Origin of the sequence: Kocuria massiliensis (assembly GCF_900169715.1) — a bacterium.
Taxonomy (GTDB): Bacteria; Actinomycetota; Actinomycetes; order Actinomycetales; family Micrococcaceae; genus Rothia; species Rothia massiliensis.
On sequence record NZ_LT835159.1, the window covers coordinates 1 to 57,671 of the forward strand.

Sequence of the window (57,671 nt, forward strand, 5' to 3'; positions counted from 1 at the left end):
ACAGCAGAACCTGTCAGAACAAGTCCCCCGCACCTCGCGGCGACAAGAAAAGACTTTACACACACGTGAACAACCACAGCAACTCGAAACCACGTGAAACACACCACACCCCCAACAAGCCCGGTATTCCGGGGATCTTGCCTGCTCGGCGCCTCCCGCGGTCACCTGAACCACAACTAGACACCAGATGAACGGCCGAGCGCCTCGAAAGGGAACACTCGACGTCGTCTACTAGGGCGTTCGCCGGAATACCTGCCACCTCCCAGAGCGTTATAGGTGGCAGATCCCATGACTCCTCGCCGAAAGGTCGTCTCCGTGCTCCCACTATCCCTCATTGACTTCGCCACCATTTACGACGGCGAAACGCCCCACGAGAGCTACCGGCGCTCCGTCGACATGGCCAGACAGGCGGAGGGCCTCGGATTTTCACGCATCTGGTACGCCGAGCACCACAACATGCCACATATTGCCTCGGCGGCTCCGGCGGTTCTGATCTCTCACATCGCTGCTCACACCGAAACCATTCGCTTGGGCGCGGGCGGGGTCATGTTGCCAAACCATTCACCGCTGGTCATCGCCGAGCAGTTTGGCACCTTGGCGGAGCTGTATCCCCATCGGATCGACCTCGGCCTGGGTCGCGCTCCCGGAACGGACATGCGAACTCTCCAGGCGTTGCGTCGCGACCCCCAAGATGCGGAGCGCTTCCCGAGCGACGTCGTCGAGCTCCAGGGGTACCTTGACGGTGCCTCCCGGATTGAGGGAGTCCAGGCCATACCGGGGCGCAACACCCGCGTTCCCCTCTACATTCTGGGCTCGTCCCTTTTTGGCGCACAGCTCGCGGCGCAACTGGGCTTGCCCTATTCTTTCGCCTCCCATTTCGCCCCGGCAGCTCTCGAACAGGCCACCTCAACGTACCGGGAGAACTTCCAACCGTCCGAGCATCTGTCCGAGCCGTACGTCGTCGCCGCCGTCAACGTCACCGCGGCGAACACCGGGGAGGAAGCCGAAGAACAGGGTCGGAAGGTCCGCCGCAAGCGCGTGGAAGCCATGCTGGGGCGCGGTCGCCAGTTCACCGAAGCGGAACTCGACATGCTCGTGGATTCACCCGCAGGTCAGCAGGTTCTGGAGATGCTTCGCTTCACGGCCCAGGGCACGGGTTCGGAGGTCAAGGACTACCTCGAACGGTTCGCTCAACTCTCGCAAGCCGATGAGCTGATGATCTCGTTGCAGTCGCCGTCGACCGAAGAATCTGCCCGATCGATGGAAATTCTGGCCGATGCCTGGGGACTCGCCGCGTCCTAAATTCACGGAAGTTCCGTCAAAGGCGGCCCACTGCTTTGTGGGCCGCCTTTGGTGTGCCGAGGGTTAGTCGACGCGTCCTTCTTCAACCTTCTGGATCGCCGCGGTATTCGGCGGAAGGTCATTGAACTCGGAGGCGTCCTTATTCCTCACCATGACCTTGCTCAGGACGGCAAGAACCACAATCAGTGCGGCCGTGGCCAAGAGCTGGACGCGGATGGCTGGGTCCGTCATACCAAGCACGACGATCGCGGCCACCAACGCGAGAGCAAAGTACGACAAACCGGGAAACGCCCACATCTTGAGGGGCAAGGTTCGCCCTTCACGGTCTGCCCGTCGACGAAGAATAATCTGCGAAATGAGCGCGAAGGTCCACACCGCGAGAATCGTGGAGCCGACCACGTTCAACATGATGTTCAGAATCACCTCGGGCCACAAATAGTTGAGGACCACGGCCACAAAGCCACCCAGCACCGAGAGAATCACCGAAAGGTAGGGCACACCCTTCGCGTTGATGGTTGCGAGCCCCTTCGGAGCCGAACCGCGCCGGGCCAGGGAATACAACATACGCGAGCCGCCGTACATGTTGGCATTCAGGGCCGAGAGCATCGCCAACACAATGATGATGGTCATGACCCCTTCGGCAGCAGGTAGTCCTGCCACGTTGAGGACGGCAACAAACGGACTGGCCGAAAGAGTTTCGTCGTCCCACGGCATCGCCAGGACCATCACCGCCACGGCACCCACGTAGAAAACCAACACGCGGATCAGGATCGTTCGAATGGCTCGGGAAACATTCTTCGCCGGCTCGTCGGTCTCAGCCGCTGCGATGGTGGCCAACTCGGTGCCTCCAAACGCGAAGACCACCACCAACAGTGCTCCCGCGACACCTGACAGACCATTGGGCATGAAGCCGTGGTGATCGGTGAGGTTCGCCAGTCCTGGTGACGGCGCTGGCAGCACGTTGATGAGCAGAAGTACGCCGACGACAAGGAAGCCAAGGACCGCGAGGACCTTCAACATGGCGAACCAGAATTCCGTCTCCCCCAGCGTTTCCACGTGGAGCAGATTCACGGCGGTGAAGACACACATGAAAATGAGGGCCAGGACCCATTGTGGGATCACGGGCCAGGCCTCATTAATGATTTGGGCCGCCGCCGTGGATTCGGCCGCGATGACGATGACAATTTGTATCCACCAGAGCCAACCGAGGGCTCGACCTGCGGTAGGCCCCATTGCCTTACCTGCGTACGTGGAAAACGATCCCGGAGCGGGGTCGGCGGCAGACATCTCGCCAAGGGCTCTCATCACGAGAACCAGGAGGAGACAACCGGCAAAGTAGGAAATGATCACGGCCGGTCCCGCAGCTTTAATGGCGGAACCGGTTCCGACGAATAGACCGGTTCCGATGGCCGAGCCGAGAGCCATCATCACGAGGTGACGTGACTTGAGGCTGTTACTCGACGGTGCGTTGAGACGGGCGCTTGTGGCACCTTCAGGGGAGTGTGATGTATGACTCATGTGGGTCGACACTACCTGACCGTTTGAATTTATAGAACGTTCGTTCAGTATTTTTTTGAAGAAGTTGGCGACCCTCGAAACTCCGGCAAGTATCCAGGTTCTCCGGGTTCATTCAAAGACTCTGCTCGTAGACTCGAGACCATGACGGAAACGAGCAATGGCAGCGCACAACTTCAGGCCCTTTCCGAGCCGCACTCCCCCGAGAGCCGGCGCGGTCGCCAGAACCCCGGGCCCTGGTCGACCATTACGGCTCCGGCAGGAACCTTTCATACCGTGCAGAACGACGACGTCGTCCGCGCCCTCGGGATTCGGTACGCACGAGCCGAGCGCTTCGGTGCCCCGGTACCTCACGTCTATAAAGACCCCTTCACCGCGGACACTCCCGCGCCAGCATGCCCGCAACGCTACGAGGAACACGATGAGCAGATTCAACGCCTCGGTTTCGACGAACATTGCCAACGACTGAGCATCACGCGCCCCGCAGATCGGCGGTCCGGACTGCCCGTGATGGTGTGGATTCACGGTGGCTCATACATCGGCGGCGCGGGCGATCTCCCGCATTATGACCCCACCGCGCTCGTGCGCGACGAGAACATCATTGTGGTCAACGTGACCTACCGACTCGGCCTCTTTGGCTACCTCGGGGATGGCCGCACGAGGGAATCCAATCCGGGACTCCTGGACCAGGTCGAAGCCGTGAAATGGGTCCACAAGAACATCGAGGCCTTTGGCGGAGACCCCGAAAGAATCACGATCGCAGGCCAATCTGCCGGAGGCCATTCCTGCTGGGATCTGCTGCTCGTCCCCGACATCAAGGGGATGGTGCGGCGAGCCATTCCCCAAAGCGCTCCCTTGGGCATCGTCCACGGTCGACGTCGCGCGTGGAAAGCTGTCACACCTGGACCTGAGAAAACGGGTCGCATGAGGCAAGCAACCACCACGGAACTTGCCGAGGCTGAGTCCGTGATCAACCGCAAGGCGGCTCTCCATCTTCGGGCGTCGCTCATGCCGTTCTCTCCTCAATATGGACAACGTCCGCTACCCGCCGAACGCAAACTCAAAACCGCGTGGAAGAGCGTGGGCCGCAACGTGGAAGTGCTGATGGGCACGACGGCGCGCGAATCGGCCCTGTTTACAGGTCGGGTGAAACTACTCGAAAGGCTCGTGGGGAAACGCTGGGGCCGACGCGGCGTCGTCGAGCCCCTCGTCCGGGCTACGACGAACCTGATTTACACGGCCGACAACGCCATCTGGGCGCAACGCCTCGCGAATGCCGGTGGATCGGTGGGACTGTATCGATTCGTCTACGGCAAGCCCGATGATGCCCTGTCCTGCTGCCACATCGCAGAGTTGCCGCTCCTCTTCCCCAATCCCGCGTGGACCGATACAGAAGACAACGCCGGAGGTGGCGTCCCGGGCCACCGAATCATGGAAACCTACGACCCCGAAACCGTTGAGGCCTCCGGACGCGCCCTGCGGGCCATGTGGGCTGGCTTTGTCCGCGACGGCTTCGGCTCGCCAGCCGTCCGAGACCTACCCGGGATTCTGGAACTCAACACTCTGAATCGCGCGTCAACCACCAATAGGAGCTGAACCATGCCTAAAACGAACAGCCACGATGAACCGATCTCAGACGAGCTACCTGAAACTCTCAAAAAATCCGACCGCAAGGCACAAGACACCTTTGCCAAGACCTACGACTCCGCAATGGAACAGTACGGCGATGCCCAACGCGCCTCGCAGACCGCCTATGCGCAGCTCAAGCACACGCATGAAAAAGTGGGTGATCATTGGGAAGAAAAAGAAGAATACGGCGATTCCGACGAACGGGCCGAATCCTCGGAACGCGGCCGCGGCAGCACCGCCGGTGGGGTCAATGCCAACGCCTCAAAGGAACACCTTTACCAGCAGGCCCAAGAGCTGGGCATTGAAGGGCGGTCACACATGACCAAGGATGAATTGGTCGAGGCCCTTCACAAAGAGAGCCAGCGCCAAACGTCTGGATCGTGACCGGCGCGAAAACCCTCGACGCCTCACCATAAAAAGCGCGCCACCCCCGCAGGGATGGCGCGCTTTTCATGTCAGAACGCGGCGGCGTGGAAAACCCCTTCTACGCTGCCGCGCCCCCGCAATTAGGAACCCTTATTGACTCGGGGATCCTGGACGATGTCGATCGGCATGGTCGAGAGGTCGTACTTCTCGTTCTCTTCGAGAGACTCGACGACTTCCTCGGCCTCGTCTTCATTTTCGACGGCCGGCATGGAACCGTGCAGGTTCCGACCGGAAGACTCCTTCATGAAGTACACGCCGATGGCACCCACGATGCACGCGAGCATGATGTAGAACGCGCCCATCATGTCCGTGTTGAACAGGTTCGCCAACGCGGTGATCACGAAGCCCGTGGTACCGCCGAAGAGGGCGACGGCGATGTTGAACATGATGCCCATTGCCGTGTACCGAACGTTCGTCGGGAAGAGCGACGGCAGAGCGGAAGCCTGCACCGAGACCTGGAACATCATGATGATGCCCATGATCAGCAAGCCCAGGAACGTGGACCACGTGTGGCCCATCATCATCAGCATGAAGGCGGGGATGGCGCCAATAATGCCGACGACGCAACCCGCGAACATGACGGGACGACGACCAACGCGGTCCGAAACGGCGCCGAAGATCGGCAGACCAACCGAGACGATGATCAACACCGGCACCAGCAAAGCGTTGCCATGAAGAGTGTCGTATCCGAGCACGTCGGAGAGGTATTCCGGCATGTAGGTGGTCACGGCGTAACCCACAACCTGAGCGCACATGACCATCGCAGAACCGATGAGCAGGTGGTGCCAGTGATCGCGGACCACTGCCTTGAGCTCGTCCATGATGGACTTGCGGCCAGCCTTCGTCGACTCCTTTTCGTTGGCTTCGTTCTGAGCCTCGAAGGCGTGGGATTCCTGGATGTGGCTACGCATGTAGACACCCACGATGCCGAGGGGCAACGCAACCCAGAAGCAGATGCGCCAGCCCCACTCGGTCATGAACTGTTCGCCGCCAGCAACTTCGAGAACAGTGGCGAGGGTCGCGGCAGCCGCGAAGCCGAGGTAGGAGCCCAAGTCCAGGAAGGAACCCCAGAAGCCACGACGACGGTCCGAGGCGTACTCGGCGATGAACGTTGCTGCACCGGCGTACTCGCCACCGGTGGAGAATCCCTGAACGAACTTCAACAGGATCAAGAGGATCGGAGCGAAGATGCCCCACGTGTTGTATCCGGGCAAGCAACCGATGAGGAAGGTGCCGAAGGACATCATGATGATCGTGAAGGCCAGAACCTTACGGCGTCCGATCTTGTCGCCAATCGGCCCGAGGATCAAACCACCCAACGGACGGACCAGGAAGGTGACTGCCAAGGTCGCGAAGGTCGCGAGCTTGTCCCACGGTTCCGGGAGCGGGAAGAAGACCATGGCAATGTAGGTCATGACATAGGCGAAGACGCCGATGTCGAACCATTCCATGAAGTTACCCAAGAGGGTCGCGCGGAGCGCCTTCTTCATCTCGGACTGGTCGACGACGTGAATGTCATCAGTCGTCAGTGAAGGTGAAGGTGATGCGGATGGTGCTGATCGAGAACCACTCATAAGTACGCTTTCTATTTCGACAAACGCGTGCCACTGTACTCGCTTGATTCAGGGGTGCAACCGCGCAGTCTCCTGCTGACCCCTTCGAAGGCACTCGGCGAGCGCCGTCCGAATCCCCAGACGACCGACTCGCATCCAGCTCTTCCGTGTTGGTGGTCGACGCAAGTACGAGTCAAGGTCCCCATAGACAGTCTGTGAATCTACCAGCAGGGTACAGAATTGCCCATGATTGCCTAGGCCTATTGTGATGCAATACATCAAATCCGGGCGCGTATACGACGCGTCGTCACCGGGCTAAGCTGTTATCGTTCGCGGGGTTAAACCCTGAGTCATCCCCTGTTCATCAACCGAGGAGTACCGTGCCCACCCCCAGCGCCGCAGAAAAAGTCGCCATCCTGACCACGGGTGGAACGTTCGACAAGTACTATTCCGTCGCCGGTGAGATGGAAATCGACGAGCCGACGGTTGGCCCCATTCTGGATCTGGCGGCCACCAACCTGGATACCGAGGTTCGTTCCGTCGTCGCAATCGACAGCTTGGACATGACGGACGAGCATCGCGCCCAGATCGCGGAGGCTTTGGAAGAAACCGATGCGCGCCGCGTCGTCATTACTCACGGCACCGACACCATGCCCGAGACTTCAGAATTCCTCCGCGAGCGCCCCGAGGCCATTAAGGGGAAGACCATCGTGCTCACGGGCGCGATGCAGCCTTCCTGCATGCGTCTGACCGATGCCCCGTTCAATCTCGGCGCAGCCGTGGCCGCCGCCCAACTCCTGGAACCTGGCGTCTACATCTCGATGAGCGGTCGTATCTTCGAAGCAGGATCGGTGGCCAAGGATCGTTCCCGCGGGGTCTTCGTAGCCAAGTAGAACCACGATCAACGGTGCACATCACCCCGTGGAAGGTTCACCGGTCTTTTCGAAAATGCCGTCTCTTCTGGTTGCGATGAGCACGAACCTGTTCTTCGGTAATTTCGTCGAGGTTGCCGGCGAGGGCCGAAGCTCCAGAGCGAGAGTCTTGCGCGCCCCCTCGGACTGATCCTCGCGGAAGGAATCGTGGGCGACGCCGAAAATCGAAGCTCGGACGTGGAACGCTGACTTTCAGGGTGACCGGTTCGGGGAGCCTCCAGTTCCGCCATCTGGCCAGGATCCCGACGACGCCGCAGGTCACGATGGAAACGATCATCCCCAGGTTTTCTTCTTTGAGGACCAGGGTGAAGAAGGCCATCTCGGCGCCCCCGATGACACCGACGGTGGCGTAGAGCGAGCTTCCACCCAATACGGACGGAATGCGGTTGACCATGATGTCGCGAAGGACTCCGCCCCCAACAGCCGTCGTGACACCCAGAAGGATAGACGGTACCCAGTGAAGACCTAGACCAAGGCTCTTCAAGGTTCCGGTAGCGACCCAACAACCCATGCCGACGAAATCTACGGCCATCAGAAAACGCTGCGCCCACGGTGCTCCAAGGTCAAGCATGTACGCGAGTAATGCCGAAACGGCCACGCCGACCCAATAGCCGCTATCCGTCAGGGCGATGGGGAAACCGGTGTTGAGAAGGATGTCTCGAATGAGGCCACCGCCCGCACCAGAAACGATCGCGAGCATCACGAAGCCCACGACGTCGAACCGGAAATTGCGGGCTACCGCGCCGCCCAATAGACCATTGGCGACGACGGCTCCAATGTCGACGACGCGAAACCAGACTCCCGGATCCCACTCGTTCACCGACTCACCCCCGACTCATGCACCTACGACACCTCGTATGTCGCGTTGATAGAACGATCCTAATGACGGACCCTTCCTCTGGCAGAAGCGAAGTCAGACTGTGGACGATGAATGGGATCGCTGCGGCCCCGACGGCCCAGCCCCGGGAGAGGAGGCGCGGCGTCGGGGCTTCGCGATCGTCAGCAAGGGATCAGTCTTGCTCTTCGAGGTGCTTGACCTCTGCTCCTTCGGCAGCGCGCTGCACAGCGGCGACGCCCTTCTTAGCAGAGGCGAGGGACTCGTATCCTTGCCCACTGGCGACAACCTCACCGTTACCGGCCTTCAGACGGAAACGGAATTTGCCTGCTTTATCCTCGTAAATTTCAAATTTTCCTGCCATGACGGGCTCCTAACGGAATCATATCGTTGACCCCTCTGACACTAGACCCACATCACATTTTCAGGGAATACATCGCGGAAACTTTTGGGAAGATCTCGGTACCTCAACGACGAAAATTACGGATTGAAGATGATGTTGCCCACAGATAAGAAGTACCCTGATCAGCGGCGAACACCACACATAAGGGTGCTTATTCGTTGTAGCCTCAATACTTAGGCACTCTATGTACCTGGTCCGGGCGGGTCGAGGACGCAATTTTTCGCCAAAACATCGGGAGGCGAAGAGTTGTATCGTCGAAATCCTGCCGTGTACCCATGCCCTGCCCGCACCTTGAGTTGGGGCTCTTCCCCTTTATGGAAGGTTGAAAGCAATGTTTGGACCCGAAAATGTTCGTCGACGCTGGAAGGTCGACGACGTCACGGTCACCAAGCCGAGCGTTATCAAGCGTGCCATCGGCGCTGCCGCCATCGGCAACATCACCGAGTGGTACGACTTTGGTGTCTACGCATATCTCCAGGTGACCATCGAGAAAGTGTTCCTACCTGACCTCGGCGGCGCTTTGGGCGCTATCATCACCGCGGCTCTCTTTGCCGTCGCCTTCCTCGTCCGCCCCATCGGTGGCTTGGTCTTCGGCCCCCTGTCCGACAAGATCGGACGCAACAAAGTCTTGTCGATGACCATGATCATGATGGCGCTGGGCACTTTCGCCATCGGCATCCTCCCCGGATACCAAACGGTCGGTCTCTGGGCTCCGTTCCTCCTTTTGGCCTGCCGCCTCCTGCAGGGATTCTCCACTGGCGGCGAGTATGGCAACGCGATGACCTTCATCGCAGAGTACGCACCGGACCGTCGCCGCGGGTTCTTCGGATCCCTACTTGAGGTCGGAACCTTCACCGGATACCTCTTCGGCGCCACCATTGCCACCGTCATGGCAGGAGTCTTGACCGACGAGCAGATGCTCAGCTGGGGCTGGCGCCTTCCGTTCTTCGTGGCACTCCCCCTCGGCCTCGTCGGCGTCTACCTGCGAACGAAGCTCGCAGATACCCCGGCTTACCTCGCCCTTGAGAAGGAAGCTGACGCGAATGAGAAGAATTCGCGGTCCAGCGAAAAGGGAGAGAAGAAGAAGGGCGAGTTTGCCACCATCTTCAAGCACTGGCCGTCGATGCTGATCTGCGTGGGCTTGGTGCTGGCATGGAACGTCACCAACTACATGCTGACCTCTTACATCCCGGGCTACTTCACCACGGTCAATAAGATCCAAGGCTCAGGCGGCGTTTCCGACCTGACATCCTCGATTTTGCAGATCATCGTGATGGCAGTCTGCCTTGTCACCATCCCATTGCTGGGTCGCCTCTCCGACCGCGTTGGCCGCAAGGCCGTCATTACAACAGGGTCGATCGCCTTGATCGTCCTGTCGGTCCCGTCGGTCCTGCTGATCCGGGGGCATAGCGACATTACGGTGCTGATTGGCCTGCTCATCATGGGCCTGAGCCTGATCTGCTTTAGCTCGACGATGCCGTCAACGTTGCCGTCACTATTCCCGACCCTGGTCCGCGCAGGCGCTCTTTCGATCGCTTTCAATATTTCAATCTCGCTCTTCGGTGGCACGACGTCCACCGTTATGAGCACGCTGATCGGGTGGACCGGCGATCTCATGTGGCCGGCGTACTACCTCATCGCGGCCGGCGTGATCGGCTTGATCGCCGTGTTCTACACCCCGGAAAGCAACGGTCGACCGCTGTGGGGCTCATCGCCAGCAGCAGAGTCGAAACCAGAAGCCAAGGAGCACGTGGAGGAGCTGAACCGCGAATACGAGTTGGCTAAGTCCGAATCGTAATCCCGAACAGCCTGCTACAAAGGGCCCCGGAGCACGCCAATCGGCGCGCTCCGGGGCCCTTCAGTATTCCGGGGAGCCTATGCGTTCGGGTCCTTGACTCGGTAGGCGCTATTTTCGGGGTTGTCCAGCGTCGAATGCTTGCGATTGTCATGCATCGCGAGTACGGCAATCAGACCCAAAACGGACATGACGACCACGTACCAGGGGAAGATTCCTCCGACACCCTGGTTCTTGAGGAACAGGGCGACGTATTCTGCAGACCCGCCAAACAGGGAGTTGGCAATGGCGTACGTGAAACCCACTCCCAGGCCACGAATGTGTGCGGGGAACATCTCGGCCTTCACGACGCCGGAGATCGAGGTGTACAGGCTGACGAAGACCATGGCGATCACAATGAACAGCCCCGAGACCACGATGGACGATTGTGAGCCGATGAGTGCCAGCAACGGCACCGGAAGAATGACCATGCCGATCACGAAAATCAGCATGTTGTTTTTGCGCCCGATCTTGTCCGAGAGGGCACCCGCAAGCGGTTGCATGAGAATGAAGATCAGGAGGCAGATCGTCATGGCATCAGCGGTCTGGCCTTTGGGGAACCCGGCCGTGTTGATGAGGTATTTCTGCATGTAGGTCGTAAAGAGGCTCTTCACAGATGAGGGTGTAGCTGTGGTGCGACCTGGGGCGGCGCGTCGGTGTCGGGGTGAGGGTCGAGGTCTTCCGATGATGGGAGTTCTCACACAACCCGTCCGGAAGACCTCGACGTGCCTGACGCTACCTTCACGCGCCCTGACCTGACTACCTTCACCCGCCTCGACGGCCTCGGTCTGGAGGTCACCGGCCAGCTGCTCGAGCCTGACCGGTCCGTGCTGGCGTGCCGGGTCGTGGAGCCGGACGACTGGTGCAGGCGGTGCGGCTGCCAGGGCGTGCCCCGTGACACGGTGAGCAGGGAGTTGGCGCACGAGCCGTTCGGGTGGCGCCCTACCACGCTGGTGCTCACCGTGCGCCGCTACCGCTGCAAGGAGTGCTCGCACGTGTGGCGTCAGGACACCACCGCTGCGGCGCCGCCGCGGGCCAAGATCTCCCGCGCCGGCCTGCGGTGGGGTCTGGTCGGGATCGTCGTCGGCCACCTGTCGATGGCCCGAGTTGCCGAAGGACTGGGCGTGGCGTGGAACACCGCCAACGACGCGGTCCTGGCTGAGGGCCGGCGTCTGCTCATCGAGGACCCGACCCGCCTGGACGGTGTCAAGGTCGTCGGGGTCGATGAGCACGTGTGGCGGCACACCCGGCGCGGTGACAAGTACGTCACCGTGATCATCGACCTCACCCCGGTCCGGGACGGCACCGGGCCCTCACGCCTGCTGGACGTGGTCGAAGGTCGGTCGAAGAAGGCGTTCAAGGACTGGCTGGCCGAGCGGGACCAGGCTTGGCGCGATGGGATCGAGGTCGTGGCCATGGATGGGTTCGCGGGCTTCAAGACCGCCACCACCGAGGAGCTGCCGGACGCCGTCACGGTTATGGATCCCTTCCACGTCATCCGGTTGGCCGGGGACGCTCTCGATGAGTGCCGCCGCCGAGTCCAGCAGGAACTGCACGGACACCGCGGACGCAAGGGCGACCCGCTCTACACCGCGCGGCGGACCCTGCACACCGGGGCTGACCTGCTCACCGACCGCCAGCACGAGCGCCTTGACAAGCTCTTCGCTGGGGACCGGCACGTGCAAGTCGAGTGCACCTGGGGGATCTACCAGCGCATGATCTCCGCCTACCGTCACCCCGACCGGGCAGCCGGCCGCGTCGAGATGAGCTCCGTGATCGACGCCCTCGCCGACAGTGTGCCTGAGGCGTTGGTAGAACTGCGCAAGCTCGGCCGCACCCTGACCAGACGCGCCTGCGACGTCCTGGCCTACTTCGACCGGCCGCGCACGAGCAACGGACCTACCGAAGCCGTGAACGGTCGCCTCGAGCACCTGCGTGGCCTGGCCCTCGGCTTCCGCAACCTCACCAACTACATCGCCCGCGCACTCCTCGAAGCCGGCGGATTCAGACCACACCTACACCCCGAATTGTGAAGAGCCCGTAAAGACGTAGAACACGAGGGAACCAATAGCCGTGATTCCAAAGACCACCCAGAAGGCCCGCTGGTGGCGGAAGACCTCTCGCAGGCTTCCCGAGCCTGCGGCGTTGCGATCAATGTGCGACGTCGTCTCCGTGAGTCCGGAACGCAACCACAACGAAACGATCGCGGCTACGGCTCCGATGACGAAGGGAAGACGCCACCAGCCTGCGCTGATCTGCTCATCGCCCAGAGTGTGCGTCATAATCACGGCCAGAAGACTAGCCAGCAACTGCCCACCGACCAACGTGACGTATTGGAAGGACGAGAAAAATCCTCGCTTTCCGGAGGTCGCCACCTCTGACATGAACGTGGCTGTCGAACCGTATTCTCCACCTACCGAGATCCCCTGAATACACCGCACGATGGTGAGAAGAATCGGCGCGAGGACGCCAACGGAGTCCGCTGTGGGGAGGACTGCCATGGCCAACGAGCCGGCACACATCAGCAGAATCGACGAGAGCATGGATGCTTTGCGTCCGTAGCGGTCGGAAACGCGCCCGAATATATATCCGCCGACGGGTCGCATGAGAAAGCCGACGAAAAAGACGCCGGCCGTACTCATGAAGGCACCCGTTTGGCCCGTACCCGAGAAGAAGTGCTGGGCAAAGTAGACGCTGAAAAATGAGTAAACGTAGAAGTCGAACCACTCGACGAGGTTTCCGCTCGAGGCGGCCAGGATCGACTTGACCGTTTGCCACGTCGATTTCTCTGGCACCCCGCGGGTGGTCTGCTCCGGTTGAGACGCCATGATGCGTTCCCTCCTGCGTATGGCGAGCCTCCCCGCCGGGTGTGATAGACCGGTCCAGGCTACGCCCAAGGAGATCCAGATCATAATGTTGACGGCCCTTGTCAGCGACGTCTCAACCCTCAATGAGGTCTCGCCGAGGTTCAAGCGTCTGGGGATTAACCGATCATTCACACAAACGTCATGACGGAATCGAGTGTTGCAGGACACGTCGCTGGAGCTCGATCCTAGGTTGGGAGTAGTTGGCACACGCCGACTCGGGGTTACGGCCTCGACGTGGAAAGGGAGAGGCCGAATGCCGCGAGGCGCTCCGTCCGCACCGCCGAAGGGGAACTCATCGTGAGCTCGTCCGTCACTACATACGTCCTCGACACCTCGGTCCTTCTCTCAGATCCGAGAGCCATGTTGCGATTCGACGAACACGAAGTGGTTCTCCCGCTGGTGGTCGTCTCCGAGCTGGAAGGCAAACGCCATCATCCGGAGCTCGGGTATACGGCACGGAAGGCGCTGCGCATCTTGGACGACCTTCGTGACGAATTTGGACGCCTCGATCGCGAGATTCCGGTGGGCGAAAGCGGCGGAACCCTCAGAGTCGAGCTCAACCACATCGATTCTTCTCAATTGCCCCTGGCTTTCGACCGTTCCGAAAATGACACTCGCATCATCGCTGTGGCACGAAATCTTAAGGCTGAAGGCGCGAACGTCGTCGTCGTGACCAAAGACGTTCCGATGCGCGTGAAAGCCGCATCCATCGGTTTGGCAGCCGAACAATACCTCGCCGAACAGGCCGTGGACTCCGGATTCACGGGCCTCTCGGAAGTATTCCTCAATCAGAATGAAATGGATGAGTTGTACAAGAACGGGCATCTGACCACCGATGCGGCCGTGGAGGAGGTCATCAACACGGGATTGATTCTCTCGTCGCCCGGCGGCTCCGCTCTGGGCCGTGTGGTGGGCTCCGATCACATCAAGCTCATCCACGGCGACCAGCAGGCGTTCGGCGTCGGCGGACGTTCCGCGGAACAACGGATCGCCATCGATATGCTCCTTGACGAATCCGTGGGCATCGTGAGCCTCGGGGGCCGGGCGGGCACCGGTAAGTCCGCCCTGGCGCTGATGGCCGGTCTCGAAGCGGTCCTCGAGAAGGGGACGCATCAAAAGATCACGGTCTTCCGTCCGCTTTATGCGGTGGGCGGGCAGAACCTGGGGTACCTTCCCGGGTCCGAGGGAGACAAGATGAATCCGTGGGCCGAAGCCGTTTATGACACCCTGGGCGCGCTCGTCAGCAAGAATGTCCTCGACGAGGTCATCGAGCGCGAGATGCTCGAAGTTCTTCCCTTGACGCACATCCGGGGCCGGTCGTTGCACGATACGTTCGTGATCGTCGATGAGGCACAGTCTCTTGAACGCACGGTGCTGCTGACCGTTCTGTCGCGTCTCGGCGAGAATTCACGGGTTGTGCTCACCCACGACGTCGCCCAGCGAGACAATTTGCGGGTGGGTCGCCACGACGGCGTGACCGCCGTCATCGACCGCCTCAAGGGCCATCCCCTCTTCGCTCACATGACGCTCACCAGATCCGAACGATCGGAAATTGCCGACCTGGTCACGGACGTCCTCGAAGACAGCGAACTGGTCTAACCCCGGAAGGGTGCGGCCTCGCGGAGGATCAGCTCTGCGGACCTGCCCGCGTGGCGACGATCGCCCCGTGGGGTCGCGCTCCTGGGTCATGACGATGATGAATCTCCTCCACCCGTAATCCCACCGTGCGCATCAGCGTTGCCAATTCGCCTCGGGGCCACCAATAGGCGGTGGTGATCGCGTGATCGAAAGCTACACTCTCGTCACCGTCGAAATACCCCATCAGAAGGCTCCCGCCGGGCCTCAACGCATGCGCTACCCGACGCAATTCGCCCTCCCGGCGCTCGGGAACGACGTGAATTAGCGAATACCAGGCCAAGATTCCCCCAAACTGTTCGCCAGAGAGCTCCAGCCAGGTGGTCCCGCCCTCGTGAACATCAAGATGGGGGTGCTTGTTCCGCGCATGCCGAATGAACTCCTCAGACGGATCCACCCCGAGGACCGCTTTCCCTTGGCTGGCAAGGTGCGCCGTCCAATGCCCGGGACCGCATCCGAGATCAAGAATTTTCCCTGAGACGCCCGCCGACCACCGATTCACGAGATCGATGTCTGGCGCGGCCACGGCACTCATCGCGCCGAGCAGTTCGGCATACTCGGCGGCCCGCAAGGAATATGCTTCGGCAATTCGCTGCTCGTTCACGGTGTCTGGCTTTCTAGTCCGGTGGGCCTTCCCTCTTCAACGGACCGTTCCAGCGACTGGGCCAGCTCGACAACCGAGCGACGCACTGCCTCATCCCCCACGACAACAAACGGGTGCTCGAGCCGGGCCAGATACGACGCGGCGCGTGCTGGATCGTCCGTTCCTGCCCGATACCGGCACCGATCCGGGGCAATTTCCCGTACTTCGGCGCTACCCCACAGAAATTCCGACGGAACATCCCGCGGCCCGCAGTGAATTTCGACGTCGATGATGTGTGCAAAGGCTGCCAAAGGCATCGGTTCTCGCAACTGATCCAGCGCTTGTCCTGCGTCCCGGCGCGGCCTGAACGTCCATTGTCCGACGTCGACCTCACGCATTCGATCGACCCGAAACTGGCGCCACTGTTCTTTCTCGACGTCGAAAGCCCCCAGGTACCAGAAGTTTCCATGCCACATCAGACTGTATGGCTCGACCCATCGTTCTGATTGAGCTCTTCGTCGATCCACGTATCGGAATCTCAGGCGACGATGACGGCGAGCTGCCTCCGCGCAATGCTGAAGGTTGCCAGACAGCACCGCGTCGACGGGTGCCTCGACGTCCAACGACGCGCGGAATCCCCTCACGGTACGTCGCGCGGATTCGGGGAGGAGGTCTTCCACTTTGCTCTTCGCCCGCTCGAAGACGGATTTGTCCGCAACCGAAGTAGAGGCAACCTCGAGGGCCAAGGTAAGAGCCAGGGCCTCTTCTTGGTCCAAAGCCAGGCTGGGCAATAGCTGCCCCCGATCCAACCCGTAGCCCCCTCCATGACCCGACTCCGAGCTGATCCGATAACCGGCCCCACGGAGCCTTTCGATGTCCCGACGGAGCGTTCGCGGGGTCACGCCAAGCTCCTCGGCGAGTTGCCGCCCTTCCCACATGGGGGTTTGGCGAAATAGGCCGAGGAGCTTCAGCGCACGGGTCGTCGGATCGTTCACGGTCCCAGTCTCTCAACTTTGCGGACAGTTACTGTCCTCTATCCACAGATACTGGAATCAATCGAAAACATCACTCACGAAAGGCCGGCATCATGGCATTCCTTACTCCATCAGCCCAGGGGGAACGAGATGTCCTCAAGACCTTCATCTTCCAGCAGCTGGCGCAGGTCAGAACCACGGTCCATGGACTGACGGATCAACAGGCACGCTCAACGCCCACCTCATCCGATCTGAGCCTCGTGCGTTTACTCCTTCACTGCGGCGGTGTCGCCGCGTGGTGGACCACCGTGTCAGCACAGCTTGCAACTCAACCGTCCATCGACCAAGGTTCTTGGACCAACGGGGAGCGGCAGAGGGCGACGCACCGGACGTCACGCTCGAGGAGGCCCTCAGCGCATTCGATGAAGCCGTTGACTATTCGTCGAGGAACTTCGATGCCATCGAGGATCTTGATGCGTTCGTACCGACCCCGGAATCTCCGTGGATCCCCAGGGACGTGACGCAGTGGCAAGTTCGATGGATGCTCACCCACATTGCCACCGAAGTGGCACGACATTGCGGTCACGCCGACATCATTCGGGAAGCCATCGACGGCAAGGGCGCTTTTCAGCTCAACGACGAGGCCGATGGCATCGAAGGTCGGGAGAATGGCTAGGGCCGTCCTCTCATCATGACCTAATAGCCCAGGTATGCCTGAGCGTTGGCCCGCCCCACGGGGACGTACTGAGGGTTGCTTGCCAAGTCGGCAAGTTTCTCCGATGAGGCATTAAATCGGCTGCGGTCCGCGACGCTCGACTTACCGGCGCCGCCTTCGGTGTGCTGCCAGAAGTCGTAGTCTCCCCACGCCTGAGGGACTTGTCCTGAGGTTTTGCTACCCCATTGAGCGATCATCAACGGGCTATCAGCGAATTCGGGGGTGTCTCCGACGCACTGATTCCACCACGCCGTGGTCGTGTAGATCATCGGCAGCCGGCCGGTTTCGGCCTGGTATTCGGTGCGGAAGTCATCGATCCATCGAATCATTTGAGCTTTCGACTGGTGATAGCACTGCTCTTCGGCGGTCTTGGCACTCGGCGTGGGCTCTAGATCGAGCATGCCGGGCAACGTCTTTCCGTCGGCGGTCCAACCGCCTCCGTTCTTGACGAAGTGCTGGGCCTGCTCGGCCCCGCCACTCTGGTGAGGACGCGCAAAATGATAAGCGCCCTTGTACATTCCGGCATCACCAATCGCCTTGTACTGCTGCCTGAAGGCGGGAGAGGTCCAGTCCAAACCGTCCGTGGCCTGCGCCTGACCGAATTTTACGCCGGCCTCAGCAACACCTTGCCAGTCATAGTTGGTGCCCTGATTGACCGAGATATCTCGGCCTTGAATTCCATCGGTGGCATGAGCGGTCGACGCCGCCTGAGCGGGGGAAAACATGGCGGAGAGGCCGACTAAAGCGGTTGCGGCCGCGGCTATCGTCGCGATGCGGTTACCTCGAAACCGGGCCCCAGAGATCGGGCGTGAGCGTTGCGTTCCTGGATCGACCATTTCTATACCTCGCAGTGCGATGTCTTGTGCGTTCGTGACATACCGGGAAGACCACCGATCTTCACCGGAGGGCGCCAAAAACGCTCCAAGGGGTCGCCGGGGAAGACGTGCGGACGCCGGGTCACGACGCTAGAGGAGCATCACGCAGTATGTCCAGAAACACACCGTTGTATTTATATTTGAAGAAGCTCGCGTATTGGTCACGAGGCACCTCTTGTCCCCTGCAATTCCGGCATTTTTGGGGAATTTGAAACACCAGGGGTAATCATCAAAATTCATCTGGCGGATACGGCGCGTTTTCGAAATATTTCGACGAACTACCGAGTTACCCGCCGTCGCTTACGGAGAAACTACGCTGATAACCATGACCTACGAGATCTCACATTCCATCCATATCTCTGCGCACCCCGACACTCTGTACAACCTCCTCTCTGACGTCACTCGAACCGGCGAGTGGAGCCAACAGTGCTACCTCTGCGAATGGACGGAACCGGGCCACCATGGTGTCGGATCAACCTTCATCGGGCACAACCGAACGCCCAGCAGAGAATGGAGCACGACGTCCGAAGTCGTCGCCGCCGAGCCGGGCCAACACTTTGCGTGGGAGGTCATTCCGGCACGAGTTCGCTGGGGATACCGGCTCGAGCCCGAAGGGGACGGAACCAGAGTTACTCAGTACACGAATTTCGGAGAGACAGCCGAACAGGTCTTCTCGGAAAGATTCGGGGAGGATGCTGAAAACCAGGTATCTATTCGCCGGGAAGCAGCAGAATACGGGATTCCTCAAACTCTGAAAGAGATCAAGAACTTAGCTGAATAATATGAATTCTCGGCGCCAAGTCGAGGGTTTGTGGATAAATACACATGCGGTGTCGTCACATTCGTATGTCAATGTTGAGACGCCCCACGGCTCGTCAGTAATTTGCCCGTATGGAAATTTCGAGAAGAAATGCGCTCTCGTGGGGTGCGGTCGCTACGGCCGCCTCCGGGGCAGCCGTCATCACCGCGCCCGCAGCCTCTGCCGCAGAGGCAACTCCGCAAAACACCAGCACCAAGAAGCGGCCTTTGAGTTGCCCGATGGGTAAGGGGAAATAAACCATGGCAGTTCAGATCGCGTCACCGAATTACACCCCCGGTCGAGAGGGCACCGCCATCGATCGCATCGTCATCCACTACATCGTCGGGACCTTGGCCGCCGCTGACACCACGTTCACGGATCCGAACTCGGGTGTGAGCGCCCACTATGGGATCGGCGAAGGCGAGGTCCATCAGTTCGTCGCCGAGACTGATACCGCCTGGCACGCCGGAGATTGGAATTTCAATCTGCGGAGCATCGGCATCGAGCATTCAGCCGATCCCAACCGTGCCCCCACCCAAGACACTTACAACCAGTCCATCAACCTGTGTGCAACGATCTGTCGCACGTATGGTTTGGACCCGCAGTCTCAGATTGTCCCCCACAACTTTGTGGTCTCCACCGATTGCCCAGGCACGGTGGACATTCAGGCGATTCGGGACGGGGTAGCCGCCATCCTTTAACCGCGCGGCGGCTCTTTCACGCCGCAACTTTCATGGAGACCGGCCCTCGAGCTCAGTTTCTAACGGATGCTCGGGGGCCGGTCTTTGCCATGGGGCCACGAGGAACGGACAATTCCCCTCACACGCTGGGATTGCGGTGGCCTCGAGACGGGCCTACCTCGTCGCCGCGGCGAATGCGTCACGCATGTGTGGCGCAAGCGCGGCGTCTCCCGCCGGGGTCATGTGGATCCCATCAGAGAGCAGATTCTCCACGTGGAAATCCGTGATCCAGTATCGGGTGTCGACTGTGCGCACGCCTTCCTCTCGGGCGGCTTGAAGTTCAAGGGCTGCGAGTGCATTACGGTCGTTATGGTCCGGCGTGCGTTTGGTGATCGGGCAGGCCATCACAATCTTCGAATTGGGGTATGCCTGCTTGATTTTCTTGAGCGTCGTGTGGATATCCGCGATGACGGCCGGATTGTTGTAAACCCACTGGTCGTTTCCAGAGCCACCGATATATACGACCGACGGGTCGCCCGCGGGCAGCTGCCAGAAGTTGTCCACAACGCCGGCCCGGTACGTGCCGTATCCAACACCGCTGAAGTCTCCCGTGAAGCCAATACCGCCCATCGCATACACCGCGTTGGTCCGATACCCGGCCTGCCTTATCCCGGCGACCACCCAAGAGTTGTATCCGCCCTTGGCGGTCTGGGAGTCGCCGATAATGAACGAATCCCCGGAGCTCAGCGCGGTGTCCGTCCGCATCACGAGGTCACCCCGCTCGGGGAAGTAAGCCAGGGCATTCTTCTCGAAGGTCGTGTAGACCTTTCCGTTAGTGAGCTTCGCGGAACGAGGTAGCCCTTCCGGCCCAGCGTTGGATCGCCACAGCTCGAAAACGTGGTTATCCATGGCCACGGGACCGTATTGCGCCGTCGTGACTACGACGCCGCCCGGGTACCGGCGGTATTGCGCGCTCGTGCTACCGCTAAACACCTGTGACAACGCCGAACCGGACGAACCAAACCCATCATCGGACGCCAGCTGGTCCATCGCCTTATCGAGGTCGGCGTCGTCGTTCGCCCCGCGAGGGGTCCACGTGACCGTTCCGTTCGGGGCTTGCGAAGCCCTACCGCCCTGGAAGTTTTGGTTCCACGTGCCGTTGACCTGCCACGAGGGGCTGGTGGGGTACCCCCATGAACCGCGCTCGTAGCCATTACGCGCCCATTCGTCGAAAATCGGCCCCCATTGAATCGGTTGAGTTCCGGTAGCCGGGGACCAATAGATCTTGCCGCCGTCGAAGTCTTCGTACACGCCTCCCGAAGGCAGGCCCGAGATTTCCGATGACGTCGGGTATCCGAGACCACTGCTTTCGGCTCCGAGTTGCCGCCACAGGCTATAGATCGCCCCGTCGGACTTCATCAGCACCACTCGACCCTGACGGGGATGCCAGATCGTTGTTCGACGGGCGCCGTCGGCACCGAGGAAGGTCTGCTGGGCACCACCAGCCGTGAGCGGCGACTCTTCGACAGTGGCTCCGCCGAGGACCCCGGTCACACCGCCCTGACGGTCGTAGTAGGCGTTGAAGCCGTTCTTGACCACATGGGTTCCAGCAGCCGATGACCACGTGACCTGGCCGCGCGAAAATTTCTGGGAGCAGATGGGGCCATTGCAGGCCTCGACCGACAACGGATACCCGAGTTGGCTCAGATGCGACTCCCAATAGGAGCCGATGGCTCCGGTGGTCTTCACGGGAACCGCCCCGGCCTCGTTCGACCAGGTGATCCAGTGCCACGCGCGAGTATTCGGGTTATAGGTCTTCAGATACCAACCGTTGGTGCCTTGGTTGTAGGAAGTCACCGGCGTCATGGGCATTCCGAACTCGGAAGCGACCGCGCCACGCCCCTTGTAATATTCGTGCACACCGCCGTTGCGGACCCACATGGCCGGTGTTTTCGGGGACCAGTAAATCCGCCCGTTGGCGAATTCCTGATACACGGCCCCGTTGGGTCCACCGATCTCGCCGCTGACCGGTTGCCCGAGAGTGGACCGGGCGGCGGAGTTTCCGTAATAGAGGCCGCCGATGGCGCCTTTGACCGACGGCGTAGCTGCTTGGGCGGACCCCGCGACGGGCCCAGCTAACAATGAAATAAAGGCAAGGAGGGCCACGAGGGCAGGCGAAATGAACCTTTTAGGGGACACGAGTGATTCCTCAGGGGAGGTCATCGAAACGATGAAAATAAATAAGCCTGAATAAACATAAGCCCATTCCCCCGCCCCGGCAACAAGAAATTATCCTCCGCCAAGTGATTTCGTGATTCCTCAATTTTTCACGATCTCAACCCCATGGATCAGCGTCGTTCCAGCGATCGCGCATCACGACGCGAAGATTCCGGTTCGGCAAACTTCATGCACGGCCCGCGACCTAGCGCCGCTTAGAATTTTCCGAATAGAAATCAGACTGCGACATTTATATACATACTTATGCAATGATTTTTCAGATCGTGGGGTGTGCTCCTTCGCCTCGAGCACCCGGGCTGCCCATCGCTGCTCAGCCATCGACATCCGCAAAAAGTGCGCGATCCGAACATCGGTGCGCTCTGCGTCGGGAGGGTTGAGTACCGTGAGAGGCAAGTAACCTACCCGAGAAGTGGAGTTTCATGAGCCTCGTCGGCGAGTCATATGTGGTTGGTCTGATCGGTAGCGGGATCACCGCAACCCTCAGTGCCCCGATGCACGAGAAAGCCGCTGACACGCTCGGGTTGCGATACATCTACAGGCCCATCGATCTCGACACCATCCCCGACGGCGTCGAGCGGGCACCCGAATTATTGAAAACCGCCGTTGACGTGGGCTTCAGCGCATTCAACATCACGTTCCCCTGCAAACAGACGATTATCGAGTACCTCGACGAGGTCGCCCCGGATGCCGCGCGCCTTGGCGCCGTCAACACCGTGGTGGTCGATGACGGTCGGTTGATCGGCCACAACACCGACTTCTCCGGGTTCGCGAGCGCCTTAGATGCCGGCCTTCCCGGAGCCGACCTCACATCGGTAGTGCAGTTGGGAACCGGCGGTGCAGGGTCGGCAACCGCCTACGCCGTCCTGTCCCGCGGGGCAGTCAAATTGTCCCTCTTCGACGTCAATCCACAACGTGCGGCCGAGCGCGCCACCGAATTGAGCGGCCAGTTCCCGGAAGCAAGCGTCGTCGCGCTGACCGCCGATGACCTGCCGCAAGCCCTCGCAGAGGCATCCGGCCTGATCAACGCGACGCCGATCGGTATGCACCACCATCCCGGAGCCCCGCTGGACTTGGATCTGCTCCATCCGGAGCTCTGGGTCGCGGACGTCATCTACCTCCCACAGGAAACGGCCCTCATTAAACGAGGCCGTCAGCTTGGCTGTCGCGTGCTCCCGGGCGGCTACATGGCCGTAGGGCAGGCGGTCGATGCCTTCGAGCTGATCACCGGTTCGCGTCCTGACTACGCGGAACTGCGCACCTACTTTGAACGCCTGGTCGCCGACCAACAAGGAGAAACACCGTGAAGACGTCCATAGCCACCGTGTGCCTATCCGGGACCCTCCGGCAGAAGCTGCGGGCCGCATCCGCGGCCGGATTCGACGGCGTCGAGATCTTTGAGCAAGACCTCGTGGTTGCACCGGAATCCCCCGAACAGATCCGCGACTACGCCAACAGGCTGGGTCTGAGCCTAGACCTCTACCAGCCCTTCCGCGACGCCGAAGGGACTGCCGAACCGGTATTTGAGGACACCCTTCGCCGCATCGAGGAGAAATTCCGGCTCATGAACCGCCTGGGCATGGATCTCATGCTCATTCCCTCCAACGCGGGAACCGCCACCGTGGACGACGACGCCGTCGTCGCCGAGCAGCTCGGGCGCTTGGCGGATCTGGCCGCTGGCTATGGCATTCGCCTGGCCTACGAGGCTCTCGCGTGGGGCAGGTTCATCAACGACTTCGAGCACTCGTGGCGCCTGGTCGAAGCGGCCGACCGCGACAACTTGGGCATCTGCCTGGATACCTTTCACATTCTCTCCCGGGCATGGCCCACCGACTCGATCCCGGACATCCCGGGAGACAAGGTCTTTTTCCTCCAACTCGCGGACGCCCCGCTCATGTCCCTGGATGTGCTCTCTTGGTCGCGCCATTTCCGCGTTTTCCCTGGTGAGGGCGGGTTCGCACTCGTCGACTTTATGGTCAAGCTACTCGCCGGTGGCTATTCGGGACCGCTCTCCCTCGAGATCTTCAACGACTCGTTCCGTCAGACCCGCGTGCATCGCACGGCCGTGGACGCGTTGCGTTCCTTGGTGTGGCTCCAAGATCAGACGGCACGCGCGCTGGAGGCTTCGACCGGAACGAACGCCGTGACGACCCGGGCTGCGGCCCGCGTCGGGGAACTGACCCGGCTGCCCGGTGCCGCCATCCCCCAGGGCCTGACTTGGGCCGAGGTACGTGGCCAAGAAACCGAACAGATCGAAATCCTCCTGATGCACCTAGGCTTCGAACATCGGGGGCGTCACACCAGTAAGCCGGTACAGCTCTGGGAACAGGGCGGGGCACGCGTGGTCATTAACGAAGAACCGGGAGCCTCCGACGAACCCACGATGGCCTCGCTAGGATTCGAGGTTCAGCACCCGACCGCGGCCGCGGCGCACGCAACCGCCCTCAAAGTTCCGGAGGTTCCACGCGTCACGCGCGAGGGTGAACAGCACTTCCCGGCGTATCTGGCCCCGGACGGAACCGAAGTCTTCTTCTGCCCACCTGCTTCGGACGGTGGCGACCGCTGGATCGAGGAGTTCTCCTGGCCAGACCATCGTGATGCCGCAACCACGGCCGGTCCCGCTATCGGCGAACCGCTGATCACCGGGATCGACCACGTGAACCTGGCACAGCCCAAGCATCACTACCCCGAATCCGTGCTGTTCTACCGCGCGGCCCTCGGCCTGAGCGTCCAGCCGTCCCAGGACGTCCCGGGGCCCAATGGGCTAGTCAGCTCGCAAGTGGTCCGCAACGACGCCGGCTCGGTACGGCTTCCCCTGAATGTGGCACCGGATCTGCGGAAGGATCCCGACGTCGAACACGTCGCCTTCTCCTGCCGCGACGTCGTCGGCCTCGCCCGGAGGGCCCAGGCCTCGGGGCTGCGTTTTCTCCGCATCCCCCACAATTACTACGAGGATCTGCGAGCGCGATTCGGTCTTCCTGAGGAAAAGATTCGCGAGCTCGAGGAGCTGGATCTGCTCTACGACCGTGACGAGCGCGGAGAATTCCTGCACTTCTACACGCAGACGGTCGGGAGCCTGTTCTTCGAGGTAGTGCAGCGGATCAACGGTTACACCGGGTACGGCGCACCGAACGCCCCCGTCCGCATGTCCGCCCAGTACACCCACTCGCTCTAGGCGTTCACGGGCCCGGGCATAAAAAGGCCGGTTCGGCGAATGAATGATTCGTCGAACCGGCCTTGTTCGTGCCGATCCCGTTCAGTCGCGGGGAGCTTCCTGAACCGTGACCTTGACCTTCTGATCAAGCCGCACCACTTCGAGGGCTTCGGTGCGAGACATGTGCAGACTGTCGATGTCGGTCAACGGGCGACGCGCGGTTTCCTTGGCCGTCATCGCGACGGCGGCCACGCACAGACCCACCACGAAGACGAAGATCGCCGGCAAGACCCAGTTATCCATGTTCTGGCCATTCAGGGCCGCAGCAATGACGGGGACGAAACCTCCCGACAGAGCGAAGCCCACTTGGGTTCCCAAGGCCAGACCGGTCGATCGGACGTTGGTCGGGAACATCTCGGCGTAGAAAGACGGCCAGGTGGCGTTCGAGAAGGAGTAGAAGCCACCGTGCATCAGGGCACCGAAGACGAAGATCAGCGGGATGTTCCCGTGAGAGACGGCCGATAGGAACGGGAACATCGTCGCCCCGGAGAGCAACGCCCCGGCCACGAACACGGGCTTTCGCCCCACCCCGTCGGAGACCATGGCCGAGAGCGGGATGACCGCGAGCCCCACCGCGTTGGACACCACGGGAACCCACAGCATCGTCGAGCGCGGGATCCCGACGCCGTTGGTCGCGTAAGAGATCGCCCAGACCGTAAATGCGACGTTGAGGGTATTCACCAGGGCACAGATCGCCACGCGAAGAATCGCGGACTTATGGTACCGAAACGCGATGGATAGGGGCGCCGCGTTGTCCAGAACAGATTCCTCTTTGTCCATCTTCTCGAAGGCCGGGGGTTCTTCGAGCTTGCGCCGGATCAGATACGCCGCAAGGACCACGAACGCCGACAGCCAGAACGGCACGCGCCATCCCCACGCGAAGAGCTGCTCCTCGGACAGAAAAGAGGTGAAAGGGATAAACACCGCGGTGGCCAGCAGAGATCCCGCCTGGGTGCCTTGAAGTGACCAGCTGGTGATGAGCCCTCGCTGGTCATCGCGGGCATGCTCGAGGGACATCGAGATGGCTGAGGCTTGCTCGCCGGCCGCCGACAGACCCTGAACGACCCGGCACAGGATCAGCAGGATCGGCGCGAGCATTCCGACGGACCCGTAGGTTGGCAGGCACCCAATGCCGAAGGTCGCCCCGCCGATGAGGAACAAGGTCATCATGAGCACGAACTTGCGTCCGAGCTTGTCCGAGAGCGGCCCCATGATCAGCGCGCCGAACGGTCGCACCACGTAGGCGACGCCGGCGACGCCCATCGATTGGAGGACGGCAGCGGCGGCGTTCCCTTCGGGGAAGAAGATGTGGTTGAGCACGACCGCGGCGGCGGTCGCGTAGACCGCGAAATCGTAATATTCGAGCGCGGAACCGATCCACCCAGCGAACGCGGCGCGCCCAGGGGATTTGCCCGGCTGGACAGCGGTGTCGGCAGCGGAAGACGTAGACATGAACCTGACCTTTAGACCGGTGGTGATAGAACTCGCATCAGCCTAAACGTGGCGGAGAACACAAGTCGAACACGCGTTCGCAATGCGAACCACCAACACTTCCACACCCGCTCCATGGCGCCCAAAGAAGGTCAGACTCAAGCCGTCGTGAACGGGTCCAGTGCTCACTCCCTGGTTTACTGGCTACCTTCACGAATAATCACAGCTGATTGATAGCAACCCGTGGTCCAATCAATCCATGCACACAATCACCTTGTCTCCGGCTAAGCGTGCGCTGGTCGGAGCCGTCATGGTTATCCTCGCCGCGACCATCGGTACCATCGTCCACACGACGGACGTTACCGCGGGGGACACCAAGATCCTGGACGAGTTCATCGAGAACCGCACGCCGGCCTTCACAGCATGGATGACCATGGTCACCAACGTCTTCAGCCCGGTCGGCACGATCGCGATCTCGGTTGTCGTTGCGCTGGTGCTGTGGTGGCGCACGGGAATGTGGAAGTCGGCGGCCTACATTTTCTGCTCGGTGGCGGCCTCGGCTCTCGTTACCTACGTGCTTAAACTGCTATTCCAACGATCCCGGCCACCGCTCATCGACCACCTGGTCAACGAGGTGGACTTCAGCTTCCCCTCCGGACACGCAACGGGGACCGCTGCCCTGGCCTTCGCGGCGGCATGGGTGATCACCCACGAGCTACAGCAACGGGCAAGGTCCAAGTCGCTGACCTGGGGTATCGCAGCCTTCGTGGTCGCTGTGGTCTGTGGATCGCGGCTCTACCTCGGCGTGCACTGGTTCACCGACACCCTGGCCGGAACCATGATCGGCATCGGAATGGCCCTCGCCCTCACCTCCGTGGTGGAGGCGAAATGGAGCAGGAGGAGCTCTACTTGGCATCGGCTCACCGCCCACCGGCCCAAAGGCCCCGAGACACACGATCGCAGCGCGCCGAGCCCTCAATTCCGGGCGGCCAAGGCCCCATCGGGGAACGTCGCGCACTAGAAGGCGCGACGCTCCGCCCACATGGCCTCCCCGATTCCCCTCCACCTCACGTGGAGCATCGGGATGCCCTTCGCACTACCGCCTATTTTCGCGCCCACGCGGTGAAGGTCACCGTGTTATCGGAATTCTGCACGGCCTGGCCGCCCTGAAAATTCTGGATCCACTTGCCGTTCGACTGCCAGGATCCCGACGTCGGGTATCCCCAGCTACCGTTCTCCCATCCCTCGTCGGCCCACTTGCTGTAGATTCCGCCCCACTGAATCTTTTGGGCGCCAGTCGCGGGGGACCAGTAGATCTTGCCGCCGTCGAAATCTTGGTACACGCCATTCTGAGCCGTCAGGGAAATTTCATCCGAGGCCGGGAAGCCTAGGCCTCCGCGCTCACGACCGAATTCGCGCCACACCCCGTTGATCCCGCCGTTGGTCAGCACCGCACTTGCCTTCGCCCTCTTGGGGTTCCAGATGAGGGACTGGGACAAGCCATCCACGGACACGAATTTTTGCTCCGCACCGCCGCTGGACATCGGCGTCTCGTTCCCGAGCGCTGCCCCGAGAGGGCCACGGGCCGCACCCGAGTTCACGTAGTAGACGTTAAACCCGCCGCGCACCTCGCTGGTTGGCGTCTTAACCGACCAGGTCACGGTTCCACGAGAGAAGGTCTGGGAGCATGCTTGACCGTTGTCGGTGCAAGTCTCGGGGGAGACTGGGGAGCCGAGGCGTGCGATATTGCGCTCCCAGTAGCCACCAATGCCTCCGGTGGTCAGCACCGGGACGACGCCCGTATTCGGGGACCACGTCAGCCAATACCATTGACCGGTATTTTTGTTGTAGGTCTTCACGCGCTGGCCGGCCTGATAAGGCTCTTCCGGGGACATGGGACGGCCATACTTGGAGCCCGGACCGCCGTTCTGCTTATAGAACGAGAGAATTGCCCCGTTCTTGACCGCGATGACCGGTGCGTCGGCGACCCAGTACATGGTTCCGCCGTCAAAGTCCTGGGACGCGACGCCGTTGGACCACCTGATTTCGTTTCCGGCCACGGCTCCCATCTCGGCCTTGACCTCGGGGTCTTGGTAAGCGCTGGCGATGGCTCCGTGCACGGGGTAAGCCTCTGCCGCCTGGGCCGGCGCGGTCAGCGTCCCGAGAGACAGGGCGGAGACGGCCAAAGCCGTCGTTAGGGCGGTGTTGATGCGATGACGCATGGGGGTCCTCTGTGATTCTTGAGTGCGAGTTTTCGAGATCAGGAATGATCACAGAATAATCTATGCCACGACATATCGTTTTCGCGTTCATGACACCAAGTTTTTGATTTCCCCAAAACACCAAAATCTGTGGAAAACCCTTGAAACTAAAGGGGTTTTTGTTTCTTTCCCGAATCTCTCGCCACATTCCGCCGAGGATCGAGCAACACCAAGGGGTGGGTCGCCCATGGAGCCTGTCAGCCTCATGATCTGAGGCCGAATCCGCGCAAGGATCTACGTCGCGAACAAGCGGTCGAGACCTCCACCCACACCCCGAAAGCGCCGTAGAGGCCTCGACCGCGTGGGGTCATTAACTGGAAACCGATCCGTAGACTTTCTGACCATTGCTCAGGGTTGCGGTTATTTCCGCCCGGGCCAAGGGTGCCGAGCCCTGATACCTATACGTTCGGGGCAAGTCCCGATAGGTCACGTTGAAGTGCCCCGACCATCCCGTAGAGAAATTCTTACACCCGCCTTGTCCTGGCGAATACACGGGGAGCCTATTGCGCCATGCGTTCCAGGTGTACCTCATTTTCCACGCCCTGGTGACGTTTCCGTCACTGAACCTGACGGGCACCCCGTCGCGGGGATTCGACAGGACGACGTACGGATCAAATCCACTCGCTCGGGTGGGATACATGGCGGTGACGTCAAACTCATAACTGTTATTCGTGGTGTTATTCTGACGTGCTTCCCAAGAATTTCCCGGTCTGGTTCCGGCGTGCTCTCCGCTGAACGTTGCCAACCGATGGTCTGGCTCCAACGCTCCCGGACCTGGGGAGTATTCAGATGCGCGACGCTGGATGTAATTGTCGATAACGACCATTTCGACGGTGACATCGTGCGGCAGATTCACGATGGTCACGTTTCCGCCGCTGGTACGCAAAACCTGCGTGGTTGTTCCATAGTTGCCGACGTCGCCCCAGTGATACCGAATGTCGCCGTCGTAAATGACGATTGGATTGCAGTGTGAGCTCGCAGCCTGCGCAGGAACCGATGCAGCCGCGGTCATCAAGGGCAAGGACCATGCGGCGCCGAGAGCAACGGTACGTCGACTAATCCCCGAGGACTCGGGAGATGGATTATTCAGTGTTGTCATGTTTCGTTCAAAAGGTGCTTCAAATAGGCGACAGAATGAACCCCGGTACGCATCGGGCATGGATAGCACCGACATCTACCGTGGGCGGATCCCCCTACTGAGGATCCGCGAAACACATGGTACTCAAAATTCTAATTATTTCCGGTTGATGCACCGCACACTATTCACACGGCGATTACAGATGCCGCCCGAGCAATGCGACGTCGTGCTCGGTTATTCGGCCTCCAGCTCCTCAGGCGCTCCCGCATCTGAGGATGGTTCGGCGTTGGACTCTTGCGGAACCATTCCACGGGTGCTTCGGAATGCCTTGAAACTGGCCCAGATCACCGCACTCAACGGGACCGATAGCAGAGCACCTGCAACGCCACCCTGGTGAGCACCAATAGCCAAGGCGCTGATGATCACAATTCCGTGCAGACTCAACGCAGAACCCATGACCTTGGGTTGTAGAACGTGATGCTCCACCTGGTTGACCACGACCACCACGCACACCAACACGATCGCAGCGGCCGGACCCGCCGCCACCAAGGCCACCAGAGCTGCCGCAATTCCCGTGACCAACGCACCGACGATGGGGATGAATGCACTCAGGAAAATCATCGCAGCCAGGGGGAATGCCAGGGGCACTTTCATGATGAGCATGGCGATGAGGTCGACGATAGCCGCGAATCCGGCAATGATGACCGTTCCTCGGATGTACCGGCCAAGCACATGCACGCTGGCGTGACCTGCGGCGTCGACCCGGTGCGTCAGACGAGCCGGAACAAAACTCAGAATAAACTGCCACATTCGGGGGCCGTCCAAGAGGAAGAAGAACAGCATCACGACCATGAGCAACGCCCCGGTGATCAGCTCGGTGACCACGGTGAAGCCTTCGACGGCGCTGGTGCTGGCGTCGTGCGTCTGGAGGTACCCGGTCGCCTTGTGGAGATATTCCTGAATGTGCGTGTTATCCAGGGGAATACCCCAACCCTCAAGAATCGTGAACAGCTTGTCCACGCCTTGTTGTGCCTGCACGGCCAGGTCGGACCATTCGTAAATGACCGTCATAACCACCGAAGAAATCACGGCCGCAAGAGCCAAGATGATCGCCAGCAATGCGGTAATAGCGGCCCAAACACGGTTGAATCGCGCCCGGCGGAGAATCCGAATGATCGGGTGCATGGCGCTGGCGATAATGAGCGCGAGCAGCAGAGGGAGGGTCACCAATTTCAGGGTGACCACCAGCCAAATCCCCAGGGCCACCGTGCCTGCCACGATCAAGATCTGGAGTCCGCGAATCGCGGCGCGACCAAAAGAATCTTTCCACAACTGCTTAGGCGCAGGAGGCTCGATGCCGTAGTCGGCAGTGGATCCGCCCTGTGGCCTTTCGACCTCGCGAGATGCTTGTGCCATGGGTGTTCCTCTGTTCGTCCGGTTATGGTTCACGCGTCTCGGCACGATGGGCTCGGCGTACCCGCGGGTTCAATACTACGAGAGCCGGCTGTTTCTGGGGAGGAGTGACGATGGCCGACGCAACGTCTGCTCACAACCTGACGTGCGACGTCGCGACATTCTTCCTGCACGGAAAGGGGCAACCGCACCGGAAGGACCACGCAGCCCAGATACTTTGAGGCCCTCAGTAGATTCATGGATCATACCCCCATGAACAGAAGAAATAACCCATAATCTAAGGCATGGAACCACAACACATGCCACAGCCTGGTGGACCCCCGCGGTCACCACTCCTCGAACGAAACACCCTGGTGATGCAACAGGTCACCGGATTCATGTCCAACGACTTCGACATTTTGGACGAGTCCGGAGCCTCCCTGGCCACCGTGAGCACAACCAACGACGCCGGGCCTCGCTGGCTCGTCGGAAGCCGATCCTTTACGGTCGTCGATGCCGCGGGTCAGTTCCTCATGGGCATCACCGATCCCATGGACTTCATGCGGGATTCATATCAGCTCGCTGATCCCAACGGCCAGCAATTTGCCCTCATCAGAAAGCGATTCACGGTCATGGCGCTGAGGGCGACGGTCGAAATCTCCGGCGCCTCGACCATCACACTTTCCGGCAAGCCATTCTCGATGGAGTTTGCCGCCGACGTCGACAGCGTCGAAATCGCCCGCGCAACCCGCAAATGGGCAGGGTTCGGTCGAGGACTCCTGGGCCATAGTCGTTACGCCCTGGAAATCCGCCCAGACGTTCGCCCCCTCGACCGGCTCGGCCTGATCGGAGGAATGGTCGCGCTCGACCTCATGCGCAATAAGCAGTCCCGCAACAACTGATTAACCCTGAAGGAAGCGCGATCCACCATGGCAAATACCGTTCGCATTATCGGAATCCTTCTCCTGGTGATTCCCGTCATCCTGCTCTTGGTAGGGCATTGGGTGCCAGGGTTGGCAGTTCTTCCGGTCGGCGCCGCAATGACCCTATGGGGCGGCGACCACTTTTCCACCATGTCGAGCCGTCGCAAGCCACCCAGCGAGACTGATCTCTACGAATAGATCTGCCGGAGAGCGTGTCGGTTACTCGGGGAGCTGAACGACCTGGCCCGCGTAGGTAAATCCACCGCCAAAGCCCAGCAGTAGCGCCATGCCTCCACGCGGCAAATCACCGCGGTGCCAGTACTTGGAGAGCCCCAAGGGCACACTGGCCGCGGAGGTATTCCCCGACTCGACGACGTCCTGAATCAATACCTGCTCGTCCGTAACTTTCAGCGCCTTGGCAAGCGGTTCGATCAATCGCAGGTTGGCTTGATGGAAGGCGAAGACGTCGATTTCGTCGATCGTCATGCCGGCGGCGTCGACGACCTTCCGCGCCTGCTTCGCGGCGTCGGTGAAGGCCCAACGCATGACCTGGCGTCCGTCTTGGGTGAACGTTGAGGGGTCGCCGGCGATGATGACGGCATCGGCCATGGAAGGCACCGAGCCCCACAGAGTTTGACTGACCTTGGGTTCCTCGGACTTCTGGAGGACGACGGCGCCGGCACCATCAGCGGTCAAGATGCACGTGCGACGATCTGTCCAATCCGTCACCTTGCTTAACGTCTCTGAGCCGATCACGACGGCGCTCTCTGCCGAACCGGCGCGAATAGCCTGGTCGGCGATGCCCACGGCATATTCAAAACCGGAGCAGGCAGTGTTGATATCCATGATGGCCGGCGACGAGAACCCGAGACGCTGGCTCACGCGTCCCGCCGTATTGGGGCTGCGTTCGGTGGACGTGGTGCTCGCGACGACGACCATATCTACGTCGTCAATGCCGGCGTCTTCCAAGGCCATGCGAGCCGCAGCGACGGCCATGTCCGCAACGGTTTCGTCCTCAGCGGCAATATGGCGTTCGACGATCCCGGTTCGGGTCTGGATCCATTCGTCGTTGGTGTCGACCATCTTGGCGATGTCGAAGTTCGTCAGGACCTTTTCAGGCTGGTAGTGACCCAGGCCTGTGATCCGTGAACCGTGCTGCGTGGAAGGCTGTTGGATGGGCATGCCCACGAGTTTACTGTGTTCGACCCCGAGCTGAGAATGCTCGGGGTCGAACACCTCTGAGGCCTAGGACATCTTGTCCGCAACCCGTTCGATCAGCCCAATGGCATTCCGGCGAGTTCGGTCGGCACGATCCTCTGGGGTGAGGGTTTCCTCCATCTGCCGAACACCGGCGGGCCTCTTGATGCCCCAGGTGTAATCGCTACACCGCAGGTCATCGCAGATATAGGTACCCACGGAGCTGTAGCGGTCCTTGGCGGATTTGCTGCTCTGAATGGAGTACATGGCAACCCCACTGTTCGGGTGCAACGTCATGCACAGCTGGCACATTTGGGCTCCACCTTTGGGCTTGCGCGTGTTTTTCTGCAGAACGATCCCTCGAAGACCGTGCTCGGTTTCGACGACGATGTACCCAGTCTGCGGGGCCTTCGGATCGACCCAGCCGAGGAAAATTTCCCGCTCCCAATCCGTTGCGGAGAGGTTCTGGGGAAGGTTCAGCCGACTCGCGACGCCCTTGGTGCAGTTGAAAAAGCTTTTGCGGATCTCGGATTCGGTGGGGTGATACATAGCTATATAAACCTTTGTGACGTGGTGTGTAGAGCTTCGCCCAACGCGGGAAGCTCCGGGGAAAGCGCACTGATGCGACGAAGGGCAGGCTTCACGAGCCTCGCCCGGCCTCAAGCTTTCAGGCGCGAGTTACTGGCCGGTCGGCGACGTCGCACGGCCGGCTCGGAGCAGAGCTATCTGGTGTCGGCGGTCAGACCGCCGACACCCTCCTGACACCCGGAGGCATAAGTGTTTATCCAAGTCACATTTCCATTGTGACACTGCGGTCAAGTGCCACTAGGGAACCCCTCGGAGGGCCTGTCTCCGGAATCGGCGGGAGGCGTTACCCGACGCCGATCAGTCCCCTTGTGGCGGGAACGAACCCATCGCCAGAGCAATACATAGACGAGATGAACGATGATGGCCTGCAACAATGCGTACGAGAAGGACCCGGAAATCATGGAGTATCCCACGCAATAAATGCACAAAGCTATTGCCGCGGAAACGATAGTCCCCAAAAATTTATGCCCTGAGTAGGCTCGTACGATTCCTTCAACCGGACTCTCCACGGCATAGGCAACCCAGTAGATCACCACGGAGACCACAACGGCCCCTAGGGGCCTCAAAAGCGTTGACATACCGGCGATCCACGGGAGGAGACCCACGAGCACGGCCGGCAATGCCGAGACCACTCCGAGCAGCAGAACCGCCGCGGCATACGCCATGCCCTGACCCAACTTCTGCTGACTCACGGCATCGTTTCCTTTCGCGCGCATCGTGACCGTCGACATGGATATCTCTTTCAATCTACGGGGGCTCTTCTGGGGCGTAAATAACTCCCGAAATTCTTGATCAAACCGTTATCAGCCCCACTGAATTCCAGAATCGAAGCGACCCCCAAATACCCAACCCTCCGGACCACACTCCACCGATTTACTGACACATTTATTCCCTTAATATCCACCGGCTCGACAACCATTATTCGAGCCTCGAATGCCAATCTAATCAGGCACGACGTCCACTAGATTCGGCTTCCACCCCTCTGCTAGCTTCATAGTTGACCGATTCGCTATGGATAGGCTTACCTAAAATTGACTTCTGCACAGACTTTGCTCGCGGGGCAACGAACCCTTTTAGGCATGGGTTCGGCTACCGAATACCGTGACCGCGTCACCGACATGGCCGAGCGCGTGGCCGAGCATTTCCGAAACGTGAGTAGCCCAGCCACGGGAACCCCCCTTGACGAACTGCGACGGCGCGTGGACGCCGTGGACCTCGATGCCGAGCCCGTCGGTGGAGCCGGAGCCATCGAGGAAATCGACTCCCTCTATCTTCAGGAAGCCGTCTGGTTCCACCACCCCGACTATCTGGCGCATTTGAACTGCCCCGTCGACGTCAACGCCGTCGCCGCTGAAACGGCTCTGGCTTCGGTTAACACCTCCGTCGACACCTACGACCAGTCTCGCGTGGCGACCCTCATCGAGCGCCATGTCCTCGCGTGGGCGGCCGAAAAGATTGGCTTCGCTCAGGGCGACGGAATCTTCACGTCCGGAGGCACCCAATCGAACCTTCAAGCTCTGTTTCTCGCGCGTCAGGCCGCCCTCGCGGGGTTCAGCGGCCGGGAGCGTAGCGAAAGACAAGCGGGGCTCGTCGTCCTCACCACCGAAGAAAGCCACTTCAGCGTCGACAAGTCGGCCTTGCTGTTGGGCCTGGCCGACGATGCCGTCGTGACCGTGGCCTCCGATTCGGAGGGCCGCATGGACCCCGAATCGCTCGAGCACCGACTGACCGCCGCACTCGCCGAGGGCAGGGTCCCCATGGCCATCTGCGCGACGGCGGGCACCACCGACCGCGGCCGGATCGACCCCTTGCCCCGCATCGCGGATATCGCGGAGCGCCACGATGTGTGGCTACACGCGGACGCCGCTTATGGCGGGGCCCTGCTGGTCTCGCCGACACGACGCGGGTTGCTGACAGGCATCGAACGGGCCCGCAGCGTCACCATCGACTTCCACAAGGGCTTCTTCCAGCCCGTCTCGTCCTCGGCACTGATCCTGCAAGATCGCCAGGATTTCCGGCTCGGGACCTGGCACGCCGACTACCTCAACCCGGAGGAGTCCGACGAACCCAACCAAGTGGATAAGTCGCTCCAAACCACCCGCCGATTCGACGCCCTCAAGCTCTTCGCGACGCTCCGGGGTACCGGTTCGCGCGCCATCGGGGAATCCATAGATCAGGTCATCGATGTGGCCCGTGAAGCCCGCGAATTTCTGGAGTGCCACGAGACGCTGCGCCTACTCTCGGGAAGCGACCTCTCCACCGTGATCTTCCGTTGGCAACCGGATGGAGTGAGTGACGCGGACGCCGACGCTCTCGTGGCCCCGATCCGCCGCCACTTCCTGGAATCCGGACGGCTTTTCGTTGCGAAGACCGTGCTCGACGGGAGGCCCGCCCTCAAACTGACCCTGCTCAACCCCGACGTCCGGATCGACCACCTGATGGATCGCCTGAACGTCGTCGCCGATCTGGCGGCCGACCTACACGAACGCGCTTCCCTGGGCGGCAACACCGGCCTCGGAACCACGCGCCCATTCCCCCACCCCACCGAGGAGAGCCACGCATGAACCCCGCACCTACGGAACACCACGTCTACGACCTCATTGGCATTGGCATCGGACCGTTCAACCTGGGTCTGGCCTGCCTCTCCGAGCCGCTCGACGACATCGAGGCCCTGTTCCTGGACGAGAACGACGGATTCGCTTGGCATCACGGGGTGATGTTCGACGACGCCACCATTCAGGTTCCCTTCATGGCCGACATGGTGACGATGGCGGATCCTGCTTCTCCATACTCTTTCCTCAATTGGCTCAAGCAAACCGGCCGCTTGTATTCCTTTTACATCCGTGAGGATTTCCACCCTCTGCGGCGCGAGTATGACGCCTACTGCCGTTGGGTCGCCGGGCAGCTACCGAACCTCCGGTGGCAACATCGCGTGGAATCGGTCGAATACGTGGAAGCCGAGGATCTCTTCCTGGTCACCTCGCTCTCCGCGCAGGGCGTGGAAAAGCACCTGGCTCGGAACGTCGTCACCGGCATCGGAACCGGACCGCGCATTCCCGAGGTCTTTTCCGGACTCGAATCCGGCGCACGGCATTCCTCGCGGTACCTCTACGAACGCGAGGAGATCGTCACCGCCGAGTCGATTGCGGTGATCGGTAGCGGGCAGTCGGCCGCAGAAATCTACCTGGATCTCCTTTCTGACCAGCGCAACCACGGCTACCAGCTCGATTGGATCACACGCTCTCCTCGGTTCTTCCCGATGGAGGACACCAAGCTCACCCTCGAACTCACCTCTCCGGAATACGTTCGCCATTTCCATTCCCTCCCGGAGTCTCGGCGCGACCGGCTCGGCCGCGAGCAGCGTGGGCTCTACAAGGGCATCAGCATGACGACCATCGACGACGTCTACGAAGCCCTTTACCGCGAGTCCTTTGAGCGCGATCTCCCGACGACGCTGCTCACCAACACCGCCGTCATCGGGGCAGAGCCCTCCGCGGGCGGAGACGAGATCGTGCTGTCCCTGCACCATGAGGAGCTCGGAACGACGACGCAGCGCGGCGCACAACAGGTCATCATGGCCACCGGCTACGCCCCGCGTGACCCGGAGTTCCTTCGTCCAGTGGAGCACCTGATCCGCCGTGACGAGGCCGGACGCTTCGACGTCGACCTCGAATTCCACGTCGATACCCTCGGTGGTCGCTTGTTCGTTCAGAACGCCGAGGAACACACGCATGGCCTCACCGCACCGGACCTCGGCATGGGCCCCTGGCGCAACGCGATCATTCTGAAGAACATCTTGGGACGCGAGGTTTACCCCATCGAACACGACATCGCATTCCAAACCTTCGGCCTCACCGCCGCGACGGAGGAGATCAAGTGACCACGAGCATTCAGACCGAGACGCCCCAGACTGGGCACGCATCCAAAACCCTGGAACTGACCCTTCGTGCGGCCCGACCGGCCGACGACGCAGGGTTCCTCGCACGGTGGCTCACCCATCCGGCCTCTCACTACTGGGAGATGCAAGACATCACCCCTAGCCAGGCCGAGGAGTATCTCGCTCAGATAGTCGCCGATGATGCCCAAGACGCTTGGATCGTGTGCGAACGCGATCAGCCGCTTGCTTACGTGGAAACCTACGATCCTGCGCGCGTGCTCCTCACGGACGTTTTCGACGCCGAACCAGGCGACCTGGGCATGCACCTGCTCGTCGCTCCCCCTCCGGCGAACCCCGCGGAACGGCGCAACGGGCTGACCAGCGCCGTCATGAGCCGGGTCGTGGAGTGGTGCGTACAGGAGCTGGGGGCGCGGCGCATCGTCGTCGAGCCGGATGCCCGCAATGAGGCCATCGCCCGAAAGAACCGAGAGGTAGGGTTCCGGTTCCTGCGGGAAGTGGATCTGCCGGGCAAGGTCGCGGCCCTCAGCATTCTCGATGCCGACGACGCCGGCCGCCCGGCCCCGACCGACCCCACGCCGCACCTCTCTCCGGCCATGATGGAACCGGCCCAACGGCACATTCTGGCCAAGGCTCTCCAGGAGTTTAACCACGAGCACTTGATCGAGTCGCGTGAAATTTCGGAGGGGCTGTGGGAGACCCCAATGCCGGACGGGACCGTGTACCAATACCGTGCCGACATTTTGAAGCTCCATCACTGGGTGATTGACGAAGCCTCACTCGTTCATCTCAACCCGGCGACCTCGGAGCGGCTCTCCCTCGACGCCCAAGAATTCATCGCCCAGCTTCACAGCGAACTCGGCGTTCCGGACCGACTCCTCGGCACCTACCTGGAAGAGCTCGCCTCGACTCTCGCGAGCGCGGCTTTCAAGAACTACCGGGGCGGACCGAATTCCCGCCAGCTGGCCCAAGGCCGGCGGGACGACGTCGCCGCGGATTTTCAGCAGGTCGAGGCGGCGATGACGGAGGGTCACCCGTGTTTCGTGGCAACCAATGGCCGTATCGGGTTTGGATTGAAAGATTTCCGAAGCTTCGCCCCAGAAGCGGGCGCCCGTTTCCGCTATGTTTGGGTCGCGGCCCAAAAGGAGCACGCGGTCCTGGAGGTTTCGGCGTCGAGCACGGCGGATGAGCACTGGTCCGAGGAGCTGACCGAGCAGACTCGCCGGGAGTTCCGCACCCGACTCGAGAACCTCGGCCTTAACCCCGAGGAGTATGTGTGGATCCCCGTGCACCCGTGGCAATTCCAGCATCGCATCGCCATTAGCTTTGCCCCGGATATCGCCGCGCATCGACTCGTGGTTCTGGGTGAGGCACCCGACTGGTACCAACCGCAACAATCGATCCGCACCGCCTTTAACAGGAGCCATCCCGAGCGTTCCTACATCAAGACGGCGCTGTCCATCCAGAACATGGGCTTTTTGCGTGGACTATCCCCCGCGTACATGCGGGCGACTCCGGCGATCAACGATTGGGTGGCCGATCTCGTGCGCGGTGACCCGACGCTTCGCAACGCGAACTTTGATGTTCTGCGCGAGCACGCTTCCGTTGGCTATACCGGGGATGCCTACCACAGCACCGAAACCAAGTCCGACCAGCAGAAAATGTTGGCCGCCCTCTGGCGCGAGAGCCCCTTGCCCAAGCTGACGGAGGGTGAACGGATCATCACGATGGCTTCCCTGTTGCACCGGGATGTACAGGGTCGGCCGGTCGTCGTGGAGTTGATGAAAACATCCGGGCTCCAACCCGCCGCATGGATTCGCGAATACCTTCAGGCCTACCTGGTGCCGGTACTCCACTGCCTCGAGGTTCACGACCTCGCGTTCATGCCTCACGGCGAGAATCTCATTCTTCGCGTGAGGGAAGGCCGGGTGACTGGTGCTTTCATGAAGGACATCGGTGAAGAGGCTGCGATCATCGGCGAGCGCGAACTGCCGGAGGAGATCTCTCGAATGCGCCACGTGATCGACGACGCCGAGGCCGCCCAGCTGATCTTTACCGACGTCTTCGGCGGGGTGCTCCGGCATCTGGTGGGGATCCTCCACGCGGACGGCGTGCTCGGCCAGGAAGACTTCTGGCGGATCGTCCGCGAAGTCATCGACGCGTACCGGGCCGAGGGGCTACCGCGACGGCGCGCGCTGGACCTGGACGTGCCCGAATTCCGGCACTCGTGCCTGAACCGGCTCCAGTTGCGGAACACCTTGGAAATGGTGGATCTTCAGGATGCTTCGGGATCTTTGATTTACACCGGGACCTTGGAGAACCCGATCGTCTAATCCTGGCTACATCAACGATGTACAACGTGAGCGGTGAGACCCACACTGTGAGTCTCACCGCTCCGATATTTCAGGCCTGCGGCCCCGCACGAACGTGAAATTACATCGGCGAAAGCGACATCTGCCCGGCCTTGGTGTAGAACCGAGCCGACAGCTGCTTGGGAGCGGTGTCGTCACGTTCGATCCAGTCCACGCAGTAGAAACTCGAGACCATGTCTTTGGGCGTAACCGTCACGTGGACGTAGCCGCGGCGGCCGTCGTAGTGCTTGACGTACGGGTGGCCCAGCCAGTCGCCGGTGTTCTTGTCCGTCTTGGCGCCGTCGCCATCCGACGCCACGGAGGTGCACACCAGCTCGACACCGAGGGTTCGGCTGTTCTCGTTGTCAAAGTTCTGCTTGAGCTCGGCCGCACTGTGCTTGTGGATGTCTCCGGAAAGCATCACCGGATTGGAGGATCGGTTCATCGCCTTCAGCATCCGCTCGCGCGCCGCCGGGTATCCGTCCCACTGATCCGTGCGGTCGGGGGTGATGGGGGTCAGCACCACACCGTTGGCCAGGATGTTCCACGTTGCGGGGCTGGTCTTGAGCGCGTTGGCGACCCAGGCCTCTTGGTCGGATCCCAAAATCGTGCGGTCCTTGCGCGTCCGGTCCGCCTCGTCCTTCGGTTCGGCGTCGCGGAACTGGCGGCTGTCGAGCAACGAGAATCGAATCAAGTTGCCGACGTCGATGGTGGTCGTGATGTCGCTGGAATCTCCATGGGGAAGAGCCTCGACGTCCAACGGCATGTTCTCGTAGAACGCCCGGTAGGCCGAGGCGATGCGTTCCCGGAAATTGGGGTCTGGGGTCGACGCCGCCGGGAGCTTACCGGTGTAGTTGTTCTGCACCTCGTGGTCGTCCCAGATCACGGCACACGCGGCCCTGGCGTGAACATCCTGAAGATGCTGATCGGTCTTGAACAGCGAATACCGCAAGCGATACTGCGCGAGCGACTTCACCTCAACCCTATGGGCGGGCCCAACCTCGGCACCCTGGCGGGTGAGGTTTTTCTCCGTGATGCCGTACTCGTAGATGTAGTCCCCCAGGAACAGGACCAAATCCAGATCCTTCTCTTGAGCCAGGTGCTTATGAGCCGTGAAATGGCCGTGGTACCAAGCCTGGCAACTGACGAATCCGAAGGAGAAGGAGGAGAGGCCGGTGTTCGCCGCCGGAAGGGTCTTGAAGCGACCGACGCGGCTCACCTCGCGACCTACGCGGAAGCGATAAAAGTATTCGGTTCCGGCGCGTAACCCCTCAACCCGAGGATGCACCGAGTGAGACAGCTCCGGCTGGGCCAGAGCGTTGCCTTCTTTCTCGATACCGACGAAGCCTTCATCCCGTGCGACCTGCCAGTTCACGGTCACGGTCCGCTGCGGCATGCCGCCACGACCGTCTTCCGCCAACGGCTGCGGGGCTAGGCGGGTCCACAACACCACCCCGTCCGGTCGCGGAGCACCCGAGGCAATACCCAAGCCAAAAACGTTCTTCAGATCGGGCTCGGAAGATGAGTTCGATTCCGAGGCCGCACGTGCCCCGGGAACATTGATTCCCAAAGCCAAGGCCGTGGCAGAGACGCCACTGAGTTGAAGAAGCTTCCGACGATTGAGACCAGATTGCTGACCGGACGATGCGTGCTGCACGGCGAATACCTCACTGAATAGTTCGTGCGTCTGTGTGTGATGGACGACATCAAGGTATCGAGTGCGGGTGTCCGCGAGGATACGCCGAAAAGACGCGGTACTTTACCCGCACTTCATGGCAATTTGCTCGTGTTCCCCACCATCGGGCGCAACGGTCAGGTATATGTGGACCCTCCACAATCTGCCGTTACCCCACCCCACCTGGGAATTTGCTCAGGATTCAGTCACGAGGGGGTCACGCATCCAATTCCCCTGAGGGAATACGTTCACGTCTCATAGCTCAGATCGCCCGAAATTTCAGGGTTTTAACCATCCCGTGACCCTTCAGGCACCGGATCACGGACACATCTACCCCCATTTTTGGGGCGTTAGCGTGGAACCACCCGATATCGCCGATGAGTTTCGGGAACGACCTTCAACCAAGGAGTTATCTCATGTTCCGCACCCAGCACTTCACCCGTAAGGCATCCATGGCCGCCGCCGGTGTTGCGCTCGCACTCGGTGCCGGCGTCGCTTCGATGGGGCCGGCTCAGGCAACCGCCACGCCGACCGCCGAGACGAAGGCGAGCAGCGCGGAATCCGCTCCTCAGGGCGTTGAACAGGCGGCACTGGTGCGCTCCACGGAGCACCCCACCACATACTTCCTGAAGGTTCCCAACACCAACGGTCCGGGTGAGCTGCCGGCTCCGCACGGTATCTATGACGTTTCCATCTCCTCCGGTGGCCAGTATGAGCAGCACCGCGTGGAGGTTAAGGACGGCGTCGTGGATCTCAAGGATTCCCATATCCTGCAAACGGCTCGCTTCGACCCCTACATCAGCATCACTTGGGTCGGCGAAGCCCACTAGCTAGAACCACACCCGAACCACACTAAGGGCCGTTTCCGTGGCATAAGCCGCGGGAACGGCCCTTCTTCACATCTCGGAGTGGAAGACCTAGTCGGAGTAGGGTATCCAGCATGCTTCGCCCCATCTTTTGGCCGGTCATCGTACCGTCCCTGTTGTTCGCGGTCGGGGTGGGGTCCACCGTGCCCGTGCTGGTCCTCTCCGCCCTGAGCCTCGGTGCGGGCGACGCGTTATCCAGCGCCGTGGTCTCTCTGATGGGTGCGGCCAGCCTCTTGTTCACGGTTCCCGTGGGCATTTTGATCGACAAAATCGGTGACCGAAAAGCGATGATTTTCGGCACGAGCGCCGCAGTCACCATCACGGCCCTGTTGGTGCTCGCCCTCTCAGGCGTCGTCGCCCGCCCCTATTCACTGGTGCTGTACATCGTTCTGCTCATGATGCTCGCGCCGGTTCAAGATATTTGGGGGCTGGCCCGGCAAGCGATCGTCGCAGAGAAAATGCCGGCCATGCACATGGGGCGCGCCATGACCGCCCTCGGCGGGACGCAACGCGTCGGCAACCTTGCGGGACCGATGATCAGCGCCATGCTGCTCCTCTGGTTCCCACTGTGGTCGGTCTATATCTTCAGCGCATTCTGCGCGGTATTGGCCGTGGTGGTGCTGTGCATCCCGGCGCTCAACCGTGGGTTCGATGAAGCCCCGTCGACGACGACGTCCCGGATCGCGCTCGCGGACCCGACGGCGCCCAAGAAACTCGACGTTCGGTGGCATGCGGTCCTCCTCGCGGGAGTCTCGATCACGATTCTCTCCGTGGCTCGGGCCGTTCAACCCATGATGATTCAGCTGTGGGGCGTGCACATTCACCTCCACGAATCTGGAATCTCCCTGCTTGTGGCGCTCGGGGCCGCCTTGGAGCTGATCCTGATGTTCCCCGGCGGCTATATCAAGGATTGGCTCGGCCGTTCCGCCGTCCTCATGGTCTGTTTGGTCATCTTCGGCGCCGGTTTCCTCCTGATGTCGATCCAGCCGACCCTGTTGTGGGCCGTCATCGCCGTCGTCGTCATGGCCGTCGGAAATGGTCTCGGTGCCGGAGTGAACATGACCATCGGCGCGGACCTCAGCCCTGCCGTCGGGCGCGCCAAGTTCCTCGGAATCTGGGCGATCTTCAACAATTCGGGCAAACTCGGCGGACCGGCGCTCGTGGCCGGTCTGCTCGCTCTGGCGAGCCTGCCCGTTGCGATCGTGACGACGGGTGCACTGACCATTGCGGGCGCAGCCTGGATGGGCTTGTTCGCTTCCACCGTGAAGCTACCCAAGGGTGTCAAGCAACGCCCCTCTCGACGTCGGTAGAGGACCCGGCGGTAGTGTCGAAGCATGCCCCTTTCCGAACCACACGCCACGAACATTCGCGCAGGTGAAAGCAGCACTCCAGCCGACGACGTCGTCACCGTCCGCGACGCCCACCTACATAACCTGAGGCACGTCTCCACGACCTTCCCCCGCGGTGCGTTGGTGGCGTTCACGGGCGTTTCGGGTTCGGGGAAATCTTCCCTCGCCTTCGGGACCATCCACGGCGAATCGCAGCGACGGTACCTCGAGTCCATCGCCCCCTTTGCCCGGCGGTTGATCGGGAGCACGATGGACCCGCGGGTCGAGGCGCTCACCGGGCTTCCGCCCACGGTCGCACTCGAGCAACGCACCAGCGGTGGTGGGGCGCGATCGAGCGTCGGAACCATCACCACGCTCTCCAACGGAATTCGTCTGCTGTATTCCCGCGCGGGAAACCATCCCGAAGAGGTCTTGAAGCACGGATCGCCCTTGCACGGGGGTCGTCTGTTGGCGGAAGCCTTCAGCCCTAACACTCCGGAGGGTATGTGCCCTCAGTGTCACGGGGCCGGAACCATTCACGAACCCACCGAACGTTCGATGGTTCCCGACCCCAGCCTCTCGATCAATGAAGGGGCGATTCAGGCCTGGCCCGGTGCTTGGCTGGGGAAGAATTTTCACGACATCGTGCGCACCCTGGGGATCGCGGACATGGACGCGCCGTGGCGAGATCTCCCTCGTGAAACGCGCGACTGGATCCTGTTCACCGATGAACAACCTGTGGTCGAAGTGCATCCGGTCCGCGGCGTCGATCAGGCCCACGGAACGTATAAGGGCCGGTGGCAGTCGGTTAACCGATATCTCCTCAAGTCCGTGGACCACGCGAAATCCGAGAAAACCCGGGCCCGGGCGTTGCGGTACCTGGACACCTTTACGTGCCCCACGTGCCACGGACACCGCCTCAACCCGGATGCCCTGCGCGTGACGTACCTGGGTCAACCGATTTACGAACTGAATGCGCATTCCGCGGAGGAGATCCTCGAAACGTTGTCCGGGCGGTGGAGCGAGGTTCAAGAGCTCCCGGAGAGTCCCGAAATTGAAGCTGAACGCCTGCTCCTACCCAACGTGGTTCCCGTCCTGGAAACGATGGTTGGCCTCGGTCTGGGACACCTCAGCCTCGATCGTCCGGCCCAGACGCTGTCCACGGGTGAGATGCAGCGCCTGAGATTGGCTGCCCAGTTGCGTTCCGGACTCTTCGGGGTGGCCTACGTGCTCGACGAGCCTTCGGCGGGATTGCACCCTAGCGAGAAGGGGATTCTGCTGGATCTCTTCCAGCGGTTCCTCGACGAGGGCAATTCGGTTCTGCTGGTCGAGCACGACATGCGACTCGTGGAGCACGCCGACTGGGTGGTCGACGTCGGGCCGGCGGCCGGCGTGGAGGGCGGACGCATTCTGCACTCCGGTTCGGTGCCGGGTCTGGCGGAGGTCGCGGCTTCGAAGACCGCACCCTACTTGTACGCGAAACACCCCACTCCGCGCGACGCCTCTGAGGCCCGGAAGCCTTCCGGTTCGTTGGAATTACACGGAATTTCGATGCGCACGATTCGTGGAGCGGACGTCACGATCCCTCTGGGTGTGTTGACCGCCCTCACCGGAGTCTCGGGTTCAGGAAAGTCCACGTTGCTGGGCGACGTCCTCGCACCGGTGTTGCGCCGAAGCGTCCGGACCAGCGTCCTGGACGACGAAGAACTCGCCGAGGCCGAAGTGCACCAGGTGAAGGGCGAAGGGGCCGTCGACCGGTTGGTGCAAATCACCCAAAAACCGATCGGCCGCAGCCCCCGTTCCTGCCTGGCCACCTACACCGGCCTTTTTGATCGGGTCCGCAAGCTCTTTGCCGCAACCCCAGAAGCCTCCAAGCGTGGTTGGGGCATCGGCCGGTTCTCCTTCAACGTGACCGAGGGGCGTTGCCCCACGTGTCAGGGCGAGGGACAGATCGAGGTGGAACTCGTCTTCCTGCCGGGCAGTTACTCCCCATGCCCCACCTGCCACGGTGCCCGCTACAATCCGGAGACCCTCCAGGTCACCTGGAATGGCCGAAATATCTCCGAGGTTCTCGAATTGACGGTTCGGGACGCGCTCGAGTTCTTTGCCGAGGATCCTCAGGTGACGCGGTCCTTGCGAGCGCTCGACGCGATTGGTTTGGGGTACCTGACCCTCGGTCAGCCCGCCACGGAGCTTTCCGGCGGTGAGGCGCAGCGCATCAAGCTGGCGACCGAGCTTCAACGTTCCCCGCGGGGTCACACCATGTATTTGCTCGACGAGCCCACCACCGGTCTTCACCCTGCCGACGTCGACCTTTTGGTCGCCGAGCTGAACCGGCTTGTGGACCAGGGAAATACCGTGGTGATGGCCGAGCACGACCTCCGCGTGGTGGCGGGCGTGGACCACGTGATCGATCTGGGGCCGGGTGCCGGTGAGCGAGGCGGGCGAGTGTTGGCCTCCGGGGCGCCTGCCGAGATCGCCGCGTGCGTCGAGTCGGCGACCGGTCGATGGCTCACGGTGCCCGACGCCGGGTAAAGCCCTCTCTACCCAGACCGGTACATTCGTGTACCCCCCGGAATCATCGGCAGATCCGCTGCTTTCGTGAGGCCGGGCGGCGAGCATTGAAGCATGACCACACAACTTGCTCCTCGCCTCAATGCCCAGGGCCTCTTTAAGGCCTTTTCTTCGACCCGTGCTCTCGACAACGTTTCGGTGACGATCCTTCCCGGAGAGTCCGTGGCCATCATGGGACCGTCCGGATCGGGCAAGTCCACCTTGATGCACGTCCTTTCCGGAATCATCACGCCCGACCACGGATCCGTGCACCTGAATCTCGGTTCGGGCCAGGGGCCGATGGATGTCTCACGGATGTCCTCCGAGCAACGGGCCGCGCTTCGACGGGACCGCATCGGCTTCGTATTCCAGGAAGGAATGCTGTTACCAGAGCTCACGGCCCTCGAAAACGTCGCGATGGCGCTCATGGTTTCGGGAGCGTCGCGGCACGAAGCGGAACACGCGGCCTGGCAATGGCTCGGAGCGTTGGGCCTGCAGGGCATGGAAAACCGCCGCCCCGGTCAGCTTTCCGGCGGGCAGGCACAGCGAGTCGCCATTGCCCGCGCTCAGGTCACACGCCCCGACGTCGTCTTCGCCGATGAACCCACCGGAGCGCTGGACAGTGAAACCTCACGGCATGTCTTGTCCGCCCTCCTCGAGTCCACGGCGTCACGAGGAGCCAGCCTGGTGATCGTGACTCACGACCCCGCCGTCGCCGCCAGATGCTCCCGCACCATTCGCTTGCACGACGGCCACATCGCCACCGACCACCAGGGGGATCCGCGATGAACCGCCTTTTTCTCCGTAAGACCTTTGACGACCGTGGAACGTGGGCCCTGCCGGTAGGTGCCTTCATGGCAACCAGCGCCATCTGGTTCACCGTGCTCGGCGGAGCACACCACCTCATGACGATGCCCTATACCTACGGTCTGGGCTACGGGTTCTTTGCCGCACTGGCCCTCATTTTGCTCTTGGTCCCCATGGCGGCGCTGATGTCCTCGGCCGGCCGACTCATGGCGCGTCAACGGGATCGACGCCTCTCGACCCTGCGTCTGTTGGGCGCCTCGCGTCGAAAGATTCGAGGCATTGCGCTCACGGAGGCAGCAGTTTTCTCTGGAACGGGGGTGTTCCTCGGACTGATCGCATACCTGCTTCTCTGCCCGCTCGTGGGACTCATCCATTTCGGCGGACGCGCCATCGGCGCTGGCGGCATGTGGATGGGATTCCCCTTGTTGATTTTGGGAATTCTCGTGCTGATGGGTTTGGCCCTCGGCAGCGCTCTGATGGGCTTGAGTCGTATTCACGTCAGCCCGCTCGGTGTTCGCGCTCGAACCGTGCCTCGGTCGGTTCGCTGGATGAGGCTCATGATCGGCGTTGGTCTGTTCCTCCTGGCCCAAATCGTTTTTGGGGCCCTCAGCGGCGGGATCGGTGGCGCCTTCCTCTTGGTGGGTTTGCTCCTGGTGATTTCCGTTCCTCTGGTGGGAGTGCACTTCCTGGGCCCGCTGGTGCTCAAGTGGGTCGCGTCGTCCCAAGCCAAACGCGCACCCACCGCCGTCAAGCTCATGGCCGCGCGGAACGTGCTGGAGTCTCCACAGGAGATGTGGCGGCAAGTCGGCGGCATCGCGTTCAGCGTCTACCTGGCCGTGGTTGCCGGCTCCGGCGTGGCCCTCCTCAATATGGGCGACACCGGAAAGGTCCCGGCGGAAGAAGTCATTTTCATGCGAGACCTTCAGACCGGAGTAATCGTGGCCCTCACCATTTCCTTCGTGATGGTGGCGGCATCGGTCTGCATCAATCAGACCGCTCAGGTCTTGGACCGCAAGGAGCTTTACCTGGGGCTCTCGCGTATCGGCATGCCCGTGGAAGATCTGAGCCGAATTCGTCAGGTTTCAGTGATGAGGTCCCTGTGGGCGGTGGTGCTGATTTCCATCGGCATTGCTGGCGTCACCATGGCACCCATTATCGGTGCCGCAATTCTCATCAACCCCCTGACGATGCTGACGATCCTCGTGACATTGGGCCTCGGCGTCGTCGTGGTGCGGGTGGCGACGTCCGCGACGAAACCCACGCTACGTCGAGTCGCTCAGGCCTGAGTTCGGCATAGCGTCGCGCGCCTTTGGGACCGCCATACCCCGGCCCCGAAGGCGCGCTTCGCTCAGTCTTGTTCCTTGTTCTCGAAGTGAGTGCGGACTTCGTGGGGTGAAACCTGGGGGATCTCCGCAGTCAGGGGGCGCTTCTGCCGAATCAGACGTCGCTTGACGAACTGCCACGCCACGGCCAAGAAAATGAACCACAACGGGCTCAAATACGCCGCAATCCGGGTGTCCTCGCTAAGCGTCAGCGTGAATGCGATGAACACGAAGAAGGCCAGGACAAACCAGGGCGCAATCCTCGAGAGCGGCATCTTGAATCCCGAAGCTCGGTGCACGTCTGGATGCCGACGTCGATACAGGATGTAGCTGACCACGATGGATCCCCACGTGAAGAGGATATCCGCGGAACAAATCGAGCTGACGACGGTAAAGGCCTGGGTCAGCGCGTCCCCACCGAGCAAAAGAGGAATCGCGGCGAAGAGAAACACCGTGGTGAAGAAAACGGCCTTCATGGGCACGCCGCGACGGGTCGTCATGTTGAGGGCGCTGGGCGCGTGCCCATCCTTCGAGAGCCCAAAAGCCATGCGTGTAGCGGAATATACGCCAGAATTCGCGCTCGACGCCGCGGAAGTCAGCACCACGAGGTTGACCACGAAGGCGGCCCCCGCGAATCCCGCATTGCCGAACATCGTGGTGAAAGGGCTCTGCTCCGGATCGATGTGATCCCACGGGGTGACCATCATGATGACGGACAGCGAACCGAGATAGAAGATCACGATGCGTAGAAGAATCGAGTTGATGGCCCGCGGTAGATTCCGGTGAGGGTTTTCCGTTTCAGCGGCGGTTGTCCCTACAAGCTCCATGCCGATGAAGGAGAAAATCGCCAGCTGGAAACCCAGCATGAAACCGGTGAGCCCGGTCGGGAAAATTCCGCCATGGCTCCACAAGTTTGATACTGCGGCTTTGGTTCCGTCGCCGTTCTCGTAGCCGCGAAGAATCAGCACGATGCCCACGAGGATGAGGGCCAGGATCGCGACGATCTTGATGATGGCAAACCAAAATTCCGTTTCCCCGAAGGCCTTGACCGGCTGCAGGTTGAGAGCGATGAGCCCTACCGCGGTCAACAGCGCGGGCAACCACACGGGAACGCTCGGCCAAAAGTATTGAACGTACGCGGTGATTGCGACGAGGTCGGCCACACAACCGACCACCCAGGAAAACCAGTAATTCCACGAGACCATGAAGCCAGCCCACGGCCCAATGTTGTCTTTGGCGATGTCTCCGAATGTCTTGTAATTGAGATTCGAGAGGAGCAATTCCCCGAGGGCGCGCATCACGAAAAAGAGGAAGAAACCGATCACCGCGTAGACCACCAACAGGCCCGGTCCGACGACGTGGGTGAGTTTTCCGGAGCCAAAGAACAGGCCGGTGCCAATCGCTCCGCCAATGGCGATGAGCTGGAGGTGCCTGTTCTTGAGGCCGCGTGACAGGTTTTCGGTGGGTGCAGCGGTCGAGGGATCGCTCATGGTCAACCTCTTCAGGGGAATGGAAACCGCGGAGTAAGTGATTGACATTACATCACGTCGGGCACTCCACACCAAACCACAAACCGACCCAGAACTCCGCGCCCTGGGACCCCGCACTTGCCCACGGCGTAGCCACCGTTCCATCTCCGGCACCCCGGGTGGCCATTTCTTATGAGCGGGGTGATCGAAAAGGTGGCAATGGGCGACTTTCGGCTTATTTCGGCCCACGTGATTGTGTCGCGATACCGGCAATCTTCAACACGAGTTTTTTCGGGATAAACGCGGCGCCCTTGGCCACCATCCGATTAGCGAACCCGTCGACAAAGCTCGGGTTCTTTCCGTTGAGGTGTTCAAAGAGCGCGTCCGCAAATTGGCCCGTGGTGCGTAGCCGCCCGACCTGCGCCTCGGTCCCGGCATGGTCAAAGAATTCCGTCCGTGTCGGCCCGGGGCAGGCCGCGATTGCCCTAACGCCATGCGGCCTCACCTCGGCCCACAGAGCCTCGGTAAAGGAGAGCACGAAGGCCTTCGTCGCGGCGTAGACCGCAAGATTGGGCACTGGTTGCCACGCCGCGGTGGAGGCGATGTTTATGATCATCCCGCTCCCCCGCTCGATCATGGGCTCCAGAAAACGCCGCGTTAAGCCGACCAAGGTCAGGCAATTCAGGCGTATTTCTTGCTCGAGAAGCTCGGGATCCGCGTCGACCACCGTGCCGCCATTTCCGAACCCGGCATTATTCACGAGGGTGTCCACGCGCCGGGTCGACAGCCTCTCCCACAGCTCCCCGGCGGCGGAGGACTCGGACAGGTCCATCTCCACGATCTCGACGCCGACGTGGTGTTCTCTCTCAAGCTCCTCGGCGAGCGCCTCTAGCCGCTCTCGTCGTCGTGCGACCAAGATCAATTGGTCACCTTGCCGCGCAAAACGACGAGCAAGTTCCGCGCCGATCCCGGAGGACGCACCGGTGATGAGGGTCGTGGACATGTGGTTCCTTCCGTTGCCAGAGGTGCCTGGGTGTTCCGGCACCTCTCTCATTCTGCGCCCTACACGGGGGCGAGTCACGACCACGGCAACGGAGTTTCTTCCGTTATTTCTGGCGTCCCTTCATGCGCGGATTCTGCTTATTAATCACGTAGACGCGCCCCTTGCGCCTTACCACCTTGGCTCCGGGCTGGTTCTTGAGGGACCGGACGGATGCTCTAACCTTCATGATGCTCCTTGTTGATAATGATTCGCATTCACATAGTACAGTAGTCGAAACACCCGACATCAAAGGAGTCATGGCATGGAATCGACCGTTACCGTCGTCGTGGGTTCCTGCGTGCCGGAACGTGGCGGCATCGCACACCGACTGGCCCGGGCCACCGGAAGCGAGATCATTCATGCGGAACGATTGGCGGTAGCGAAGGATCCGGTGCGTGAGGCTACGTCTCTCATCCCCTGGATCACGCCTCAGGACGTGGTGGTCGAATACCCGATGCAGGCCCCGATTCGGTCGGTCATCGGCTCGCTCGTCGACCCGGAAGAGCCCACCCAGTTGGCCGAGGTCGTGTGCGTGCTCGACGCCGTACATTTCTTCAGCGAGCTAGAGCGCACCGACCAGGTCGAGTACCTGGAATTCCACCACGGCACGCCCTTCACGGCGAGCTCCGCCCGCGCGCTCTTAACCGTGGAACAGATCGAGTATTGCTCCACGGCCCTGTTGGTCAACGCGGAACAATTGCCGGAACAGGACGTGGAGATCATCCGGGCGATCATCGCGGAGTTGGCGCCGTGGGCACAGGTGGTTCTCGACGACGGCACCTGGCAACCTTCCCGCACCCGCGAAAATCCCATTCCCAAGGCGCAAGATCCCGCCGGGTACTACGACGCCGTCCAGATCCGACCCGGGTGGATCGCCTACCTGAACGGCCTGCACACCGCCCAGTACCGCCACCCGCGCGTCGCCTCCATGCGGTACACCAATCCGCGGCCGTTCCACCCGATGCGACTACAGCGGGCCTTGGACGAGCACCTCGAACCGGGTTCCGCAGGCAAGATCGTTCGCTCCTGCGGTTTCTGCCGCCTAGCGAGCCGGCCGGGCATTACCGCGGCGTGGTCGCACACCGGTTCGGTCATGGCGATCGACCCCTTGGCTCGAGACGAGGCCACTCCAGGAGAACCCCTGAGTTTCGGTCAGGACATCGTCTTCACAGGATTCGATCTCCGGCCTACCGAGCTGACGCAGGCCCTCGACGACGCGGTGCTGTCCGATAGCGAGCTCATGACCGACCCTGACGAATGGCACCTTCTCCCCGACCCCTTCCCTGCATGGGTCACGGTCCGCGAGCGCTTCGAATGAGATCCGCCCCGTGCAAGGGCGCGGGGCTCGAGGACTTACCCTCGGAGATCCTTGCCCTTGGTCTCGGGAAGAGTCAGAACCGTCAGCGCGGAAATGATCAGCAGGATCATCGAGTAGATCGCGAACTTGTAGGGGTCCCCGATCCACGTCAGAACGTATCCTGCGGTCCCGCCGAACACCGCGATAGCCACCGAATACGGCACACCGAAACCTGCGGTGCGCTGATCCGTCGAAAACATCTCGGCATAGGTCGCCGGCGCGTGGCCCAGGAATGCGGCCAGGAAGATCAGCTGTACGCAAATCGCGAGAACCAACTGCCAAAGTTCCCCGCCGGAGACGAGCTTGATGAGCGGTATGTAGAACAGGAAGCACCCCGCCATGCCGGCCACGATGCACGGCTTACGTCCGATCTTGTCCGAGGCCCAACCCCACACCGGCAGGGCCAGAATGAAGACGACGTTGCCGATCAGCGACGCCGTGAAGGCATCCTGCGGTGTATAGCCGAAGGTCGTCGTCGCCAGGGAAGCCATAGTCACGGACCAGATGTAGTAGGCCACCGTGAGCCCCGCGGTCACCCCGATCACCTGAAGCCCGGTGCGCCAATTTTTGAAGACGGCGACCACGATGTTCTGTTTCCGCACTTCCTGACGTTCGACCGCTTCCATGTGTTCGGTGAACACCTCGGACTCCTGGAGCGAAGAACGAATCCAAATGGCGACGACGCCCAACAACGCACCGACCAGGAACGGAATGCGCCAACCCCATGCGCCCATCTGCTCTTCCGTGAGCAGCCCTTGGAGCAGGAGACCTAACCCCAGGCCGCAAAGCAAACCGAGCGTACCGGTCACGTAAATCGAACTCGCGAAGAGGCCGCGCTTGTCCCGCGGGGCGTGCTCGGCCAAATACGTTTGGGCCGCAGGCAATTCGCCTCCGTGGGAGAGCCCCTGAATCAGGCGTCCGACCAGCAACAACGCCGAAGCCAGCCATCCCACCTGGTCGTAGGTGGGGCAGGCCGCAACGATCAGCGAGCCGACCGACGCACTGACCACGGCAAGGGTCAGAGAACGCTTCCTCCCCCACCGGTCACCGAGAAACCCGAAGAGGACGCCGCCGAAGGGGCGGGCCACGAAGCCCACGGCGAAGATGGCCATCGTTTCGAGGAAGGCCGACTGCGGGTTTTCGCTATTGAAGACCTGCGTGGAAAAGTACACGGCAAAACTCGCGTAAATGTTCCAGTCGAACCATTCCAAGGCGTTGCCGATGCCGGTGCCGAACAAGGTCTTGAGGTTGGATTGACCACCGGTGGTGGGTCGGGTCGCCGTCTCGGCGGGACTTGCTGAGCTCACGGTGGGATCCTTTCGCGAGGGCTCGGGTGCGGTGATGTCGGACGTCGTCGACCTCAAGTGGCCAGGGAGGTCATGAGGTGAGTCGGCCCAGGGCGAGGTCCGCCAGGAGGCGGGAACAATCCCCTAGAACGGAATCGTCGTAGGTCGCGAACGGAGAGTGATTGAAGGGCGCCGTCTGATAGTCCTTCTCCGGGTCGACGGCCGCGACGAACGCGAACGCCCCCGGTATACGTTCCAGGATCTTGGAGAAGTCTTCCGAGGCGCCGACGGGGCGGTCCAGCTCGGTCCAGCGCCCCGGGAAGGACCGCTCGCTGACGTCGGCAAGATAAGCGGATTCGTCGTCGTGATTCATCGTCACGGGGTAGAGCTTGCGGGATTCGATCTCGCAAGTCGTGCCGTGTGCTGCCGCGATGCCGTTGAACAACCGGGTGAGGCTGTCCATGAGACGATCACGGGTTTCCGGGGTGAAGGCGCGTAGCGTGAACTTGGCCGTGGCGTGATCCGGAATCACGTTGGCGGCCGAACCTGCAACCACGCTGCCGCACGTCGCCACGACGGGCTCGAAGATGTCGAATTCGCGGGTCACCAGCACATGGGATTGGGTGACCATTTCCGCGGCGATCGGCACCGGGTCCAGAGCCTTGTGAGGAGCCGATCCGTGACCACCGCGACCATGCACCCGCACGATCATCGTGTCGGAGGAGGCCATGAGGGGGCCGGGGCGAGCGGTGATGGTTCCGGCGGGGTACTGGGCTGACCACACGTGCAATCCATACGCGTGGTCGGGAAGTCGGCCGGCGGCTTCCAGGAGGCCCTCGTCGATCAAGTGCTGAGCGCCATCCCAACCCTCTTCACCGGGTTGCAGGAAGAAGACGACGTCGCCGGCCAATTCTTCGCGAACGGCATGCAGTGCCCGGGCCGCGCCCACGATCCCCGCCATGTGCATGTCGTGGCCGCATCCGTGCATCGCGCCGTTGCGGGAAGCCCAGCTCAGCCCGGTTTCCTCGGTGACGGGCAGGGCGTCCATGTCGGCCCGGAGCAGAACGATCGGACGCTCGGCCAAGGGCGTGGCCGCACCCCGTCCGCCCCGAAGCACTGCCACAAACCCGGAGACCTCGTTGGCGTCCGTGATCTCCATGTCGAGCGCCTCAAATTCCTGGCGCACCCGTGCCGTGGTCTGCGGCAAGTGGAGGCCGGGCTCCGGGATCTGATGAAGTTCCCGCCTCAACGCCACCATTTCGGCGGCGTGCTCGGACACAGCGGACGAGATCACTTCGGTCACTTTCGACATAATGCGGCGGCCATTCCTCACAAAGACGACGAGTTGAAGAACAGAAAACGCACCCCGCATATGAGGTGCGTCTCCCAAGTTTGTGTTTTACCTTACCCAAGCAAGTTTGCCATGCAATGTTGTGACAAGAGGTTGAGCGAGCGCCTGTCGCCCGGAATATCCACCACGCGCGGGGGTGTTGTGAGGAATGTGTGGCGGTCGCATCCACGCTTCCGGCCCAACAACGAAGGAGCAATCATGGCAGACCTACGACGCATCCCCCGCACCGATCTTTCGGTGTTCCCTATCAATCTGGGCGGCAACACGTTCGGTTGGACCTCCAACCGAGAGGAATCCTTCGCCGTCCTGAACGCCTTCACCGAAGCCGGCGGCAACTTTATCGACACCGCGGACGTGTACTCCGCGTGGGCCGAAGGCCATACCGGCGGTGAATCCGAAACCGTTCTCGGCGAGTGGCTGACCTCTCGCGGTCGACGTGACGACGTCATCATTGCGACCAAGGCCGGCCAGCATCCCGAACATTCGGGGCAAGCACGGGATACCGTGCACGCCGCCGTGGATGATTCCCTACGCCGCCTGCAGACCGATCACATCGATGTGTACTACGCGCATTTCGACGACGAATCGGTCGCCATCGAGGATCAGGCAACAACTTACGACGAGATCGTCCGCTCCGGGAAGGCCCGGAATATCGGCCTCTCGAATTATTCTCAGGAACGCATGACCCGGTGGTTTGAATTCGCAACCGCCGAAGGCCTGAGCGTTCCGGTGGCAATTCAGCCGCATTACAACCTGTTGAAGCGGCGGAGCTTCGAGCAGGATTATGCTCCGATCGCGAGGAAGTTCGATACGGCGATATTTCCTTACTTTGCTCTCGCCTCAGGGTTCCTGACGGGCAAATACCGCTCCGCGCAAGACTTGGACGGCGCGGCCCGCAAGAGCATGATCGACGACTATTTCTCTGAAGCGAGCATCGACGAGGGGTTGGCCGTGGTCGACGCTCTCAACGACGTGGCGCAGCATCACGATGCGAAGATCACCTCGGTTGCCCTCGCCTACCTGCTAGCGAAGGGCGTCACGGCGCCCATTGCTTCCGCGCGAAACACCGAGCAGCTCGCAGACGTGCTTGCAGCGGCCGATCTGAAGATCGAGCAGGCGGAAGTGCAGAAACTCGACGCGGCGTCGGCGACTTTCGCCTAAGAATTCTCATGGCGGGGAGGGGCCACGTGAAACCCGCCGATTACCCTTTTCGAAGGGTAATCTGCCAGCTGGCCTCTCCCCGCTCCTGGAAGTCCGTCACCTCGTGGCCATCTTCGGCGGCCCAATGCGGTATCGCCTCGGTCGCCTGCGTGCAATCGAAATCGATGACCAAGTGGTCCCCGCTAGACAGCGTCGCCATCACATCCTTCGCCTCGATGAGGGGGAACGGGCATACGGCGCCCAAGGAGTCGAGCGCGAAGTAACCACCGCCAAGGTCACGCGCCTTCGTCGAGACCTGCGGCGCCTTGACCGCGAGCGCACCAGGCGCCGTCGCGAATCCCGCAAAGGGCGCCGTGCCGCCTGAAGTGGGCTGGTTTTCGATGTCGTCGGATCCTGCCGCCCCTCCGAGACTCTGATCGGTGGAATACGCATCTGCCGTAGCCGGTTGCGATGCCTTGGATCCAGCCGTGGAGGGCTTGAGCCACAATTTGGCGCCCAGGCCCACACCTAACGCGATGAAGACCAGGGCCACCCACCCTTGAAAACTGAACAGGCTGGTTTGCACCATGCCGTTACCGACGGTGCAGCCCCCGGCCCACGACGCACCGACGCCCATCATCACGCCGCCGACCACGGATCGGGTGGCTGTCACGGCGTCGGGAACGCGAACCCGGAATTCACCGGTAGCCTTGGCGGCCACGAGGGCACCACCGAACAGACCGAGCACCAACATCACGCCCCAGTCGATCGACGACCCGTCACCCGTGGCGATGAACTTCACCACGTTCGACGACGGCGAGGTAATTCCCAATCCGTCGTTGCGTCCGGCAGCCGCGGATAGGGGCCACGCGACGACGCCGAGAATTCCCACCAGCACGGCGGCGACGTAAAAGTGGAGGGGCCGCTTCCACCGTGCACGTCCGCCAAGGCTCGCGGGGCGTACGGACTGTCGCTCCCGTTTGAGGAAATGACGCACCATCAGCACCGTGACGGCCACCAAAATAATCACGAAGGGCCACGGTGAGATTCCGAGGGCTGCAGGAATCGTCGTGAGTCCCGTGTCCCACGACTTCAAGCTGGTATTGAGATCGCCGAGGGCGCCCTTCTTCATCGCTGCCGAAGACAGCGCGTACATTGCCAGCGCAAGCCACGACCCCACGAGACCTTCGGCCGCGCGGTACCACGTCCCCGAGGCACACCCTCCCGCGAGGATGATCCCCATGCCGAAGAGCAGCCCACCGACCACCACGGCTGCGGGTGCAAAGGTCGGATATTCGGGCGAAATCACGCCGACGCCAGTGAGCACCGCAATACCGACGGCGTGCACCGCGA

Annotated in this window: 50 protein-coding genes and 2 pseudogenes (1 of these 52 running past the window's edge); 27 read left to right on the plus strand and 25 right to left on the minus strand. The window is 61.3% G+C overall.

Annotated elements, in window-relative coordinates; genetic code table 11:
- Positions 1 to 288 precede the first annotated feature (288 nt).
- A complete protein-coding gene (locus tag B9Y51_RS00245) occupies positions 289 to 1,302 on the plus strand; it encodes an LLM class flavin-dependent oxidoreductase (protein WP_085528390.1) in 1,014 nt (337 codons plus the stop codon).
- Between the two features lie 63 nt (positions 1,303 to 1,365).
- On the opposite strand, the gene B9Y51_RS00250 is transcribed toward B9Y51_RS00245, so the two are convergent.
- On the minus strand, positions 1,366 to 2,820 hold the full coding sequence (locus tag B9Y51_RS00250) for an amino acid permease (protein WP_048680872.1): 1,455 nt from the start codon (positions 2,818 to 2,820) through the stop codon (positions 1,366 to 1,368).
- Between the two features lie 141 nt (positions 2,821 to 2,961).
- On the opposite strand from B9Y51_RS00250, the gene B9Y51_RS00255 reads away from it, so the two are divergent.
- Both B9Y51_RS00255 and B9Y51_RS00260 read left to right on the plus strand, forming a co-directional pair.
- Positions 2,962 to 4,413, plus strand: a complete 1,452-nt coding sequence (locus B9Y51_RS00255) for a carboxylesterase family protein (protein WP_085528391.1) — start codon at positions 2,962 to 2,964, stop codon at positions 4,411 to 4,413.
- Positions 4,414 to 4,416: 3 nt separating this feature from the next.
- Positions 4,417 to 4,830, plus strand: coding sequence for a ChaB family protein (locus tag B9Y51_RS00260; RefSeq protein ID WP_048680867.1), 414 nt, complete (start codon positions 4,417 to 4,419; stop codon positions 4,828 to 4,830).
- A 122-nt stretch (positions 4,831 to 4,952) separates the two neighbouring features.
- On the opposite strand, the gene B9Y51_RS00265 is transcribed toward B9Y51_RS00260, so the two are convergent.
- Positions 4,953 to 6,446, minus strand: a complete 1,494-nt coding sequence (locus B9Y51_RS00265; protein ID WP_082156749.1) for an MFS transporter — start codon at positions 6,444 to 6,446, stop codon at positions 4,953 to 4,955.
- A gap of 359 nt (positions 6,447 to 6,805) precedes the next feature.
- Between B9Y51_RS00265 and B9Y51_RS00270 the strand changes: the two genes are divergently transcribed.
- Positions 6,806 to 7,318, plus strand: coding sequence for an asparaginase domain-containing protein (locus B9Y51_RS00270; RefSeq protein ID WP_085528392.1), 513 nt, complete (start codon positions 6,806 to 6,808; stop codon positions 7,316 to 7,318).
- Positions 7,319 to 7,355: 37 nt separating this feature from the next.
- Here the strand turns inward: B9Y51_RS00270 and B9Y51_RS00275 are convergent, their stop codons facing one another.
- Complete coding sequence (locus tag B9Y51_RS00275) at positions 7,356 to 8,177, minus strand: trimeric intracellular cation channel family protein (RefSeq protein WP_085528393.1); 822 nt, start codon at positions 8,175 to 8,177, stop codon at positions 7,356 to 7,358.
- A 190-nt stretch (positions 8,178 to 8,367) separates the two neighbouring features.
- On the minus strand, positions 8,368 to 8,556 hold the full coding sequence (locus tag B9Y51_RS00280) for a YegP family protein (RefSeq protein ID WP_048680859.1): 189 nt from the start codon (positions 8,554 to 8,556) through the stop codon (positions 8,368 to 8,370).
- Positions 8,557 to 8,926: 370 nt separating this feature from the next.
- On the opposite strand from B9Y51_RS00280, the gene B9Y51_RS00285 reads away from it, so the two are divergent.
- Positions 8,927 to 10,393 carry an MFS transporter gene (locus tag B9Y51_RS00285; RefSeq protein ID WP_085528394.1) on the plus strand — a complete coding sequence of 489 codons (1,467 nt, stop codon included), beginning with the start codon at positions 8,927 to 8,929 and terminating at the stop codon, positions 10,391 to 10,393.
- A gap of 77 nt (positions 10,394 to 10,470) precedes the next feature.
- On the opposite strand, the gene B9Y51_RS00290 is transcribed toward B9Y51_RS00285, so the two are convergent.
- Positions 10,471 to 11,043 (minus strand): MFS transporter, encoded by a 573-nt coding sequence (locus B9Y51_RS00290; protein WP_245826004.1) that lies wholly within the window; start codon positions 11,041 to 11,043, stop codon positions 10,471 to 10,473.
- A gap of 111 nt (positions 11,044 to 11,154) precedes the next feature.
- Here B9Y51_RS00290 and B9Y51_RS00295 point away from each other — a divergent pair, with 111 nt between their 5' ends.
- Positions 11,155 to 12,462 carry an ISL3 family transposase gene (locus B9Y51_RS00295; protein WP_048680651.1) on the plus strand — a complete coding sequence of 436 codons (1,308 nt, stop codon included), beginning with the start codon at positions 11,155 to 11,157 and terminating at the stop codon, positions 12,460 to 12,462.
- Here the strand turns inward: B9Y51_RS00295 and B9Y51_RS00300 are convergent.
- Positions 12,445 to 13,257: an MFS transporter gene (locus B9Y51_RS00300; RefSeq protein WP_085528396.1), complete on the minus strand. Its 813-nt coding sequence runs from the start codon at positions 13,255 to 13,257 to the stop codon at positions 12,445 to 12,447. The genes B9Y51_RS00295 and B9Y51_RS00300 overlap by 18 nt on opposite strands.
- Before the next feature lie 399 nt (positions 13,258 to 13,656).
- On the opposite strand from B9Y51_RS00300, the gene phoH2 reads away from it, so the two are divergent.
- Positions 13,657 to 14,895 carry an RNA 5'-3' helicase PhoH2 gene (gene phoH2 / locus B9Y51_RS00310; RefSeq protein WP_245826011.1) on the plus strand — a complete coding sequence of 413 codons (1,239 nt, stop codon included), beginning with the start codon at positions 13,657 to 13,659 and terminating at the stop codon, positions 14,893 to 14,895.
- Positions 14,896 to 14,923: 28 nt separating this feature from the next.
- Here the strand turns inward: phoH2 and B9Y51_RS00315 are convergent, their stop codons facing one another.
- Positions 14,924 to 15,535: a class I SAM-dependent methyltransferase gene (locus B9Y51_RS00315; RefSeq protein ID WP_065424272.1), complete on the minus strand. Its 612-nt coding sequence runs from the start codon at positions 15,533 to 15,535 to the stop codon at positions 14,924 to 14,926.
- The gene (locus tag B9Y51_RS00320) at positions 15,532 to 16,509 is read right to left on the minus strand and encodes a helix-turn-helix transcriptional regulator (RefSeq protein ID WP_143467931.1); all 978 of its coding nucleotides are present in this window, start codon (positions 16,507 to 16,509) and stop codon (positions 15,532 to 15,534) included. Before B9Y51_RS00320 ends, B9Y51_RS00315 begins: the two co-directional genes overlap by 4 nt.
- 92 nt (positions 16,510 to 16,601) lie before the next feature.
- Between B9Y51_RS00320 and B9Y51_RS11440 the strand changes: the two are divergent.
- A pseudogene (locus B9Y51_RS11440) lies at positions 16,602 to 16,781 on the plus strand (mycothiol transferase); the annotation flags it as partial.
- A gap of 59 nt (positions 16,782 to 16,840) precedes the next feature.
- The gene (locus B9Y51_RS11370; RefSeq protein WP_281252035.1) at positions 16,841 to 17,164 is read left to right on the plus strand and encodes a mycothiol transferase; all 324 of its coding nucleotides are present in this window, start codon (positions 16,841 to 16,843) and stop codon (positions 17,162 to 17,164) included.
- A gap of 20 nt (positions 17,165 to 17,184) precedes the next feature.
- On the opposite strand, the gene B9Y51_RS00330 is transcribed toward B9Y51_RS11370, so the two are convergent.
- Entirely contained in the window at positions 17,185 to 18,039 is an 855-nt protein-coding gene (locus B9Y51_RS00330; RefSeq protein WP_085528399.1) for a GH25 family lysozyme, read from the minus strand.
- A gap of 364 nt (positions 18,040 to 18,403) precedes the next feature.
- Between B9Y51_RS00330 and B9Y51_RS00335 the strand changes: the two genes are divergently transcribed.
- The 3 genes from B9Y51_RS00335 to B9Y51_RS00345 all read left to right on the plus strand — a co-directional run bounded on the left by B9Y51_RS00335 (position 18,404) and on the right by B9Y51_RS00345 (position 19,578).
- Entirely contained in the window at positions 18,404 to 18,859 is a 456-nt protein-coding gene (locus B9Y51_RS00335; protein WP_085528400.1) for an SRPBCC family protein, read from the plus strand.
- 110 nt (positions 18,860 to 18,969) lie between these two features.
- The gene (locus B9Y51_RS11125; RefSeq protein WP_158088212.1) at positions 18,970 to 19,134 is read left to right on the plus strand and encodes a hypothetical protein; all 165 of its coding nucleotides are present in this window, start codon (positions 18,970 to 18,972) and stop codon (positions 19,132 to 19,134) included.
- Between the two features lie 3 nt (positions 19,135 to 19,137).
- Positions 19,138 to 19,578, plus strand: coding sequence for an N-acetylmuramoyl-L-alanine amidase (locus B9Y51_RS00345; RefSeq protein ID WP_048680832.1), 441 nt, complete (start codon positions 19,138 to 19,140; stop codon positions 19,576 to 19,578).
- A 153-nt stretch (positions 19,579 to 19,731) separates the two neighbouring features.
- Here the strand turns inward: B9Y51_RS00345 and B9Y51_RS00350 are convergent, their stop codons facing one another.
- Positions 19,732 to 21,756, minus strand: coding sequence for an SGNH/GDSL hydrolase family protein (locus B9Y51_RS00350; RefSeq protein WP_158088213.1), 2,025 nt, complete (start codon positions 21,754 to 21,756; stop codon positions 19,732 to 19,734).
- Positions 21,757 to 22,214: 458 nt separating this feature from the next.
- Between B9Y51_RS00350 and B9Y51_RS00355 the strand changes: the two genes are divergently transcribed.
- Positions 22,215 to 23,099, plus strand: a complete 885-nt coding sequence (locus tag B9Y51_RS00355; protein WP_085528403.1) for a shikimate dehydrogenase — start codon at positions 22,215 to 22,217, stop codon at positions 23,097 to 23,099.
- Positions 23,096 to 24,967, plus strand: a complete 1,872-nt coding sequence (locus B9Y51_RS00360; protein WP_085528404.1) for a sugar phosphate isomerase/epimerase and 4-hydroxyphenylpyruvate domain-containing protein — start codon at positions 23,096 to 23,098, stop codon at positions 24,965 to 24,967. The genes B9Y51_RS00355 and B9Y51_RS00360 overlap by 4 nt, the downstream gene beginning before the upstream one ends.
- Before the next feature lie 81 nt (positions 24,968 to 25,048).
- Here the strand turns inward: B9Y51_RS00360 and B9Y51_RS00365 are convergent, their stop codons facing one another.
- On the minus strand, positions 25,049 to 26,458 hold the full coding sequence (locus tag B9Y51_RS00365; RefSeq protein WP_085528405.1) for an MFS transporter: 1,410 nt from the start codon (positions 26,456 to 26,458) through the stop codon (positions 25,049 to 25,051).
- A gap of 238 nt (positions 26,459 to 26,696) precedes the next feature.
- Between B9Y51_RS00365 and B9Y51_RS00370 the strand changes: the two genes are divergently transcribed.
- Positions 26,697 to 27,458, plus strand: a complete 762-nt coding sequence (locus B9Y51_RS00370; protein ID WP_085528406.1) for a phosphatase PAP2 family protein — start codon at positions 26,697 to 26,699, stop codon at positions 27,456 to 27,458.
- A gap of 82 nt (positions 27,459 to 27,540) precedes the next feature.
- On the opposite strand, the gene B9Y51_RS00375 is transcribed toward B9Y51_RS00370, so the two are convergent.
- The 3 genes from B9Y51_RS00375 to B9Y51_RS00385 all read right to left on the minus strand — a co-directional run bounded on the left by B9Y51_RS00375 (position 27,541) and on the right by B9Y51_RS00385 (position 31,192).
- Positions 27,541 to 28,659 carry an LGFP repeat-containing protein gene (locus B9Y51_RS00375; RefSeq protein ID WP_085528407.1) on the minus strand — a complete coding sequence of 373 codons (1,119 nt, stop codon included), beginning with the start codon at positions 28,657 to 28,659 and terminating at the stop codon, positions 27,541 to 27,543.
- Between the two features lie 349 nt (positions 28,660 to 29,008).
- Complete coding sequence (locus tag B9Y51_RS00380; RefSeq protein ID WP_085528408.1) at positions 29,009 to 29,797, minus strand: hypothetical protein; 789 nt, start codon at positions 29,795 to 29,797, stop codon at positions 29,009 to 29,011.
- 213 nt (positions 29,798 to 30,010) lie between these two features.
- The gene (locus B9Y51_RS00385; protein WP_085528409.1) at positions 30,011 to 31,192 is read right to left on the minus strand and encodes an AI-2E family transporter; all 1,182 of its coding nucleotides are present in this window, start codon (positions 31,190 to 31,192) and stop codon (positions 30,011 to 30,013) included.
- A 281-nt stretch (positions 31,193 to 31,473) separates the two neighbouring features.
- Here B9Y51_RS00385 and B9Y51_RS00390 point away from each other — a divergent pair, with 281 nt between their 5' ends.
- Positions 31,474 to 32,070 (plus strand): LURP-one-related/scramblase family protein, encoded by a 597-nt coding sequence (locus tag B9Y51_RS00390; protein ID WP_143467932.1) that lies wholly within the window; start codon positions 31,474 to 31,476, stop codon positions 32,068 to 32,070.
- 27 nt (positions 32,071 to 32,097) lie between these two features.
- Positions 32,098 to 32,289 (plus strand): hypothetical protein, encoded by a 192-nt coding sequence (locus B9Y51_RS00395; RefSeq protein ID WP_048680801.1) that lies wholly within the window; start codon positions 32,098 to 32,100, stop codon positions 32,287 to 32,289.
- A gap of 21 nt (positions 32,290 to 32,310) precedes the next feature.
- On the opposite strand, the gene B9Y51_RS00400 is transcribed toward B9Y51_RS00395, so the two are convergent.
- From B9Y51_RS00400 to B9Y51_RS00410, 3 genes are all read right to left on the minus strand, one after another.
- Entirely contained in the window at positions 32,311 to 33,273 is a 963-nt protein-coding gene (locus B9Y51_RS00400; protein ID WP_085528556.1) for a beta-ketoacyl-ACP synthase III, read from the minus strand.
- Between the two features lie 63 nt (positions 33,274 to 33,336).
- Positions 33,337 to 33,837, minus strand: coding sequence for an FBP domain-containing protein (locus B9Y51_RS00405; protein ID WP_048680798.1), 501 nt, complete (start codon positions 33,835 to 33,837; stop codon positions 33,337 to 33,339).
- 266 nt (positions 33,838 to 34,103) lie between these two features.
- A complete protein-coding gene (locus tag B9Y51_RS00410; protein WP_143467933.1) occupies positions 34,104 to 34,568 on the minus strand; it encodes a hypothetical protein in 465 nt (154 codons plus the stop codon).
- Between the two features lie 339 nt (positions 34,569 to 34,907).
- Here B9Y51_RS00410 and B9Y51_RS00415 point away from each other — a divergent pair, with 339 nt between their 5' ends.
- From B9Y51_RS00415 to B9Y51_RS00425, 3 genes are read left to right on the plus strand one after another with little or no spacing between them, the layout of a single operon-like run.
- The gene (locus B9Y51_RS00415) at positions 34,908 to 36,440 is read left to right on the plus strand and encodes a pyridoxal phosphate-dependent decarboxylase family protein (RefSeq protein WP_245826005.1); all 1,533 of its coding nucleotides are present in this window, start codon (positions 34,908 to 34,910) and stop codon (positions 36,438 to 36,440) included.
- The gene (locus B9Y51_RS00420; protein ID WP_085528413.1) at positions 36,437 to 37,756 is read left to right on the plus strand and encodes a lysine N(6)-hydroxylase/L-ornithine N(5)-oxygenase family protein; all 1,320 of its coding nucleotides are present in this window, start codon (positions 36,437 to 36,439) and stop codon (positions 37,754 to 37,756) included. The genes B9Y51_RS00415 and B9Y51_RS00420 overlap by 4 nt, the downstream gene beginning before the upstream one ends.
- On the plus strand, positions 37,753 to 40,104 hold the full coding sequence (locus B9Y51_RS00425; RefSeq protein ID WP_085528414.1) for a GNAT family N-acetyltransferase: 2,352 nt from the start codon (positions 37,753 to 37,755) through the stop codon (positions 40,102 to 40,104). Before B9Y51_RS00420 ends, B9Y51_RS00425 begins: the two co-directional genes overlap by 4 nt.
- A 100-nt stretch (positions 40,105 to 40,204) precedes the next feature.
- On the opposite strand, the gene B9Y51_RS00430 is transcribed toward B9Y51_RS00425, so the two are convergent.
- Positions 40,205 to 41,779: an alkaline phosphatase D family protein gene (locus B9Y51_RS00430; protein ID WP_085528415.1), complete on the minus strand. Its 1,575-nt coding sequence runs from the start codon at positions 41,777 to 41,779 to the stop codon at positions 40,205 to 40,207.
- 434 nt (positions 41,780 to 42,213) lie between these two features.
- On the opposite strand from B9Y51_RS00430, the gene B9Y51_RS00435 reads away from it, so the two are divergent.
- The 5 genes from B9Y51_RS00435 to B9Y51_RS00455 all read left to right on the plus strand — a co-directional run bounded on the left by B9Y51_RS00435 (position 42,214) and on the right by B9Y51_RS00455 (position 48,637).
- Positions 42,214 to 42,627: a hypothetical protein gene (locus tag B9Y51_RS00435; RefSeq protein WP_085528416.1), complete on the plus strand. Its 414-nt coding sequence runs from the start codon at positions 42,214 to 42,216 to the stop codon at positions 42,625 to 42,627.
- Between the two features lie 110 nt (positions 42,628 to 42,737).
- Positions 42,738 to 43,973: an MFS transporter gene (locus tag B9Y51_RS00440; protein ID WP_085528417.1), complete on the plus strand. Its 1,236-nt coding sequence runs from the start codon at positions 42,738 to 42,740 to the stop codon at positions 43,971 to 43,973.
- Positions 43,974 to 43,997: 24 nt separating this feature from the next.
- The gene (locus B9Y51_RS00445) at positions 43,998 to 46,526 is read left to right on the plus strand and encodes an excinuclease ABC subunit UvrA (protein WP_158088214.1); all 2,529 of its coding nucleotides are present in this window, start codon (positions 43,998 to 44,000) and stop codon (positions 46,524 to 46,526) included.
- 93 nt (positions 46,527 to 46,619) lie between these two features.
- Positions 46,620 to 47,333: an ABC transporter ATP-binding protein gene (locus B9Y51_RS00450; protein WP_048680779.1), complete on the plus strand. Its 714-nt coding sequence runs from the start codon at positions 46,620 to 46,622 to the stop codon at positions 47,331 to 47,333.
- Positions 47,330 to 48,637 carry an FtsX-like permease family protein gene (locus B9Y51_RS00455; RefSeq protein WP_158088215.1) on the plus strand — a complete coding sequence of 436 codons (1,308 nt, stop codon included), beginning with the start codon at positions 47,330 to 47,332 and terminating at the stop codon, positions 48,635 to 48,637. Before B9Y51_RS00450 ends, B9Y51_RS00455 begins: the two co-directional genes overlap by 4 nt.
- A 62-nt stretch (positions 48,638 to 48,699) precedes the next feature.
- On the opposite strand, the gene B9Y51_RS00460 is transcribed toward B9Y51_RS00455, so the two are convergent.
- The 3 genes from B9Y51_RS00460 to ykgO form a co-directional block, all read right to left on the minus strand.
- A complete protein-coding gene (locus tag B9Y51_RS00460; RefSeq protein ID WP_048680908.1) occupies positions 48,700 to 50,163 on the minus strand; it encodes an amino acid permease in 1,464 nt (487 codons plus the stop codon).
- A 214-nt stretch (positions 50,164 to 50,377) separates the two neighbouring features.
- Positions 50,378 to 51,145 carry an SDR family NAD(P)-dependent oxidoreductase gene (locus B9Y51_RS00465; RefSeq protein WP_085528419.1) on the minus strand — a complete coding sequence of 256 codons (768 nt, stop codon included), beginning with the start codon at positions 51,143 to 51,145 and terminating at the stop codon, positions 50,378 to 50,380.
- A 103-nt stretch (positions 51,146 to 51,248) separates the two neighbouring features.
- A complete protein-coding gene (gene ykgO / locus B9Y51_RS00470; protein WP_048680771.1) occupies positions 51,249 to 51,371 on the minus strand; it encodes a type B 50S ribosomal protein L36 in 123 nt (40 codons plus the stop codon).
- Positions 51,372 to 51,446: 75 nt separating this feature from the next.
- Between ykgO and B9Y51_RS00475 the strand changes: the two genes are divergently transcribed.
- On the plus strand, positions 51,447 to 52,502 hold the full coding sequence (locus B9Y51_RS00475) for a GTP-binding protein (protein ID WP_085528420.1): 1,056 nt from the start codon (positions 51,447 to 51,449) through the stop codon (positions 52,500 to 52,502).
- 35 nt (positions 52,503 to 52,537) lie between these two features.
- On the opposite strand, the gene B9Y51_RS00480 is transcribed toward B9Y51_RS00475, so the two are convergent.
- Complete coding sequence (locus B9Y51_RS00480; protein ID WP_048680906.1) at positions 52,538 to 53,848, minus strand: MFS transporter; 1,311 nt, start codon at positions 53,846 to 53,848, stop codon at positions 52,538 to 52,540.
- Positions 53,849 to 53,918: 70 nt separating this feature from the next.
- The gene (locus B9Y51_RS00485) at positions 53,919 to 55,130 is read right to left on the minus strand and encodes a M20 metallopeptidase family protein (RefSeq protein WP_238651303.1); all 1,212 of its coding nucleotides are present in this window, start codon (positions 55,128 to 55,130) and stop codon (positions 53,919 to 53,921) included.
- Between the two features lie 246 nt (positions 55,131 to 55,376).
- On the opposite strand from B9Y51_RS00485, the gene B9Y51_RS00490 reads away from it, so the two are divergent.
- Complete coding sequence (locus B9Y51_RS00490) at positions 55,377 to 56,339, plus strand: aldo/keto reductase (RefSeq protein ID WP_085528421.1); 963 nt, start codon at positions 55,377 to 55,379, stop codon at positions 56,337 to 56,339.
- 40 nt (positions 56,340 to 56,379) lie between these two features.
- On the opposite strand, the gene B9Y51_RS11285 is transcribed toward B9Y51_RS00490, so the two are convergent.
- A complete protein-coding gene (locus B9Y51_RS11285) occupies positions 56,380 to 56,583 on the minus strand; it encodes a sulfurtransferase TusA family protein (RefSeq protein WP_238651317.1) in 204 nt (67 codons plus the stop codon).
- A 267-nt stretch (positions 56,584 to 56,850) separates the two neighbouring features.
- Positions 56,851 to 57,671 (minus strand): annotated as a pseudogene (locus tag B9Y51_RS11290) (YeeE/YedE family protein) (its annotated part continues 232 nt past the right edge of the window); the annotation flags it as partial.

What these genes read in the sequence shown, in the direction of transcription:
- B9Y51_RS00300 (WP_085528396.1), bottom strand. Translation starts at nt 13,257, where the DNA reads ATGGCGTCTCAACCGGAGCAGACCACCCGCGGGGTGCCAGAGAAATCG.
- B9Y51_RS00475 (WP_085528420.1), top strand. Translation starts at nt 51,447, where the DNA reads ATGGAATCGACCGTTACCGTCGTCGTGGGTTCCTGCGTGCCGGAACGT.
- B9Y51_RS00420 (WP_085528413.1), top strand. Translation starts at nt 36,437, where the DNA reads ATGAACCCCGCACCTACGGAACACCACGTCTACGACCTCATTGGCATT.
- B9Y51_RS00380 (WP_085528408.1), bottom strand. Translation starts at nt 29,797, where the DNA reads ATGACAACACTGAATAATCCATCTCCCGAGTCCTCGGGGATTAGTCGA.
- B9Y51_RS00395 (WP_048680801.1), top strand. Translation starts at nt 32,098, where the DNA reads ATGGCAAATACCGTTCGCATTATCGGAATCCTTCTCCTGGTGATTCCC.
- B9Y51_RS00330 (WP_085528399.1), bottom strand. Translation starts at nt 18,039, where the DNA reads ATGGTCGATCCAGGAACGCAACGCTCACGCCCGATCTCTGGGGCCCGG.
- B9Y51_RS00435 (WP_085528416.1), top strand. Translation starts at nt 42,214, where the DNA reads ATGTTCCGCACCCAGCACTTCACCCGTAAGGCATCCATGGCCGCCGCC.
- B9Y51_RS00450 (WP_048680779.1), top strand. Translation starts at nt 46,620, where the DNA reads ATGACCACACAACTTGCTCCTCGCCTCAATGCCCAGGGCCTCTTTAAG.
- B9Y51_RS00385 (WP_085528409.1), bottom strand. Translation starts at nt 31,192, where the DNA reads ATGGCACAAGCATCTCGCGAGGTCGAAAGGCCACAGGGCGGATCCACT.
- B9Y51_RS00260 (WP_048680867.1), top strand. Translation starts at nt 4,417, where the DNA reads ATGCCTAAAACGAACAGCCACGATGAACCGATCTCAGACGAGCTACCT.
- phoH2 (WP_245826011.1), top strand. Translation starts at nt 13,657, where the DNA reads ATGTTGCGATTCGACGAACACGAAGTGGTTCTCCCGCTGGTGGTCGTC.
- ykgO (WP_048680771.1), bottom strand. Translation starts at nt 51,371, where the DNA reads ATGAAGGTTAGAGCATCCGTCCGGTCCCTCAAGAACCAGCCCGGAGCC.
- B9Y51_RS00255 (WP_085528391.1), top strand. Translation starts at nt 2,962, where the DNA reads ATGACGGAAACGAGCAATGGCAGCGCACAACTTCAGGCCCTTTCCGAG.
- B9Y51_RS00375 (WP_085528407.1), bottom strand. Translation starts at nt 28,659, where the DNA reads ATGCGTCATCGCATCAACACCGCCCTAACGACGGCTTTGGCCGTCTCC.
- B9Y51_RS00335 (WP_085528400.1), top strand. Translation starts at nt 18,404, where the DNA reads ATGACCTACGAGATCTCACATTCCATCCATATCTCTGCGCACCCCGAC.
- B9Y51_RS00370 (WP_085528406.1), top strand. Translation starts at nt 26,697, where the DNA reads ATGCACACAATCACCTTGTCTCCGGCTAAGCGTGCGCTGGTCGGAGCC.
- B9Y51_RS00390 (WP_143467932.1), top strand. Translation starts at nt 31,474, where the DNA reads ATGGAACCACAACACATGCCACAGCCTGGTGGACCCCCGCGGTCACCA.
- B9Y51_RS00365 (WP_085528405.1), bottom strand. Translation starts at nt 26,458, where the DNA reads ATGTCTACGTCTTCCGCTGCCGACACCGCTGTCCAGCCGGGCAAATCC.
- B9Y51_RS00405 (WP_048680798.1), bottom strand. Translation starts at nt 33,837, where the DNA reads ATGTATCACCCCACCGAATCCGAGATCCGCAAAAGCTTTTTCAACTGC.
- B9Y51_RS00440 (WP_085528417.1), top strand. Translation starts at nt 42,738, where the DNA reads ATGCTTCGCCCCATCTTTTGGCCGGTCATCGTACCGTCCCTGTTGTTC.
- B9Y51_RS00355 (WP_085528403.1), top strand. Translation starts at nt 22,215, where the DNA reads ATGAGCCTCGTCGGCGAGTCATATGTGGTTGGTCTGATCGGTAGCGGG.
- B9Y51_RS11125 (WP_158088212.1), top strand. Translation starts at nt 18,970, where the DNA reads ATGGAAATTTCGAGAAGAAATGCGCTCTCGTGGGGTGCGGTCGCTACG.
- B9Y51_RS00400 (WP_085528556.1), bottom strand. Translation starts at nt 33,273, where the DNA reads ATGCCCATCCAACAGCCTTCCACGCAGCACGGTTCACGGATCACAGGC.
- B9Y51_RS00250 (WP_048680872.1), bottom strand. Translation starts at nt 2,820, where the DNA reads ATGAGTCATACATCACACTCCCCTGAAGGTGCCACAAGCGCCCGTCTC.
- B9Y51_RS00285 (WP_085528394.1), top strand. Translation starts at nt 8,927, where the DNA reads ATGTTTGGACCCGAAAATGTTCGTCGACGCTGGAAGGTCGACGACGTC.
- B9Y51_RS00465 (WP_085528419.1), bottom strand. Translation starts at nt 51,145, where the DNA reads ATGTCCACGACCCTCATCACCGGTGCGTCCTCCGGGATCGGCGCGGAA.
- B9Y51_RS00345 (WP_048680832.1), top strand. Translation starts at nt 19,138, where the DNA reads ATGGCAGTTCAGATCGCGTCACCGAATTACACCCCCGGTCGAGAGGGC.
- B9Y51_RS00280 (WP_048680859.1), bottom strand. Translation starts at nt 8,556, where the DNA reads ATGGCAGGAAAATTTGAAATTTACGAGGATAAAGCAGGCAAATTCCGT.
- B9Y51_RS00445 (WP_158088214.1), top strand. Translation starts at nt 43,998, where the DNA reads ATGCCCCTTTCCGAACCACACGCCACGAACATTCGCGCAGGTGAAAGC.
- B9Y51_RS00460 (WP_048680908.1), bottom strand. Translation starts at nt 50,163, where the DNA reads ATGAGCGATCCCTCGACCGCTGCACCCACCGAAAACCTGTCACGCGGC.
- B9Y51_RS00265 (WP_082156749.1), bottom strand. Translation starts at nt 6,446, where the DNA reads ATGAGTGGTTCTCGATCAGCACCATCCGCATCACCTTCACCTTCACTG.
- B9Y51_RS00490 (WP_085528421.1), top strand. Translation starts at nt 55,377, where the DNA reads ATGGCAGACCTACGACGCATCCCCCGCACCGATCTTTCGGTGTTCCCT.
- B9Y51_RS00455 (WP_158088215.1), top strand. Translation starts at nt 47,330, where the DNA reads ATGAACCGCCTTTTTCTCCGTAAGACCTTTGACGACCGTGGAACGTGG.
- B9Y51_RS00245 (WP_085528390.1), top strand. Translation starts at nt 289, where the DNA reads ATGACTCCTCGCCGAAAGGTCGTCTCCGTGCTCCCACTATCCCTCATT.